The following is a 57671-nucleotide window of genomic DNA, read 5'->3' on the forward strand; positions in this document are numbered from 1 at the left end:
TGATGGAGAAAGAAGCACTTATGTTATGGAACTTATAATCGAAATGAGAAAACAAGGTTGGCTTTGGACTGAAGAATTTATTTGGCACAAAAAAAACTCATTTCCTGGAAAATGGCCAAATCGTTTTCGTGATTCCTGGGAAAGATTGTTGCAATTCAATAAAGAGAAAAAATTCTCAATGTATCAAGACCAAGTTATGGTTCCTATGGGAGATTGGGCAAAATCACGCCTTAAAAACTTAAGCGAAACCGACAAAGTAAGGGACGAATCAAAAGTAGGAAGTGGATTTGGAAAAAAAATTTCAAATTGGGTAGACAGAGAAATGGCTTATCCAACAAATGTCCTACACCTTGCAACAGAATGTAATAATAAAAATCATAGTGCCGCTTTTCCAGAAGCGTTACCGGAATGGTTTATTAAATTATTTACAAAAGAGGAAGATGTAGTTTTAGATCCATTTATGGGTTCTGGAACTACGAATTTTGTTGCACAAAGAATGAGCAGAAACTCGATTGGTATTGAAATCCTTCCAGAATATTTTAATATGGTAAAAAAACAGTTGGAACCTGTTAAACTTGTTTTATTTGATCCCCACACTAAGTATGAAAAAACTAAATATAATGGAAGTCACGCAGTTCGTTGAGCGAAATATTGGAACTTTTCACCAAAAAAGAATTGATCGATTAAAGAATCTAAAATTAAAAACGGTTCTTCAAAAGAAAAACCCTTATTTGTTCAAAGCCAAAAACTTGATGACTGCAAGTGAAATTGTGCAGGGAATTACAGATGCGTTTATTTCGTCAAATGAAGAAACAATTTTTGGAGATTGGCTTGAAGGACTTGCAATTTTTATTAATGAAAAAGTTTACAATGGAAGAAAGTCGGGAATTGCAAACATAGATTTGGAATTTGATAAAGACAATGTTCGCTATATTGTAAATATTAAATCTGGTCCAAATTGGGGTAACAGCAGTCAAGTAGCGAAAATGAAAGCAGATTTTAAAACCGCCCAGAAAACCTTAAGAACAAGCAATTCAAATTTAATTGTTGTTTCGGTTAATGGTTGCTGTTACGGAAAAGAAAATGTTCCTGATAAAGGTGATTATTTCAAATATTGCGGACAAGAATTCTGGGAATTTATTTCTGGAAACAAAAATCTTTACACAGACATAATTGAACCGTTAGGACACAAAGCAAAAGAGCGAAACGATGAATTTGCAGAATCTTATGCAAAAATGTTAAACAAGTTTACCGCAGAATTTATTACTGATTTTTGCAAAAAGAATGGAGAAATTGACTGGCTAAAACTTGTGGAATTTAATTCTAAGAAAAAGTAAGTAATAATACTGCATACAACAGTGTATTGGCAAAAGACGGGGTGAATACTGTCTTTGAGGATTCGGTTAACAAAATCCGCAAAAATGCTTTTCATATCTCTATTATCCGTAATTTAGAAATCTGAAAAGCATTTTGCTCAGGCTCGGTCTTCCTTTGAAATTGTCAGCAAAGTAGCCCGTCCTTCGCCAATACTTTTTCCGTTATCTGTAATCGCAACCAAATTCACGTTCTAAAATGAAATTAAACTTTTTGAAAATTGGTTTTGGCATTGGAATAATTCCTATCCTTGGAGTAATTTTTTTATTTACAATTTTTTATTTTAGCAGAGAAATATTTGCACTAGACATTAACATCGATGGTATTGGATTTCTATTCTTAATTTTAAGTTTGATCCTACTTCTATTAGGAATAATATTAATAATAATATCAATTTTCGCACAAAAAAATGTAAAAAAATCTATTATTGCTCTTCTTATAATTTTGACAACGGTACTTATCATTTTTGAGATTACAAAATTACATGCTAAAATTTCCAGCAGAGGATACATCGAATTTGTTAACAAATCTGGAATTGACTTTCACGATGTTCAAATTGAAGAACCGAATGAACATCACTTTTTCTCAAAATTAAAAAATAATAAAACACAAATTCTTCATTTTTATCCTGATTATGGAACTTATAACAAAAAAGAACTTGCAGGAATGAGTGAAAACTATCTACTACTTCAAACAACTTACGATAATTTTCTTAAAATCAAAATTCCAATTATTCATCCGGGGGAAATTCATAAAATTATCATTGATGAAAACCTGCAATTAACTGATTATCATCTTAATAAAATTGAATGAAATGCGACTACAGATAACATGGGTTTTGCAAGATGCGGGGTTGAAGGAAATCTCAGAGAAATTCTAGAAAATACCCGCAAAAAACTTTTCCATTTTTTAGTTTTTTTGTAATTTTAAAAAATGGAAAAAGTTTTTGCTAGCGTTCTGTTCTCCTCTCCACTTCCTGTTGCAGTAGCCCGCACCTCGCAAAGCCCTTTTCCGTTAGCCGTCATTGTAAACGACCATCCTGCATAATAAATTTTTCTTGAAGTTTTCCCCATTCAAAAAGACGTTCTAAAATGTCAACTAAAATTTTTCCATTATCAGTCAAATAATATTCAACCTTTGGAATTTTGGTATCATATTGTTTGCGTATAATAATGTTATCTTTCTCCATTTCCTTTAATACTTGTGCTAACATCTTAATAGAAATCCCAGAAATTTGTTTCCGAATTTCCCCGAACCTCAAAACTGAATGAAGATGCAGCCTCCATATAATTCTGCCCTTGTGTTTACCCCCGATTTGAGAAAAAGCATATTCAAGCGGGCATTTTTCTACATTTTCCATACTAACTTTTTGGTTACTAATTGTTTCATAGTTATCTCTTGGTTAATTTAGCAAAAAAATACAAATGCTTAAAATAATAAATCTTTGTTCAGTATTAGTAATATTATTCACCATTAATTGTAAATCTATAGAAATCATGGAAAAAGAAAAAAAGATTGACGGCAAGCTATCTTATATAGATGCAGGTCGGGGAGCAAAAACTATCGTTTTTCTTCACGGAGCGTTTATGAATAAAGAAATATGGGTTCCGCAAATAGAAACCCTTAAAAAAAGTTACAGGGTAATTGCTGTAGACTTACCTGGGCATGGAAATTCAGATGTGAAAGATAATGAAGTTTCAATTCAAGATTTTGGAAAAAAAATTTCAGAACTCTTAGAAAGCCTGAAAGCAAATAATGTAATTCTAGTTGGCCATTCCATTGGCGCCGATGTATGTTTAGAAATTTATAGCAATTACAAAGAGGATATCATTGGGTTTGTTGCAGTAGATTATTTTAAAAATATTGGCCAAAGCTTGCCTAAATCAGAAGTTGACAAAATCATCGATCAAATGAACTCAAATTATCCAGCAAGCCTGCAATATTACGTTGAAAACAATTTGGTAACTAAAGATACAAGTCTTGCTTTAAAGAGAAAGATTGAAAATAATTTTATTAATAGCAATAAAAAATTTGGTATTGAATTAAATAAGAAAGTTTTTGAATATAGTGAAATGGAAAGTGAAAATTTAAAGAAAATTAACTCTAAAGTATATTTTATTAATGTAGATTATTTTCCTACTGACGAAAAAACTCTGGAAAAAAAATTGAAAGATAATTTTGAATTTGTAAGTATACACGGAACTTCACATTATCCAATGCTTGAAAATCCTGAAGTGTTTAATAAATTGTTAGAAGAAATAATTAATAAAATTTAGCCTGATACAACGAACGGCTAACATTGTATTTGCAAAAGGCTGGGTTGAATATATAATAGAAAAACCCGATGCATTTAGTCGCAACTTGCTTTTCATATTGTATTTTTTTGTAATTTAACAATCTGAAAAAGCAATTTGCTTCGTTCGGTCGAAATTGAACTTTTCGTCCAATTTAGCCCGCCCTTCGCAAATACTTTTTCCGTTAGCTGTAAGTTTCCAAAAAAACCGTATAAATGAAGAAAATATTTACATTGTTTATTTTATTAACAACTTTAATTTCTTGCTCAATAAATGATAAATCTCTTGAAAACTATATTTCTACTGAAATAGAAAATTCAAATAAATTAAATCTTTCTAACTATCATGAGTTTGATTGGGATTCTATAATAATTCTTGGTCCATATTCTAATTTGGCAAAAATTGAGAAGGAAAAGAATATTGATTTATCTAATGTGAATAATTCTATTGAAAGTTTGGATAGTATAAACCTTATAATATTTTTGAAAGACAGTAAAGCTGTGAAATATTCTGAAATTAGTAGAAATATTACAGATTTTGACACTTACCAAGAAATTATTAAAAAGGAAAACGCAAAATTTATTTTGGACGCAAATCAAAATAATTCGAAAATTCTAAAAATAGAATAAAACCTACAGCTAACAAGGGTTTGGCGCAATGGCGGGTTAAGACTAAAATTGAAGTATCGGCTTTCTATTTCGCAAAAAGCCAATTATATTGACTTTTTTCTTTAATTTATTCAATTAATTGTCTTTTGCTTACTGTGTCGCTAAATTGAAACTTTTCGCTTCAATTTCCGCCACTGACGCCAAGCCCCGCAACGTTAGCTGCGATTATAAAACCAACCTGCATAAAAATGAAAAAACTTTTGACATTATTATTTTTTGTGACAACACTTAATCTTTTTGCACAAAATCAACGTTACGAAAATCTGAATATTTACAAAACTAAATTTGACGATGCAATTCCTGTATTAAATGTAGCAACATTTCATATGGGAGAAACTTCAGACGCAAACTCAACGGATTTTGATGAAAACGACAAAAAAAATCAGCAAGAAATTAAAAAATTAGCTAGGTTATTGGCTGAATTTAAACCCACAATAATTGTTATTGAAGATTTACCTAAAAACGATAGCATAAGACAAATTTCATATTCAGATTATTTAAAAAATCCATTGAAAAAGTTTATAAATCCTGACGAAAGAGAATTGTTAGCTTATGAAGTTGGAAGACTTAGCGGAGCAAAAAAGATTTATGGAATTGACTTTAAAGAAGGCTATAACTACAATATAAATGTTATAAACAGTGTAGATACTACTACATTAAATAAATATTCTCTATTAAGTGATGAAAATGATGCAAAAAATCCAGAGAAAGGAATTCCTTTTTATGAATTATTTAAATTAAATAATCATCCTCAATATTTGGAAAGTCTGATAAACTTTAATGCTGATTTGTTATTATACAATTCAAGTAAAAATAATTCTGAGGGAGCAGACGAGGCAGGAAAATTTTATCATAGAAATTTAGTTATGTTCTCTAATCTTAACCAAATTCCTGTTGGCAAACAGGACAAGATTTTTATCTTAATGGGCGGAACTCATACTGCTTTCTTTATGGATTTTTTAAAAAGAAGTCCAAAATTTAAACTTGAAAACACATTTGATTACCTAAAATAACCGCAGCTAACAAGGTATTGCCAAAAGCGGGGTTGAATGGCTTCGATAGGACATTTGTACAAGGTTCAACTTTCGTTCTTCGATTGAACTTTTGTGCTAAAAATCCCCGCCTTCGGCAATACCCAAACCGTTATCTGCAAGCATATCCAAACCCATTTCGTAGAAGGAATTTCACAAAAAAACTATCTAAGAATTTAAATTATAGTAATTTTATCTTAACAAAAAGAAATAACAAACAATGAAATATTTATATTTAGCATTAGCGATTGTTCTTGAAGTTTTAGGTTCAAGTTTTATGAAAGCATCTGACGGATTTTCAAAACTTTTACCCACGACAATAACAATAATAGCATATATTGCTTGCTTTTTCTTCCTTTCTCAAGCATTAAAATCAATACCTTTAGGAATTGCTTATGCGATTTGGGGAGGTTTAGGAATTGTCTTAACTGCATTGATTTCAGTAATTATCTTTAAACAATCTTTGGATTTAGCAGCAATTATTGGAATTATTTTGATTGTTGCAGGTGTTTTTGTTATGAACTTTTTCTCTAAATCTTCAACACACTAAAAAATGCCTGCAGATAACATGGGTTTTGCAAGATGCGGGGTTGAAGTAAATCTCAGAAAATTTGTAGAAAATACCCGCAAACAACTTTTCCATTTTTTAGTTTTTTCGTAATTTTAAAAAATGGAAAAAGTTTTTGCTAGCGTTCGGTTATCCTCTCCACTTCCGGTTGCAGTAGCCCGCACCTCGCAAAGCCCTTTCCCGTTAGCGGTAATTTTTGAACTAGTCCCGTCCAAAAACAGATGATGAATAAAAAAACAAAACATTTATTAAACTCTATCCTGCTTGCTTCCACCTCGATTTTATACTTTTTCTTAGCTTATATTGGTTATGGAAAACAAAATATTGACTTAACTCAAAAGACAACTTATGAAAATATAGTAACTAATAAAGGCATTGGGATTCGTTACGGAAGTAAAGGCAGACAATCCAAAGTATTCTATATTACTCTCAAAGACTTAGATGAAAAATTGGGAGTTTATAGGATGTCAAAAAATTATGATGACTTACTAAATAAATTCGAGATAGGAGAAAAGGTGAAAGTTTATTATAGACCAAGTACAAATAAAAATGAAAACATTAATATTGACCTTATTCAAGTAGAAAAAGATGGTGAAATTTTAATAAGTAAAACGGAATACGAAAAAAAAGAAAGTGCCTTAATTTATATTGGACTAATTGCTGGATTTGGTACTTTATTTTTAGCATATAGATATTATAAATATGGAAGTATTGTTGGCAAAAAGCAAAAAAACTACCGCTAACAAGGTATTGCCAAAAGCGGGGCTAAAGTGCTAAATTCAAGGTTTGTACTTCTATTCCGCCAAAAACGAATTTTATTCGTTTTTGTTTCTTAAATTTAACTCATAAAAATTCGTTTTGGCTCGCCTCGGTGCAAAATCGAAACTTTCCGCTTCGATTTCCCCGCCTTCGGCAATACCCAAAACGTTGTACGCAATCTCACTACAAAACACTAATAAAGAATGAATTACGAAGAACTTTTAGTTGTAAAAAGTAAATATGAAATTACATATGCAGATTTACTTGCATTAGATGAATGGAAACTGAAAAGAATGGAAATTTTGGAAAAAGACCAAGAAAAATGCACTGAATGTGGATCCTCAAAATCATTTGGACCTTTTTTTTCTGGTAGCCAAAAATTATGGGGAAGAAAAATTAATGATGAATCGACTTTAGAGGAAACTCGAAAACTATTAGAGATTCATCATAAATATTACATTAGAAATTTATTACCTTGGGAGTATGAAGACGCATTAACAACTTTGTGTTCAGAATGTCATATTAAAGTACACGAAACAGAAGAAATACCAATTTATTTTGATAGTTCATTAACACAAAAAATAACAACTGAAACTTGCGAGCGTTGCGGTGGAACAGGTTTTTTAAAAGAATATGAATATTATCAAGGAGGGGTTTGTTTTGGTTGTCAAGGAACAGGCATGAGAATTCCATGGAATGATTAAAGAGACTGCGTACAACATGGGTTTTGCAAGATGCGGGGTTGAAGGAAATCTCAGAAAAATTCTAGAAAGTACCCGCAAAAAACTTTTCCATTTTTTAGTTTTTTCGTAATTTTAAAAAATGGAAAAAGTTTTTGCTAGATTTTCGTCCTCCTCTCCACTTTCGGTTGCAGTAGCCCGCACCTCGCAAAGCCCTTTTCCGTTAGCTGCAAGCGTTTAAGTATAAATTATGAGGACAACAGATATTTCGATTTTTGAAGTTTTTTTTGATGAAGATGATAGACAAATTTTCCTTTGTGATGATTTACAGTTGAAAGCGGATGCATTAAGAAACTCAATTCTCCCAAAATTTGATGTTATCACAAATGAAATTATAAAAGGAATAATTGAAATTTATGAAATTGATTTTTTTGAAAATTTATCAATTGTAAAATCTCCACATTTTCGAAAATCAAAAGAGCAAAGAAAAGATGAAGTAAAAAAAGATTATCAATATTGTGGTGTTGGAATTTCGGGAAAAAGGGCTGATAATAAATGGTTTGGTTTAGATAAAGGAACTAATAAAGTACCAAAAATTAACTTAACAACCTTGTACTTGACAATTGGTTCTACTGGATTTCAAAATGTTTTAAGATTTAATCATCCTAAAAATTTTACAGAAGAAACTTATAAAAAATTTTTTGATTTTTTTATTTACGAGAATGAATCTATCGTAAATTTACTTTTAAAAGCAAATATGAGTTACGGTTTTTATTATTCTTCTTCACTTACAGTTTATCAAGATTTGATGTTGAAATTTAGTAAAAAAAACTATGATGTCGTTTTTTATAAACCAACAGTTGAATATCCTTTAGACAATGAAAAGATAGTCGATGCAATATTATCTAACATTATTATTTTTCCCATACTCAATGCTTGTATACAAATTTCTTTAGGCAATGAGCATAATTTTGAAGAAGACCTAAGAAAACTATCATCGAAAATTTATGATTTCTCTAATTCTTATCAAAATGAAAAGCCAAAAGAAATTAAAGATTTGTCCGAAGAAGAAATGTTATTAATCAAAGAAAAAGCAGAACAAAAAATCAAAATTGTGGCAGGAATTAGATGGCAAGTATTCAAAAGGGACAATTGGAAATGTGTCTCTTGTGGGAAAAGTTCTTTTGATGATGTAATTTTACATATTGACCATATCATTCCTCGATCCTTGGGAGGTAAAGATGATTATGAAAATTTTCAAACCTTATGTTCTGAATGTAATATTGGTAAAAGTAATAAGGATACTACAAATTTAAGAAAATATAATAACGCCAGCAGCTAACATTGTATTGGCAAAATGCGGGAGGAAGTACAAAGTTGAACTTTTGGAAAAATAATCCGCCGAATATTTTTCCGTTCACGATATTTTTGTAATTTAGTTCACGGAAAAAATATCGGCTTCGTTTGGTCGTTCTTGAACTTTCAGTTCTTCGAAAGCCCGCACTTCGCCAATACTTTTTCCGTTATATGCGATTTTAGAAAACCGACACCGAAAAAATAAACAGACAATAAATGACAAAATGATAACAGGTAAAGACTTATTAGACTTGGGGTACAAACCAGGAAAATGGTTTAAAGAAGCAATTGACTATGCTAACAGCAATCAATTGAATGGAGACAGTTTGAAAAATTATTTAGAAACTGTCCGACCAAAATATATTGACCCATACTCTGAGCCTGTTGACTTTTATCAAAACATAAAAGCAGAAACGGAAGAAGAAATTTCAAATGTTGAGAACGTAATTTCAACAATGAAAGACCTTATGAAAACTCCGACTTTGGTCGGTGGTGCAGTAATGCCTGATGCTTGCCCAACAGGTGACGGCCAAATTCCCGTTGGCGGAGTTGTAATAGCAAGAAATGCTATACACCCCTCAATGCACAGTGCAGACATTTGCTGTTCGGTTATGATGACCAACTTTGGACACATTGACCCAAAAATTGTATTGGACTATGCTCACTCCGTAACTCACTTTGGCGGTGGTGGACGAGACGAGTTTTCATTCTTACCAAAAGAACTTGAAGAACGGATGGCAGAAAATAGATTTTTAAACAACGAGAGAAGCTTAAATTTCGCAAGACACCACCTTGCAACTCAAGGAGACGGAAACCACTTTTTATTCATTGGACGTTCAAGAAAAACAGGTGAAACTGTTATGGTAACTCACCACGGAAGTCGTGGTTTTGGTGCAAATCTCTACACACAAGGAATGAAACTTGCCGAGTTTTTCAGACGAGAAATTTCGCCAAAGACTTTAGAAAAAAATGCTTGGATACCATACGACACTGACGAAGGAAAAGAATATTGGGAAGCGTTACAAATTGTAAGAGAGTGGACAAAACTAAACCACACGACAATTCATAACGCAACAGTTGAAAAACTAAAATTTGACCCAGTTGACAGATTTTGGAATGAACACAATTTTGTATTCAAGGAGGGTGATTTGTTTTATCACGCAAAGGGTGCAACGCCATTGGACGACAAATTTGTGCCTGACAGCAAAGATGGATTAAGACTTATTCCATTAAATATGAGTGAGCCAGTTCTAATAGTAAAGGGCAACACGACAGACAACAATCTAGGTTTTGCACCACACGGAGCAGGCAGAAACATAAGCAGGGGAAGACATAAAAAGAACAACTCACATAGGACTTTTGAAGAAATATTTCACGAAGAGACTAAAGGGCTTGATGTAAGATTCTTTTCAGGAAATATTGACATATCAGAACTTCCAAGTGCTTACAAAAACGCACAGACAGTTAAGAACCAAATGAAAGAATTTGGACTTGGAGAAGTTGTGGACGAGATTATTCCTTATGGTTGCATTATGGCAGGAGATTGGGAAATTGACGCACCTTGGAAAATTAAGGCGAGAGAAAAATATAAAGCAAGACAAGAGAACAGCGAAAAGACGGACGAATGAAAAGAAAAACCGCATATAACATGCGTTTGGCGCAATGGGGGGTGACGTGCAAATTTGAAAGTTTGTGCTTCTATTTAGCGTTAGTGCATATTGATAGTTTAGTGCTTCTAAGTCCCCCACTGCGCCAAGCGCAAAAACGTTAGGTGCAATGCTATTTCGACCACGCAGTATCATTCTTCAACATACGAAGGACAGCAGGGAAAATGTGTTGCAAGTCATTGGCTGTCATTCCGCTTTTTTCAGCGACTACTGCCATTTGATGTGCTAACATTGCTTCGGCTTCTGTATCTTCTGTGAACAGCCAATTTTGAACCATTGGGTGAGCAGGGGATACTTCTTTAACTCCCTTTCTCCATTTGAAATTTAAAACATTTTCCATTTTTATTTGAGTTTGTGAGAAGCACTGCACCTAACAAGGTATTGCCAAAAGCAGGGTATTCTCGATTAATTAATCATTTGTAATTCTATTGGGCATTTGTGCAAGGTTGAAACTTTTGTCTTTCAAATCCCTGCCTTCGGCAATACCCGAACCGTTATGTGCAATGCTACCAAAACAGCGTCATAGAAAGAAAATTTTTATTATATTGCCAAAAAAATTAAAAAAATGAATGGAAAAATAAAATTGAAACTAAATCAGAAATCTTCAATAAGAAATAATATTTACGAAGTTTTTATTGACGGAAATTTTATTGGCATTATAGATTACAAAAATCCCAAGTTAGATTTCATAACCAATCTTGGAAATCATAAAATTCTTGTGAAAGGAAAAGACTTTCAAAAAGAACAAAATTTTAATTTAAGTTCACGAAAAATAGTTTTACCAATAGAAATTAATGAAAATTTCTTTTGGACAAAGCAATCCCCAGAATTGCCAAAAATAATGAATGGATTTGTTGTGGGATTTCTATTGGTTTATGCTGTAATAATTACATATCTTTTATATAATCAACAAATTAAATTTATGTATCCATTAATTATTCCATTTTTATTATTGCTATTCACAAACTCATCTTTAACAAACAATCAAAAATTTCAACTTAACTTTAAATAAATCAATAAAATGAAAATTACTAAAAGAGAAATTGTATTTTTTATAGCAGGAATTTTAACAATGTTAATAATTGAAAGTGTTTATGATTGGAATGGAACTAAAACTGCTTTTCAAAATGGCTGGAATGATGGTGGAAAAGTTTTAAAAAAATAAAAGCACTGCACATAACATAGTATTTGCAAAAGGCGGGGTTGAATATTTAATAGAACTATTTGTTGCATTTAATCGCAACTTGCTTTTCATATTGTATTTTTTTGTAATTTAACAATCTGAAAAAGCAATTTGCTTCGTTTGGTCTAAAATTGAACTTTCAGTTAAATTTAGCCCGCCCTTCGCAAATACTTTTTCCGTTATACGACACTATAACCAAACTACCGCTGAATGAAGGATTATTACTATATTTTAGGTATAAAACCTAATGCATCTAATGAAGAAATAAAAAAAGCATATCGTAAATTATCACTAAAATTCCATCCTGACAAAAATGATGGAGACTTATTTTTTCAAGAAAGATTTAAAGATATTCAGGAAGCATATGAAATATTAATTGATATTAACAAAAGAAAAGAATTTGATACTAAACTAAACTCTTTAAATCAACAAAATCAGGGAAGCAATTTTAATCCTGAAATAATTTTGTTCAATGTTGATAAAAAAAGTTGCGAATATAATGATGAAATAACTTTTACTTGGAAAACTGCTAATTCTAATCTTGTGAAAATTTCTCCTTTTGGTGCGGTTGAACCAATAGGACAAAAGCGATTTATTGTAAAAAATTTTAAAAATCCGTACTTAAATTTCGAAATTACAGCAATAAACACCAATATTAATCGTCAGATTTCTTCAAATGTAAAAGTTAGGAATAATACCTATTTTGAATTGTATGAGCATTTTAAATTAGTGATTAAGGAAGAAGAGAAAATTAAATATGAAAATTCAAGTAAATCTTCAAATTCGCAAAAGAAGCAGCAAAAAACAAACAGACCTCCATACGAATATGACATCACAAAAAATTACGTCCAATATCCAACTTCAAAAGGTCTAATTGAAATTGAACCTTGCGTTAGTTTTAAAGGAATGTATGTTTTTCTGGATAAAAAACTTGCACCTGATGGAAAATATAATCTCGGTTTCCTGATGAATGTTAAAGTAAAAGACGGAAAAGCAATATAGCGTCGTATAACATAGTATTTGCAAAAGGCGGGGTTAAGCGGAGAGTTGAACATTTAGTCATATTTATCCGCTTCTGCTTTTCCGTATTACTTTTTTTCTTAGTTTAGCAATACGGAAAAAGCATCGCTTCGGTTGATCGAAATTGAACTTTCCAGTCCAATTTAGCCCGCCCTTCGCAAATACTTTTTCCGTTGTAGGAAATTTTATACAAACTCTCGCCAATAACACAACTCAAATGAATGAAACTTTTACAATTTTCTTAATAATTTGTATTTTCTTTTTTATTATCTCCGAAATTTTTGGAAGAGCAAAACATATTGGAAGATGGTGGACATTTTTCTTATTAGTAGGCGGATTTTTACCAGGACTTTTAGCATTAATTTTTAGTCCATCAGCAAAAAAAGAACCAACAAAAGGTGGTAAAAGTTATAAAATATGGGGAATCATTTCTTTGATTTTTGGTTTTTTAAGTATTATTCCATTTGTCGCAACAGGCGGAAAACAAGGATATACTTTTATTGCATTAATAATATTGGGATTATATTTAATTCAACTTTCTAATGGAAAAGTAATTAATTTAAATCCTAAATTTTATTTTGAAAATCTAAAAATTGACATTCCGATTTCAGATAATACATCTAAAATTGTAGAAAAACAATCTATCTTGACTAACTATTTATATTTTATAATTGAAAACGACATTCAAGAGGGTCCATTTTCATTTGAAGAATTGATAGACAAGAGAATAAGCGAAGCAACTTTAGTTTGGAGAAAAGATTTAGACGGTTGGAAAAAAGCTTCAGAAGTAAGAGAAATTAAAAACATAATCTTATATACTCCACCTCCAATTCCGACAATATTCGAATCAACTCCTCCACCAATTCCAGTAGCTGAAAAACTTCCCAATAAATATTGGATTAACGGGAAAGGATATACTATTGAAGAAATTGAAAAAGAATTAATTAAAGGCAATTATATTATCTTTAAAGATTCCGTGATTTATGACAATAATGGAATTGAAATTTTTGTAAAAGGATCTTATATGTTTGAGCACTTATTGAAATACTTTCCTCCTGATAATTGATAAATATGGACAAAAAATATTGGATAAAAATTCAAAACTCTGAAAATGGACCATTTTCATTCAATGACTTACTAAACTATGATATAAACCCCGAAACTCCTTTTTGGTTTATGGGTCTTGAGGAGTGGATTTCTTTTAAACACAGTAATATTTTTTCAGATTATAATATAGAAAAAGAACGGATAAAGCTTTTAGAACTTGAAAAAATTGAAAAAAAGAGGAAAACAAAAAGAAGAATAAAAAGGATTTTATTCATATCTATACCTTTTATACTGATTTACTTATTTTTTTATTGTGAATATAGAAAAAATGATGTCGTTTCAAATTCTCTTATAGAAAATAATTTAAATGGCAGAGTGAAGATTATAACATCGAATGATTTTTCAAATGCTTCAGTTCAAAATGTTGAATTTTTTGACATTAAAGGAAATCGAAAGTTTTATTCAAATGTTAGTTTTTCCACATCTGTCAAGTTTGGAGAAAAAGGGATTTCTAATCTTACGATTCGCAATTTCCTAGTTGTTGAAACCACATCTGATTCACTAAACACTTCTTACATTAAACAGAAATTAGCCCAAATAAGCAATTTTGATTATTTGACTAGTAAAATAAATTTAAGAGATTCTAATGAAGAATTTAAGGACATTGAAAATATTGCCGAAACTCGAAATTTGGAAGTCTGGATAAAAGATAATAATGGAAACAGAATTGAAAAGAGAATTTACAACGAAAAGGGAGAACTCCAAAACTACCCAGAATCTTATTGTTTAAATATTAACCAAAATAAAATATTTACCGTTAATTGTGATAAAGAAAATAACAGTTTTATTGGAGACACACTTAGCATTGAAATCCTTAATGAAAAAAAAGAAAAGATCGAAGAAACCCTTTATTTTTCAAGTGATAAATCCAATAGAATTAAGAAATTATTCAAAAACAATATGTTAATAAAAGAAGAAACATATGATAAAGATGGAGAAAAATGGAGTTTTATCAATTATGAAACCGATAAGTTTAAAAACAAAATTTCTGAAGACAAGTTTACTGATATAACAAAAACAAAATATAAAGATTTATTTGATGACTATTTAGGCACAAATAAGGAATCACATAAGAAATATGAATACACTTATGACAATAGAAATAATTGGATTGAATATTCTGGATTCGAAAATGACAAAGAATTATTTCGCACAAATCGTAAAATAGAATATTATAGTTTTTGGGAATTTTTAAAAAATTATTTTAAATAATGAAAAAATATTGGATTATTATTGACAACGAACGTAAAGGACCTTTTGACTTTAGCGAATTGTCGTCATATGATGTAAAAGGGAATTCAAAGATTTGGTACAGTGGATTGGAAGATTGGATAGAGTTTGATTCTTTACCAGACTATATCGAATATCAAAAAATATTTACAAAAAAAGAATATATGAAACCTAAAAAAAAATGGAACAAAATTTTGTTTTCGTTTTTGATTACATCATCTATTTTTTTAATTGGATTTTTTGTTTATAATAAGATTAGCCTAAATAAAGAAATTGCAAAGGAAGAAGCTCAAAGACTGTTTTCTTTAATGTCTATAGAAAACCCTAACCAAATGGAATTAGAAAAACTATATCCAAATTATTCAAAAATGGGTCAAAGACTAATTTTGAAAGGCAAAATAGACATCACAGACATATCCAAAAACTCTTCTGGTAATTATGATGTATTTGCTACATACAATAACAACTATAAAATTTATTTAGAAATTGGAAGGGAAAATTTTTCTAATAAAATAATCAATACCAAAGGATTGTCATATTATTACTATAATCAAATTAGAAACTATGGTATAAAAAAGGGATGTCTTACGGGAAATGAAAATGATATAGAATTGGGACAGATTGTAAAAAAGAAAGATTTAGAATCTAATTTAAATATTAATTATGCTGCTAAAATTGCCGAGTATTATGACAATATAAAAAAAGATGAAAACATTTATGAATCTGGAGGTTACTTTCCTACATTAAATGGTAATGTAACAGTAACGAATAACAATAATATTTATCTTGATTACAGCAGTATAAAATGTAATTTACTGATTTTAGACAATAATGGAAATACAATTGACTCAAAACCATTATATTTATTCAATACTATTAAACCTCATACATCAGAATCAGCAAATGTATTTGCAACTATACCAAGTGGTGCGTCAAGTTATAAAGTCGAATTCGATGTAAACATTTCAGAAAATATTAGCAATCTACTTAAAGAAGAAGTAATACAAAACATTAGTGAAAATTGTGAATAAAAAAACTTCCTACAACATTGTATTGGCAAAATGCGGGGCTAAATCCAAGTTGAACTTTTTGTAATATTTTGTCGCCGCTGCTTTTACATTCCACATTTTTTTGTAATTTAGTTCCAAGAAAAAGCATCGGCTTCGTTTGGTTGAAACTGAACTTTCAGTTCATTTTCGCCCGCACTTCGCCAATACTTTTTCCGTTATGTGATATGGCATCAAAAATCACGCTTCGAAATAAATTCCACGATTTTGAGTGATTAAACAGAAACTGAATCCAGACCTAAATGTGCGTGAAAATATGGTCTGAATTCATCTTCTGTTTGACTGACTGAATAAATTGCGGACTTGACTTAAAAAACTGATTTCTGACACCACATCACTAACGGAATCTCTGAGTGAAAATAAAATTTAACGTCTTAAATTCTCTCTGCTGATTCAAATTCCGCTTGAAAAATAACTTTTTGAAACAAAAAAACGCTGACAAAAATTCGCACGCAAAACCTTTCCGAAAAAAATTTTGAATTTTAACGTTCTGAATATTTTTCGTGCCTGACTTTTACAAATTGGACGCTGAATTTTTAAAATTTTGCTGACTAAAAATACCGTTGAAACTGAATCTAACTGACCAATTACTGCGAAATTGCCACATCACACAACATCGGTTTTGCAAAAGCGGGGGATTTTCACAAAGTTGAGCCTTTTGTAATTTTTAGTCGCAAAAAACCATTTCGTTTTATTTTTTTGTAATTTTGAAAAAACGAAAATGGTTTTTGCTCGGGAAAGAATTTATAGAAAGTTTTGAACTTCTTAGCCCCGCCTTCGCAAAGCCGTTTTCCGTTATGTGCAATGCTACCAAAACAGCGTCATAGAAAGAAAATTTTTATTATATTGCCAAAAAAATTAAAAAAATGAATGGAAAAATAAAATTGAAACTAAATCAGAAATCTTCAATAAGAAATAATATTTACGAAGTTTTTATTGACGGAAATTTTATTGGCATTATAGATTACAAAAATCCCAAGTTAGATTTCATAACCAATCTTGGAAATCATAAAATTCTTGTGAAAGGAAAAGACTTTCAAAAAGAACAAAATTTTAATTTAAGTTCACGAAAAATAGTTTTACCAATAGAAATTAATGAAAATTTCTTTTGGACAAAGCAATCCCCAGAATTGCCAAAAATAATGAATGGATTTGTTGTGGGATTTCTATTGGTTTATGCTGTAATAATTACATATCTTTTATATAATCAACAAATTAAATTTATGTATCCATTAATTATTCCATTTTTATTATTGCTATTCACAAACTCATCTTTAACAAACAATCAAAAATTTCAACTTAACTTTAAATAAATCAATAAAATGAAAATTACTAAAAGAGAAATTGTATTTTTTATAGCAGGAATTTTAACAATGTTAATAATTGAAAGTGTTTATGATTGGAATGGAACTAAAACTGCTTTTCAAAATGGCTGGAATGATGGTGGAAAAGTTTTAAAAAAATAAAAGCACTGCACATAACATAGTATTTGCAAAAGGCGGGGTTGAATATTTAATAGAACTATTTGTTGCATTTAATCGCAACTTGCTTTTCATATTGTATTTTTTTGTAATTTAACAATCTGAAAAAGCAATTTGCTTCGTTTGGTCTAAAATTGAACTTTCAGTTAAATTTAGCCCGCCCTTCGCAAATACTTTTTCCGTTATGTGCAAGTCAATAGAAAATGCTGTCATATTTAGAAATAAGTGAAAAACGAATACGCATATACTTCAGAAAACAAAATAATACATATAAGCGAAATTCAACAAGGAAATAAGTCGCAATATACTTGCATTAATTGTGGAAGTATCCTAATACCCAAAAAAGGAAAAATAAGAAGTCATCATTTTTCGCATAAACACGAAACGAATTGCAGTTATGAAAGTTATTTACATAAACTTGGCAAATTAAAATTTTATGACCAGTACAAAAAATGTCTTTCCGAAAAAAAACCTTTTCGTGTTGAATACAAAATAGATAAAACTTGTAATGCGTGTCTTGAAAGTTTTAACATTTCTTGCAAATTAAATTCTGAAATAAAATCATATGATTTGACTAAGACTTTTGATGAAGTATTTATAGAAAAAGCATACAATGGATTTGTAGCAGATATTCTACTTAAATCAAATAAAACAAATGAGATATTATTTATAGAATTTGCTGTAACGCATAAGTGTGATGAAAAAAAAATACAAAGTGGTTATAGAATAATTGAAGTTAATTTAGTTAATGATTCTGACTTAAATTTCATAAATAAAAACCATATTAGTATAAGTGATTTACACCATAAATTCTATAACTTCAAGACAAATCACTTAACCGAAAAATTTATACACAGTGTAAATTGTAAAGAATTATTTGATATCTATTTAATTCACAAAAATAATAAGACTGTCAAAATAACTGAACAAATGCGAAACATTATTAATGAAATTAATAATAAAAATGTCATTTATTACAAAATCAATGAGATTGAAAATAGAAAATATGATTTTGAAAAATTTGTCATAAATTACTCATTTATGAATAGAGAATATAAAAATTGTTTTGCTTGTAGATTTTTTGATGAAAACACTTCTTATTACTCGTCAACTAAATATTTTTGTAAACGATTAAGAAAAGGAATTGACAATTCTAACTTTGGATCAAATTGTGAAAAATTTTGGAGGCTTGAAAATCGCATAGAATCATAGTTTGACCTGCACATAACATAGTATTTGCAAAAGGCGGGGTTGAAGTTATAATAGAACTACCAGTTGCATTTAGTCGCAACTTGCTTTTCATATTACTTTTTTGTAATTTGGTAATCTGAAAAAGCAATTTGCTTCGCTCGGTCGAAATTGAACTTTTCGTCCAATTTAGCCCGCCCTTCGCAAATACTTTTTCCGTTATGCACAATCTTAAAACCGCACTCCGAAAAAAAATATAAATTTGACAGAAAACTTTACTATTGAATTAAATGAACGTACTCAACCAATACATAACATTTCTAAAAGAATATAAAAAGCTACTCGAAAGAGGAGTAAAAGACGTTCTGAATTCAACTGTTTCTAGCAACTTTATTTGGATTGATGAAATAGAACACTTCATTGAATCAGGAATATGTGAATCAACCTTAATTGATATTTTTTCTTCAAAATTCAAAAGACAATCTCTAGTTTTCTCACTACAAAAACCGTATAAACCAAATATCCAAATACCTAATAGATTCTTAGAAATTATAGAATTTGACGAAGCTAAAAACAAGTTTGAAAGTATTAACGGAGACGAAGAAGAACTTGTCGGTTTTCAAAATTCGACAGAGGGAAAAATTGAAATAGAAAAATTAAAAAAGTTTAAGAAAAATAAAGAAACATACTCAAAACTTTACAGAGCTTACAATGATATTAAAAATGATTCAAATTTAGAAATTGTTTTAAGTCTTGGATTTATACAATATTCCAAATTTAATAACAATGGGAATTTATCAAAAACCAATCAACACTTATTTCATTTCCCTTTATCATTAGATATTGATTCAAATAATGTTGTGAAAATTTCATTTTCTGATTTAGAAAATCCTTATGCAGATTTTTTCTTTCTCAATAATACTCCAATTGAGAAAGAAGTATTATCAAATATCATTGATAGATTTGAAGAGAGAATTACTGAACTTGGTTATGAGTATATTTTTGAAAGCGAATTTAAAGATTTAATTGCAAAATCTATTCAAAAAATTTCGAGTAATTCAGAGTTTGAAAGCTCAATTTACAAACCAGAAAACGACCATTTCAGAGAGGATTATTTTAAAGTGCTTTTTTCTCCTGCAATAAATATTAAACAAAGAAAGCCACGTTTTTTTGAAAAATTAACGGATTCAATTATCAAACACAATGATGAAAATGAAATAGAAGCAAAACTATTTAATTTGTTAGTTAGAAACCCTGAATCATCAGGAAACAATTCTTATACAAAACCTAACTATTTTAAAGACGAACTATTTGAAACTCATAAATCCAAAGCTAAAAACTTAAATGGAGATGACGACTTTTCTGTGTTTTTTCCTCTACCATTCAACAAAGAACAAAAACAGATTTATGAAAATTATCTAAAAAATAGATTAACAGTTGTAACTGGACCACCCGGAACAGGAAAATCTCATACAATTGTAAACATACTTTGTTCTTTGTTAGCACAAGGAAAACGAGTGCTTGTTACCGCTCAAACAGACAAGGCTTTAGAATCTTTACTTGATAAGATTCCTGAAACTTTTGATGATTTGATATTCACAAAAATTCAATTAGAAACTAATCAGAATCGATTTTCTTTAGAAAAAAGTATTGGCAATATTTCGAAAATTCTGACTGACAACTTTTATCTAAATGTTGAAACCAAAATTGAAGAGTTAGACAATTTAAAAGCTGAATATGTAAAATTAAAATCTGAAATTATTCGAGCTCTTGAAAAAGAATATACTCAAATCAGGATTAATGATACTTTTGAGAATTTGAGAGCCTATCAAATTGTTGAAAAATTTGAATCAAAAGAATCAGAAGAATGGAATTGGATTCAAGATGAGTTATCCAATGAAGTTATATCCAATTTTGAAGTTATAAAAGATGAGATTTTAAAATACAAACAATTAGTTGGAATAGAAATCCGATATAATAATGTTATCAATATTGACATTTCAACAATATTGAAGAATTTAGAAGGTTTTGATTTTAAAAACTTCCTATCTATTCAAGAACAGTACATCAAGCAATTAAATTATTTGGGATTAAATGAGTATTCCAAAGATAAGGTGTTAAAAATTCAATTAGAAAATATTACAAAAATTGCAAATGAATTTTCCAACTCGGATATTGTTCTCAAAAACATTAAAGAATTAGAGAATCTACAGAAACAAATAAACAACAGATTTACTCAAGAAAATACTACGATAAACAAATCGTTCAGCAACCTTACTGAAAATGGAACAAAATATCTTTTAGATATTGAAACTTACCTATCGTTTGCTGAAAATGGTAAAGCTGGATTTTTTACAAAACTTACCAATTCAAATTTTAAACAAGTTTCATATTTAGAGCAATTTACAATCAATGGAAAAAAGTGTAATACTAAAAGCGAAATATTACAGTTAAAATCGGCAATTGAAAACCTCATTATCATCAGCAAAAATTTCAAGTTGTTAAAACAAAATGGATTTTCGTTTTCTTATGACGACAACTCCAATCTGTATGAAAAGAGCTTGGTTTTAAATGAAGTTTTAAAGAAGGTAGAAACAAACAAAGAAGTTGTTTCCAAAATTCAATTCAATGCTGACTTTATCAATTTTTCAGAATACACTCAAATTAATTTGTTTGACATAGATAATTTATCAAAAAAAGCAATTTCATTTAAAGACGACATTGAGAAATTAGGAAGAATAAATCATCAATTAATTGAGAAAATTGAAATATTAAAAAACATTGATTCAATAATTGAGCATTCTTCATTAAAAAATGAATTCTCAAAATTTTTACCTGTTGAAAAAATTGAAGATGTACAATATTTTGAACTTTTAAAAACTAAATTTTTAGAAATTGGCAAGCAACTTGATGTAGAGCAAACCTTTCTCAACCTAAAAAAATCTTTGAGAGAATTGCTTCCAAATACTTTTGATTCTCTTGAAAACATTCCTAACCATCATATTTCAAAAGAAAATTTTGAATACGCTTCTGCTAATAGATTTATTAAAGAAAACGAATTTATTGATTTACAAAAATGCAAAGAAGAGCTATCATTTATCAACAAAAAAATATTCCAAGTTAAATGTGATATTTTGTTTGACCTAGCAAAGTCAAACTTTAAAAACAAATTTAACAGTAATGAAATCGATGCTTTTATAAATTTACTGGAAGAATATAAATACAATTTATCTCAAAGTGTTAGAAAAATTCGGAATCAAACACAATATCAAATATTAACTCGAAAAAATAGCATTGATTTAAGTAAGCGTTTATCGTGCTGGGTTATGAAATTCAATGATGTTTTGAATTCAGTAGGAAGCGAACCTGAAATTTTTGATTGTGTTATTGTTGACGAAGCAAGTCAATTAGACTTTAACAGTCTTATTTTAAGCTATTATGCAGAGAATATGATAATTGTTGGCGATGACAAACAAACATCTCCAAGTAGTCTAACTGGAGCAGACGGAAACGATTTTGAATCAATTAAAAATAAACATCTTAAATTTTTAGGTGCAAACGCCCTTCACATCAAAAGTGATAATAGTTTATTTATGCTTTCAAAGATGGTTGCTGGGACTGCAAATCTAACTTTGAGGGAACATTTCAGATGTGTTCCTGAAATTATTGAATTCTCAAAATTTCATTTTTATGACAATTCGTTAAGACCTCTGAAACAAATCAACTCAAACAGGTTAAATCCAAAAGAAACTGTTTTTGTTAACGATGCATTCACAGAAGACAAAATTGTCTATAAAGAAATCGAAGAAATTAAAAAATTTCTTCAAAGAATACTAAAAGACGAACAATATTCAAATAAATCCATTGGCGTAGTAAGTTTAGGATTGACAAAACATACTGAAAAACTTAAAGACATAAAAGAGGATTTAGCCAATGAATTTGGAAAAGAGAAAATAGATAAGCATAAACTTATCATAGAAGATTCTCCAAAATTTCAAGGAGATGAAAGAGATGTTATGATTGTTTCCCTTGGAGTTGCATTAGATTTTCAGAAGTTGAAAGAGAATCAAAATGCCAAACCACGAGCAATTATTAGTGACCAAGATGAATTTAAAAAAATTAATGTAGCATTAAGTCGGGCGAAAGAACAAATGATTTTATTTCATTCAGTTCAGCATAACGATTTACAAACAAATGACTTTAGAAATAAAATCTTAAGTTTCTTCAAAGATGAAGCAAAACCAATTTCTCAATTACAAATTGATAACAACAATATTGAAAGATACCGACACAATGTGCCTGAACCATTTGACAGCTGGTTTGAATGTGATATTGCCAAAGCACTTATTGAAAATGGGTATAGTTATATCCAACCACAATACAATGTAAAAGAAGCTGAACTATTTTATAATCATAAACTTGGAAAACAAGTTTATATTAACTTTAAAATTGATTTAGTCGTTCACAATAATGGAAAAATGATTGCTATAGAATGTGATGGCGACCCCTTTCATTCACTTCCTGAAGATGTAGCTTACGATATTGAAAGACAGGAATTTTTAGAACGTGTTGGATGGAAAGTGTATCGTGTACTTTATTCAGCATTTAAAAGAAGTCCGCAAGAAGAAACACAAAAAATCATTGATTTTATTGAAAAAAACACGAAGAAAGACCATAAAATAACTATTGAAAAACCAATTGAATTAAAAGAAGAATTTGAAGATGAAATAGAATTTGAAAATGAGGAAGAAATATCTGAATATGTTTTACCTAAACATAAATCATATATTGATATTTTAGAGGAAAATACCGAAACATCTGATTCTATAAACCAGTTAAATGGCACCACAGCAACAAATCATAAACACAAGTCATTCATTGATATGATTGAAGAAGATTTGGAAGAATCAAATCAGGTAAATCTATTTTCCTATGATAGCAAAATTCTTTGCTACTTTAATCTTTTCAGTGACAACACATATAAAGTACAAGAACATTCGGAAGAGAATTGTTTGTTTTCATTACCTATTGACGAAAAGTTTAAAGATGGCTTTCTTCTTCAATGCTACGACAATGGACATATAAACAAAGTCTATGTAAATTCTATACTGGAAAAGAGAATGAATTATCATTATTCTAATGGCAAAAATCCAAATGCTAACATTCTTTATCTAAAATTGATTGAAGAAGATGCGATTATTGCTTTAAAAATAAAACGAGGTTTAGAAACTGTTTTTAAAGCTCATAAGACTGAAAATATTTCAAATAGAGAACTTTTGCATTTACAAGGTTACAAAGTTGTATATCAAACGACTGAAAATATTGAATACAAAATTTTACCAAAAAACATTTATGAAGATATAAGACGATTAGTCTTCACAAGTTTTACTGCAGAAGGGAAATCAGTTCACAACAGTTACTATGAAAATGAATGGAAAATAATAGAGCAATTTATACCAAAATTAACCGAATAAAAAAGACTGTGCATAACAGCAGTTTGGCAAAATGGCGGGTTCAGTGCTAAATTGAACATTCGAATTTCTAATAAACATTAGTGCTTAATTGAAAGTAATTGCTTCTAAATCCGCCACTTCGCCAAGCTGCAAAACGTTATGCGTAATGCTATCAAAACTCCCGTAGAAAATTGGAAACAATAAGAAAATACTACAAACCAATTCAACCGACAGTTTCTAAAAATGACGGAGAAATAACTTATCAAGAAATTTATCCAAAAAACGAAATCCAAAATTTTGTTTACTGTTTTTGGCAACTGAAAACCAAAAGAAAATTATCAGAAGATTTCAATTATTGTGTTGTTTCTGATGGTTGTATTGATATTTTTTTTGACAATAAACAACCCGAGGAGAGTTTTGTTATGGGATTTTGTAGAAAATTTACTGAATTCAACATAGGAAAAGAGTTTAATTATATCGGCATTCGTTTTTTGCCAACTGCTTTTCCAATATTATTCGGAATAAACGCTAAAAAATTGAGTAATCACTCACAGGAATTGAAAAATATAAATCCCGAAATTTATAATTGGATATGTTCCGAAATAAAACCAAGAACTTCATTTGAAGATATTTCAAAAAAATTGAACAAAAAATTGTTAGAGGTTATTCATAATCAAAATATAGAATTAGACCAGCGTTTTTTGAACTCACTAATTCTAATTTTTCAAAAAAAAGGTTTCTTAAATACAGAAAAAGATTTGGATACAGGTTTAAGTCCTCGACAATTGCGAAGAATTTTTGATTATTATATTGGAACAACAGCAAAATCTTTTAGTAATGTTATTCGCTTTCAATACATTTTAAATGCAAAACCTTCCCAACAAAGTTTGAAAAATAATAAACTCTATTTTGACGTTGGTTTTTTTGACCAAGCACACTTTATTAAAAACTTCAAAACATTTTATGGAGTAACTCCTTCCGAAGTGTTCCGTTAGTTTGTCCGATTTTTACAATTCCAGCGGTTAATCTCAAACTAAATTTGTAAAACAAAATCGATTATAATGAAAACGATATTACTAACCGCATTTGTTTTGCTTTTTGGAATTTCAAATGCACAAACTACAAACAAAATGAAACTTAACGCAGGAATTATTACAGAAAAATTAAGTGAAACCAAAAAATTCTACAAAGAAGTGTTGGACTTTGGAGTGAGTTTTGAAAATGAATTTTATATTCTTTTGCACACACCAAACAATTCGTCAGAAATCAGTTTTTTGCAACCGAACCATCCAAGTCAAAAACCTATTTTCCAATCAGCATTTAACGGAAAAGGTGTTTATTTGACTATAGAAGTTGAAAATGTGGACGAAATTTATAAAAGGCTGAAAGACAAAGGTGTTTCAATGGAGTTTGAAATCCGAGACGAACTTTGGGGCGACAGACATTTTGCAATTAAAGACCCAAATGGAATTGGAATTGACATTGTAACTTATACAAAACCAGCAGAATAAAAGCACTACGCATAACATGGGTTTTGCAAGATGCGGGGTTGAAGGAAATCTCAGAAATATTCTAGAAAATACCCGCAAAAAACTTTTCCATTTTTTAGTTTTTTCGTAATTTTAAAAAATGGAAAAAGTTTTTGCTAGCGTTCGGTCACCTCTTGAAATCTCGGTTGCAGTAGCCCGCACCTCGCAAAGCCCCTTTCCGTTATCTGCAATTTCATAAAAAACCGTCCGAAATGAAAAATTTTTTGTTCTATTTGATATTTATATTTCTAATTTCTTGTGTTTACGACAGTTCGACTTATAAAATATCAAACTATGATTATGCTGTTAGAGGAAATCTTTTTGAAAAAGGTTGGATACCGCAAATACTGATAAATGAAGAAATGAAAAATATCTATTTAAAGACAAATGTTGATTCCAATAATTTTTTCTTTCGCTTTAACCTTCCTAAAGCTTATGTTCAACAGCTAACACAAAAACTAAAGCCGATTAAAAAGCAAAATGTAAAATTGCCAAATAACATTTTGAAGTTAGATGCAAAATTACTGAAGGAAATAAAAAATATTCCAGATTATTTTTTACTTGTTGAAAAAAATGATTCAGTAAATGTTGCATTAGACCTCAAAAAAAATATTGTGTATGGTTGGAAATAAAAGAAACTGCAGATAACATTGTATTTGCAAAAGGCGGGGTTGAATATAGAATAGAACTATCAGTTGCATTTAGTCGCAACTTGCTTTTCATATTGTATTTTTTTGTAATTTAACAATCTGAAAAAGCAATTTGCTTCGTTCGGTCGAAATTGAACCTTTCGGTTAAATTTAGCCCGCCCTTCGCAAATACTTTTTCCGTTAGGTGCAATGCTATTTCGACCACGCAGTATCATTCTTCAACATACGAAGGACAGCAGGGAAAATGTGTTGCAAGTCATTGGCTGTCATTCCGCTTTTTTCAGCGACTACTGCCATTTGATGTGCTAACATTGCTTCGACTTCTGTATCTTCTGTGAACAGCCAATTTTGAACCATTGGGTGAGCAGGGGATACTTCTTTAACTCCCTTTCTCCATTTGAAATTTAAAACATTTTCCATTTTTATTTGAGTTTGTGAGAAGCACTGCACCTAACAAGGTATTGCCAAAAGCAGGGTATTCTCGATTAATTAATCATTTGTAATTCTATTGGGCATTTGTGCAAGGTTGAAACTTTTGTCTTTCAAATCCCTGCCTTCGGCAATACCCGAACCGTTAGGTGCAATGCTATTTCGACCACGCAGTATCATTCTTCAACATACGAAGGACAGCAGGGAAAATGTGTTGCAAGTCATTGGCTGTCATTCCGCTTTTTTCAGCGACTACTGCCATTTGATGTGCTAACATTGCTTCGACTTCTGTATCTTCTGTGAACAGCCAATTTTGAACCATTGGGTGAGCAGGGGATACTTCTTTAACTCCCTTTCTCCATTTGAAATTTAAAACATTTTCCATTTTTATTTGAGTTTGTGAGAAGCACTGCACCTAACAAGGTATTGCCAAAAGCAGGGTATTCTCGATTAATTAATCATTTGTAATTCTATTGGGCATTTGTGCAAGGTTGAAACTTTTGTCTTTCAAATCCCTGCCTTCGGCAATACCCGAACCGTTAGCCGTAATTATTTCACAGAATCCTATGAAAAAGATATCAATCCACGACAATAATGAATTCTTAGATTTCTTAAACGATAAAATCGACAGAAATGATTTTAGATACAAATATCTTATTCCTGTTCTTGATATGGTTTTTGGTATAGGTCAAGTTCCTATAACAGAAAATACAACAATATTTACTCATGAAAAAAGTTGGGTTATATATATTGAAACTCACGGACAATTATTTTTATATGGAGAAAATTTCGAAATATTCATTGATGAATTGTCTGAAATAATTTCATTTCAAAATTTCAAAGGGTTTGAAATAATGGGAGACTATACTTTAGTTTATAGTCTTTTAGAAAAGAAAAATATAACAAATTATACAGTTATAAAAGACCGTATTTTTTATTCTCTTAATAATACAGATAAACTTACGCCATCATTTAATGAAACTAAAGCGGAGAATCAAGACTGCGATGAAATTACTCAGATGATGCTTGATTATTATGTTGAAGAATACAAAGGTCTGCGAAACAAAACAGTAGAACAAATTAATCCAGCTATTGTCGAACATATAAATACTAATTCAATTATAATTAATAAAGAGAATAATGTAATTAGAGCATTTTGTACAATTAATGACCCTGATATTGGAATAATCTATGTTAAACCTGAATACAGAAATCAGAACATTGGCAAACAACTTCTTTCTAGTGCTAGCGAACAATTATTTAAACAAAATGGTTGTTGTTATCTAATGACAGATTTAATAAATGAAGCTTCAAATAAAATGTGTATTGATGTTGGTTATTTTGAAATTTACAAACATACTAACATTGAGTTATAACTACGGCTAACAAGGTATTGCCAAAAGCGGGGCTGAAGTGCTAAATTCAAAGTTTGTACTTCTATTATCGCCAAAAACGAATTTTATTCGTTTTTTATTTTTAAATTTAACTCATAAAAATTCGTTTTGGCTCGCCTCGGTGCAAAATCGAAAATTTCGCCTTCGATTTCCCCGCCTTCGGCAATACCCAAAACGTTAGCGGTCAGGCTAAAAGACGACTCCGAAACATAACAAATGGAATTTATAAAACGACTTTTCAAAACAAACAAAAAACCAAGTGACAGTTGGACAATGTTTAGCACTTCAAAATCAGAAGTGAAAGAATTGCTCGTTTCTACTGGACAGTTGACAATCGGAGACGACTTTTTAAAAATTGAGAATTATCCATTTGAACCTTCTATAGCGTTCAGACAAAATATCTTCAAGACAAACCAAATTGACGACATAGATTTTAAATCATATCCACCGACATTTAGAGTTGGTAACGAAATAATATTCTTAACGTCTGAAAAGAAGGTTGAACTTGAAGAGTTTGCGACAAAGAATAACATTAAGACAGTTGAACGGTCTTGGATTTGGGATTGGATACTTGAACCGTTTTTGGACACAGAATATACAACAGAAACAGACCAAAGACTAACAAAACTTTTAGGAAGTTACGGACTGACAAACAACCAAGTGAAATCTTTAAGAGCAGAAGTTGAAACTCAAATGCTTAAATACAATTTTGACACTATGCTTTGGGAATGGGGTGGATTTAACGCCTTGGACGTTCTGAGAGCAATACGGACAAAATACAAAAAGGACGAGTATGAAGACTTTTACAGACGAGTTATGGAAATAGCGTTATTAACCAAAAAGACAGACGAATGAAAGAAGCCCGAACCGCTAACACGGGTTTTGCGTCAGGCGGGGTGACGTGCAAACTTGGAGCTTTGTGCTTCTATTCAAGTGTAGTGCAGATTGACAGTTTTGTGCTCCGAAACCCGCCCGAACGCAAAGCCCGAAAACGTTGGGCGTAATTTTAGCCAACTAAATCGACAACCTTTATCCCAAATATGTAATATCGTTTCCTTTGAATACCTTTTACTGTAAATATGGTTGTTGCAAAAGGGGTTAATAAAAATCTAAACTCAATAATTCTTTGATGTCTCATAATAAAAACTACGCCCAACATTATATTGGCAAAAGCAGGGCTGATGTGCTTAAACCAACAGAAGTACACTTATTTAACTTTTGTGATGACAGGCAGTAGTACCTCAATTCCCTGCCTTCGCCAATATTTTGCCGTTATGTGCAATGCTGTCAAAAAACTCGCTAACAACTATGGACAAAAACTTTGATGGATTTGTAATTTACACTAAAACTAATAACAAAAACAAGGCATATGCTATTGTTTCTGAAAATTATGAATGCAAAGCTGAAACTTCAAAAATTCCCGAAAAATTTAAAAAATATATTGTTCCTATAGAAGATAAAAGATTTTACAATCATAATGGCATTGACTTAAAAGGAACGACAAGAGCACTTCTCAGAAATTTTGCAAATTTGAAAGTTTTGGAAGGTGGTAGTACACTTTCTCAACAACTTGCAAGAAATCTTCTAAAAGACAATTCCAAAACTTTGATAAGAAAAATCCGTGAAACTTTAATCGCGTTTAAACTTGAATACAAATATTCAAAAGACGAAATTCTCAACCTATATTTTAATAATGTTTATTTTGGCAAAAATTTAAGAGGAGTTAGAAGTGCTAGTTTATTTTATTTTGACAAAGAACCTGAAAAGCTAAATACTAATGAAATTGTTTTTTTAATTACAATTTTGAGAGGACCAAATTACTATCTAAACAATATTGAAGCAACAATCAGAAGAAAAAATATGCTTTCTGAATTATTGTATAAAAATCATAAATATAGTTACCCCCAAAGTTTGGACAGTAAATCTTAAAAGTTAAGTTTGATTTTATTTGTTTTTAAGGGTAGCAGTTTTGCAAATTTCCACATAGGAAAAATCCCTTCAAAGATTTTTCCGTGTAGTGTGGGAATGTGTAAAACTGTGTGAAAGTTCATTTATGCCGCCTCCTTCTTTGTACGGTCGTAGACTTCCGCAGGTACTTCGTATGCAAGACTTTGATGCCTTCTCTCGTTGTTGTAATATTGAAAATACTGTTTCAGGCCGTCATAGCACGCTCGTCCATCCTGATAAGCATACAGATAAACATTCTCGTATTTCACACTTCGCCAGAGTCTTTCAATAAAAATATTATCCAACGCCCGTCCTTTGCCATCCATGCTTAGGGCTATTCCCTGTTTGGTGATAAATTCGGTGAAGAGATCTGCAGTGAACTGACTGCCCTGATCGGTATTGAAGATTTCAGGCTTGCCGTATTTTCCAATGGCCGTCTCCACGGTATCGCGGCACCATTCGGAAGTCATCGTGTTGCTCAGGCTCCAGCCTACCACAAACCTGCTGTACAGATCGATTACCGCACAAAGATAAAGATAGCCGCCCTGCACAGGAATATAGGTGATATCCATTGCCCAAACTTGATTGGAAGCCGTAATGTTTAAATTTCTCAAAAGATATGGGAAGATCTTGTGTTTCTTGCCTTTGCCTTTTTTGGAGGTGGCAGGGCCAGGTGCCGAAGCACTCAGACCCATCACCCGGTAAAGCCTTTCCACACGCTTTTTGTTGATGGTATACCCCATGTCCTTTTGGAGCCAGTTGGTCATCCTGGGAACTCCTTTCCAGGGACGGTTCAGGAACTCTTCATCGATTAGCCGCATCAGATTCAGGTTCAGACTGCTTTGCGGAACTTTCCTGTAATAATGGGAGCTGCGCGATATCTGCAACACCTCACACTGCTTTTTAACGCTGAGCGCATTGGCCTTGTCAATATGAGCTTTACGGGCTCGGCGGCACTGTTTCATGACAAGGCTTTTTTTAAAAAATCAATCTCCATTTTCTGCTGACCGATAACCTTATAAAGCTTGTCGACATCCTCTTTTTTATCTTCTGCAGCGGTCTCCTTACCAAAAACATCGGCGCCTTTTTGCAGGAACTCTTTCTTCCATGAAGAAATCTGGTTGGGGTGCAGATCGTGCTTTCGGCCGAGTTCCTGCATAGTGTATCGCTCGCTCAAAGCTTCCACCACTACTTTAAATTTAAATCCTGAATTGAATTTTCTTCGCTGTGACATATCGTAAATTTAATTGTTTTTTTTCAACTAAACTTACTGTCCGATTTTCGGGGGTAACTATAATCAATCTGCGGAATATCGATCCCCTCATTGAAAATATCGACCACAAAAAGATAATTGATCTGCTTAGTGGTGAATCGATGGATAATTTCCTCCCGTTTCGATGAGTTTTCAGAAACCAAATATTCAGCGTGTAATCCCGCATCTTCAAACCTGCTTTTCATAAACTTTGCATGCTCAATACTTATGCAAAAGCCAATGGCAGAAACAGAGTGAAGATCTTTCGTATAATCATTAAGGTTTTTGATGATATTACCTACCCTGATATTACTAGATGTGTACATTTGGGTAAGCTCGGCAGAATCATATTTTCCATTACTCCACTTAACGCGTGAATAATCTATGGAATCTGATATTCCAAAATACTGGAAAGGACAAAGAAGTTTGTTGTTGAGTGCATCGGGAAGACGAATCTCAGCAGCAATCTTATTATTGAAGTCTGGCAAAATACTTTTACCATCCATTCGCTCCGGAGTAGCCGTAAGGCCTAAAAGTATTTTTGGAGTAAAATAATTAATGACCTTCTGATAGGTACTGGCTTGCCCATGATGCGCTTCATCCAAAATGATGTAATCGAAGTACTCCTTGGGACTGTAGGTGGCGAAATCTAAATTACTTAAAGTTTGCACGGTGGCAAAAACAGCATTTTTATATTTCGGTTCATATCCATTCCCATATAGTTCCCCGAAATTTTGGTCTTTTAGAACATTTCTAAAAGTGTGGAGCGACTGCTTTAAAATTTCAATTCTGTGTGCAATAAATAAAAACTTTGCAGCGGAATTTTCTGCCAGAAACTTCTTGAAATCAAAGGCGGCAATCATGGTTTTACCAGTTCCTGTTGCAGCTACAATAAGATTTCTATAAGAATTATGTACGTTTCTTTCGACTGTTAGTTTTTCTATGATTTCTGATTGATAGTGATAAGGCTTTAAATCAAAAAATCTTACAGCTTCCAGTGTCGCTTTGCCCATTTTATTATTCTGCAGCGCATCATCCAGGAGTTTTAATTTCGATTCATCATATAATTCAAACTCTGCATTGTTCCAATAAGATTCAAAAGTCTTTTGGAATTTATCAATGATGTGTGGGATCTCTTTGGTAGTCACTTTGACATTCCACTCCAATCCATCAGTCAATGCAGAACGAGAAAAGTTCGAAGATCCAATATAGCCGGTATGGAAACCGGAATTTCTGAAGAACAAATAGGCTTTTGCGTGCAAACGCTCATTTGAATTGTTATACGAAACCTTAACCTCCGTATTAGGAAGCTTACTGAGCTCATGGACGGCTTTAGCGTCGGTTGCACCCATATAAGTCGTGGTAATGATACGGAGCTTGCCTCCGTTGCTGGTAAACTCCTGGAACGCGTCACGTAGGATGACTATCGCCTTCCATTTGATAAAGGAAACCAATAAATCGATTCTATCAGAAGATCGAATTTCTTTTTTTAGTTCAGCATCCAGCGATAATCCGACGTTTCCTCCAGTGAACAGTTCGCTTTGCGTCAACCTTGTCAATGGCATGATCTCGCTTAAATGCAACTTTACATCGGTATACTTAGAATTTAATTTGTGAAGAACTCCCTCAAGAATCAATCCTTCAGCATAGACCAGATCATCTGCGAATTCGTACTGGGAAATTTCCTGCGTAAGATACTTAAGAATATTGTTGGTAATTTCAATTTGCTTAGCAACTAATAGGTCCTTCTTTTCGGCCTTAATTAATTTAAGTGCACTTTTAATTGCCGCTCCCAAGTGCAGCGCTAGGAAATGCACTGCTTCATCCGAATCTAATTTCTTTTGGTCTGCTACATAAAATTCATTTCTATCAATATCATTGAGACGGTTCTTTAAGGCATCAGTAATGAGGCTTTCATAAATTCCTAAATTCATCATTTCATGTAAGGTTCTTCGGTTTCAATTGTAGATAAACTCTTCGTTAAAAGGTTTTAACATCCTCCAATTTTTTATAAAAATAAACTATTTAGTCGTTCCTTAACAAAACCCACTATTTAATTTATTTTTAAAAACAGGATTAGAAAACAGCATAATTTGTATCTTATAAAATAAGAAAATAATTTTCTGTTTCAGTAGTTCCATCATTTTCTTCATGTTCCAAGCGGTTGCAGCTAGTAATGCATTGATTTGTGGTCCCGTTTCTCCCAGGAAGTAATTTTTTGCCAGCCTAAAATCGGTTTTTAAATGTCCGATGATAGGTTCTATTGCCGCTCTGGTTCTAAATTTTTTGCGCTTTGTTTGCTTTTGATAAGCAGTGTCTTTTTTTCTTGGAGTGCTTGGGATGGAGATTTTCACGCCCTTTATTTCTGATTTTCCTCTGCCACCTCTATCGTAAAGGAGTTCTTTTGGGAGCTTTTGACCACCGGTTTCCATCTGTTCCAAAAGTGGTTCTATGGTGTGACCATCGTAAGGAGTTTGCAAAAATGCTTTAATCCCGAGAATGATTTTCTTGCCTTTGTTGGCGGTGGTTATCAAACCTACCTTATTCCCAAATTCATACTGGCTATGCGCTTTTCCTTTGGCAATACATCGGGTAAAAGGCTTGTGAATGCTGTAAATTTTATCGGCATCGTTTCTTTTTTGTGTGACAACCTTGGTGTACAATGTCATTAAATCTTTATAAAATTCTTGCTGTTCTGCATTAAAATTCCGTTGCAATTCACGAATCAGCCTCATGGCGATGGTTTTGAGCTGTCTTTGAGATTTCCTTGCCGCTTTTGCCCGCTTGGGATGTTTTCCGTTGTAGGTGTTGCGCACCATTTGTTTGCTGACTTTTGTGTAGCGTTGTCTTTGTTTTATGCCTTCATTTCCGGCTATTTTGTTGCAATAATCAATCACTTTTTTGCACAATTTTGCATCGGTAGGAAAAGAGGTATTATTCTCCTGAACGGTAGTATCGGACAAAACAAAATTTGAGGTGTTCGTCTTGGCATCGTGCATTCTTACGCTGTAGGCAAAGATTTTTTCGATACCTTTTTCGCCAATTCTTTTTCGGAAATGAACAAAATTACTCGGGTCACAAGGAAATTCGTGTTCAAAGAAAACCCTGCCACAAAAATACTGCATATAAGGATTCATGATCCAGGCTTTTTCCAACGTCTCATCGCCCAAATTATACAAATGTTTCAGTAGCAAACAACCCACCATAAACCGAATCGGATGGCTCGGATTGCCCACTTTGGAATACAAGGGCGAAAATTCTTTCTCAAAATAATTCCAATCTATTTTTTCTGAAAGTAGAACAAGTTCATGCTCGTGGTCAATAAAATCCACCAACATTGGGCGGAATAATTCTGGCTTCTTTTCTGGATTTTTCCCCAACATATTTGCAAGGTTTTAAAGCTCTAAGATACAAATTCTTGCAATAAAAAACAAGCTATTTTAAACCCAAAATACTAATAATCAGTAAATTATAGGTGGTTTAAGGAGAGACTATTTACCAATATTCCGGTAATGAAAAGCTGTCTTGTCTCAAAATAGCAATACAGAAGAATTGTATTTGCACGTTGAGAAGTATGAAAATTATGGACAGACGGGAATTAAGAATAAATTAGTATGACATGCGCCATACCTGCAACCGCACTCTTATCACAGAGTTCCTTCAGGAGTAGCAGTCATATTTGTATACCTATTAGGATGTAGATACCGATCGGTAATGTTATTTTAGGGCAGGGTCAAGGAGCGGTCCCGCCAGGTCATCTTCTACCTATCTCCAATATACCTCCAATGTAAGTCCAATAAAACTCCAATAAAATATTGGAGTTTTAATATAGTTACATTAAATTTTCGTTTGATTTGCTACGAGGAAGGCTGCCTGATGCGTTTATAAAAATCTTAGTCGAATTTATTTCTCCAGCCACAGCGAAACCCATTCTTCTTTCTGCAGTTGCCGCTTCAGCGTAAGCTTTTGCTGTGCACAGACTTCCAGAATATCTGCTACATCGAAAAAACAAAGCCCCGAAAGCAACAGACTACCGCCCTCGTTCAGTACAGAAACATAAGTCGGGATGTCTGAGATCAGGATATTCCGGTTAATGTTGGCTAGAATGATGTCAAAATTTTCGCCGCCCAGATTCTCAGCGGTTCCCTGCGAGATTTCGAGTTCCACGTTATTCCGCGCCGCGTTTTCTTTTGAATTTTCTACCGACCATTCGTCAATATCGATGGCCACAGTCTTTCCGGCACCTTTCTGTTTGGCGAAAATGGCGAGTACGGAGGTGCCACAACCCATATCAAGCACCGTTTTCCCATCGAAATCCATATCGAGCATTTGCTGGATCATCAGATAAGTGGTGGCGTGATGACCAGTTCCGAAAGACATTTTGGGCTGGATGATGATCTCATGCGGCAGGTTTTGATTCGGGTGAAATTCGGCGCGGATCGAAACTTGGTTCTCCACGTTGATTGGCTCGAAGTTTTTTTCCCACTCCTCATTCCAGTTGATGTTGGGCATTTCGGTGTAAGTATAGGAAATACTGACCTCGGGTGTGTTGAGTAGATGCAGCTGCTGCAGGTGGTCTTCATTAAAAAGTTCTTTCTGAACGTAGGCCAATATGCCGTCATATTCTTCAGTGAAACTATCGAAACCGATTTCTATAAGTTCGGCCATCAATATTTCGTTCCAGGGTTGTAAGGGCTGTATTTTGAAGTTGAATTCGAGGTAATTATTCATGCTAAAATTTTTGTAAAAATAACGAAATTTTCAGTCTTGCCGGTGTTGCGACCCGACTTGAACGGAGCTCTTTTCCTGGGGCGGCGTAGCCGCCGCCCCAGGAAAAAGCGGGAGTGGAAGGCGGAAAAATGTCGCCCAGATCATTCTCTATGAAAATGTGACGGAAATGCCTCCTCGGGCTGCTGCCGGAAGATGTTGAGCAGGACCCACGATTTCAGGAAGCCATAGCCGTACGAAAACATCTGTATATAAGTGGAGATGACGGCGAAAGAAGCAATGCTGATGTTGCGCGTTTTATACAACGCATGGAAGAAGACCAAAATGGTATAAAAGCCATAGAAACCTAGGATAACACCCTTCTGTAAAACAAAATATTCTACAAACCCCAATACATACCCCAGCATGAAGACAGTGGGGAACGCAAACGAAAGCTTTACATATTTCGGGTGACGCTGGTTGAGGATCGGGCGCGCGCAACCAAACTGATAGACCTGTTTCGAGAACTTGCCGAAATCTGTGCGTCGTTTATGATACACACCAATATCGCTGAAGAAAGCCGTAGTGAAACCGTTTTCCCATAAGGTCATCGAAAGATCGGGATCTTCGCCAATGCGCATCTCCGAGAAACCACCGACCTGCTCAAACACTGTTTTTTTTACGCCCATATTGAAACTTCGCGGCTGAAATCTAGACACCGATTTTTTATTTCCCCGGATGCCGCCTGTGGTAAACACCGACGTCATGGAGTAGGAGATCGCCTTCTGCATCAGATTGAAACCTTTGTGCGCCTTATCCGCGCCACCGAAGGCATCACAAGGGATCAGGGTGAGGTTTTTCTTAATGTTTTCTATATAATTAGTCTCAACGATCACGTCAGAATCTACAAAGACCAGCCATTCATTGTTGGCGCGGCGGGCACCGTAATTTCTGGATAAACCAGGCCCCGAATTATCTTTACGGAAAAACTGAATGTCTAAACTTTCCGTAAAAAGCTCAGTCGTTGGCCTGAGGTTGACCAGCGAACCATCATCAATAATAATGACTTCAAAATCCTTATCGGTTTGGTGTGATAAAGAATTAAGAAGCTCGAAAAGTTCGTCTTTCCGGTTGTAAATGGCAATGATGAGGGAAAGGGAAGTCAAGGTTTGATTTGAAAATTTGAAAATGTGTTGATTTGAAAATGTAACAGTTTATCAATCTACCAATTAAACAATGGAGGTTTCGCCGTTGAGAATTGGTACACTGTTACATTGATATACTGGTAAATTATTAATTATTGATTATTTTCCAGCTTATGCACCTTTTTCGTGCCTTCATACATTTCAAACTGCAGGAAGCGGCATTCAAGCTTTCCATTGAAGAGTTTTATCTTTCGAGAAGGTCTCAGGCCGACTTTTTTAGCCGCGTCAAGGTCTGAGGAGATGAACCAAGCCAAGGTATTTGGGTAACTTTTCTTGAAGGTATCGCCAATCTTACGGTAAAAATCATCTTCGTTAATGGAAATCCGTTCGTCATAAGGCGGATTAAATACCATCAGTAACGGGAAGTGTTCTTTTTTCGAGTCGAAGAAGTTTTGCATTTTCACTTCGATGACGTCTTCCATTTCAGCCGCTTCAATGTTGAGGTGGGCCGCGTTCAGCATTTGCGAATCTAGGTCGTAGCCGACAATCTTACCGGTGAATTCTTTAATTCTGTTGATGCGGACTTCTTTTATTTTCTTGAAGAGTTCATCATCATAATTCTTCCAGTTCTGGAAGGCGAATTTTTTGCGGAAAATCTGCGCGGGCAAATCCATCGCGATCATGGCAGCTTCAATGAGCAAAGTTCCCGATCCACACATCGGGTCCAGGAAATTGCCTTTGCCATCCCAACCGGCCAGTTGCAACATACCGCTGGCCAGCACTTCATTGATCGGTGCTTCGCCCTGGTCTTTGCGGTAGCCTCTTTTAAATAAAGGGTCGCCCGCCGCATCCAAAGAAATCGTGACCAATTCGCGGTCGATATGTAGGTGGAATTTTATCTCAGGATCGCGAGTATCAACGTTCGGTCTTTTGCGGTGATGAAATTTGAAGTAATCCACGATGGCATCTTTCATCTTCTGCGCCATGAATTGCGAATGCCTGAATCTTTCGGAATATACCGTGGTATCAATCGCGAAACTTTGGTCTACATCCATATACTGGTCCCACGGGAAAGCGAAGAGTTTGTCGTAAAAGCGGCTCTCATCCCACGCCTTGAACGTGAGTACCGGCACCATGATCTTAAGTGCCGTACGGGCAGAATAATTTATTTTATACAAAAAACCTAAGTCTCCTTCACAGTTTACCGCACGGTTTTTAATTTCTATATCGCGGCCGCCAAGTTTTTTTATTTCTTCCGCTAAAACGTTTTCAAGACCAAAAAAAGTCTTAATCTGTATTTTGATGTTTTCCTGATCCATGTAATATTTTTTACGGGCCGTTATGCGTTGATTGTTCGCTGCTTATGCTTTAGTTGAAGCTTTGCAGAAAGGTGAAATCTCGGGATTTGATGGTCCGGGAATGCAAAAATAGTTATTTTTGCAGAATGGCATGGTTTGAAACTTGGTTTAATACCCCTTATTATCATATTCTTTATAAAGACAGAAACTTTGAAGAGGCAGAGCAGTTTATTTCGCTCCTTATTGATGACCTTCAGTTGCATGCAGGCGCTACGATCATTGACCTCGCGTGTGGTAAAGGCAGACATTCGGTTTACTTGAATAAACTCGGGTTCAAAGTTCTCGGGCTGGATCTTTCTGAAGAGAGCATCCGGCAGAATAAAGTGTTTGAAAATACTACGCTTACATTTAAGGTGCATGATATGCGCCACCCGATTTATCCTGAAGTAAGTGCCAAGAAGGCTGATGCGGTTCTCAATCTGTTTACCAGTTTCGGCTATTTCGATTCGGAAGAGGAAGACCGGAAGATTTTTAGATCGGTAGAGGGAACTTTGGTGCCGGGCGGTTTGTTCGTGCTTGATTTCCTTAATGAAAAGTGGGTTAAAAATACTTTGGTACCCGAAGAAACCATTACCAAGCAGGACATAGACTTTCATATCACAAAGAAAATCGAAAATCAGTTTGTGATCAAGGATATCCGGTTTACCGATAAAGGTATAGCTCATCATTATTTCGAAAAGGTGAAACTTCACCCGCTGGAAACCATTAAAAACTACGCTGCAGCCTGTGGTTTTGAGAGTGTGAAGACGTACGGTGATTATACCCTTCAGGATTTTGATGCGGAAAAGTCGCCGCGCTGCATTAATGTATTCCGAAAAATCTTAAAATAACCTTTTAAAACGTTTTCCTTGTGTTGCTTATTATTATTTTATTGATTTTCAGTGTTTTGTCGGGTGTTTTCCTTGGGAAGTTCTTCGGTTCACAACAGAAGATGGCAAAAAATCTGTTGATTCTAAGCGCCGGTTTTTTAATCACAGTATGTCTTAATGAGGTTTTTCCTGAGGTATATGCGCAAGGTGGTGCCAATATCGGGATGTTTGTAATTGGCGGTGTGCTGTTGCAGATGCTTCTTGAAAACTTGACGAAAGGCTTTGAGCATGGGCATTTTCACCATCATCATGAGGAAAAGAACATTCTGCCGTTGGCGCTGATGCTGGGGATGTTTGTACACGCTTTCCTCGAGGGTATTCCGCTGGCTAATGAAACCGATGTGTTCAGCCCTTATCTGATGGGGATTTTGTTCCATAACCTGCCGATTTCTTTTGTGTTGGGCGCTTTCTTGATTCATAAAAAAACTGCGTTCTCAACTTCATCATGGTTGGTGATCAGTATTTTTGCAGTCGCTTCACCTTTAGGGCTTTTGTTGGGGAATTATTTCGATCCCAATCTACAGGTTTATTTTTTGGCTTTGGTGGGTGGTATTTTCCTTCATATCTCGTCGGTCATTATTTTTGAAAGTAATAAAAACCATAATATTGATTGGCAAAAAATACTCATGGTCGCGTTGGGTGTGGGCTTAGGGATGTTCGGACATCTGTTTCACAGTCATTAGAAAAATAAAAAGCTTTGGGATTTTCCAAAGCTTTCTATATATAAATAATTTATCGGTTAAAACTTCCAGCCTAAAGTCACTGAGAAGTTATTGCGTTTCTTTTGCACTTCCGATACTCCGGCGGCGTCAGAATTTACTACATAAGCATTAGAGAAATAACCGGTATTGCTGGCATCGGAGCCTTGCAGGAATGGGTTGTTGAATTCTGAACTGATATGCTGATAAGCAGCGTCTATATAAAACGCCCGGAAATCATATCCGATACCTGCGCCAAGCGTATTTCTTTTCCCTACGATAAAGTTATCAAAAGAAGAGTTCGCCGCAGTTCCGTTTGCGGCAAAACTGTTAAGTGAAACGGCATCATACGGGCTTGTTGCGAAACCATATCCGCCACGCAGCCTGAATGCGTTAATACGGTATTCAGCACCTATTTTCACCTCAGAAAGGTTTGCGGAATTGGCATCGAAGAAGTTATTCAGTTCCGTCTCTGCGTCACCATATACTTTGTACTTAGGTTTGGTAAGCCCAAGTGAATAATCTACGTTTACCGCGAAATTCTTATTCGCAACATAAGCCGCACTGATGGTGGCTTTCATTGGTGAGGCCAATTTACGGTCTTCAGTATAAGTACCGTCTGTTGGGTTGTCGTACTCGCTGTAGATTCGGTCAATCGTCCACCATGTAGGGGTTTCAAGAGCGGCGCCAAGTCTGAAGTTAGGGTTTATTTTCCCAATTACACCTACTGAAGCTGAAAAGCCAGAGCCTGCTTCTGAAAAAGGGGTGTACTGTTTGTCAAACACCGAAGAGGCATTTGAAGTATTCGTAAACGCAGCGGAATCATACTGGTCTAACTGTGAATTATGGAAGTTCAGACCTGCACCGATATAGATTCGGTTATCGTAATTACCACCGACACCTACACTGGTTTTGGACAGGTTGCCGTAACGGTTGTAGGCGTGTCCGGCAAAGGATAAATCCTCCAGGAGGTTGCCATTCTCATCATTGAACTGAAAACCAATGTTGCTGTTGCCCGGCGTTTCTGTATAATCTTCAATAGACTGGTTAGAGAAGCTAAGCCCGATGTTTACAAACTTCCACTTTGAAGAGGAGTTCAAAGGGAATACAGCAATACCACCTACGTTTCCGAGATCGGTGTCATTGATTTTATAATCCAGCGACTGACCGCCGAACGAAGAGGTGTTCTTTTGAGATTCGATATTCAACGTCCCGGCAAAATCATTGGTAATACTTACTGCAATACCTGCTGGGTTACTGTTAAGAACGGAATAATCACCGCCTAAGGCACCCATGGCGCCTGCCATCGCATTATATTTAGAAGAACCGTTCGTTGCGGAATTTGAGTATACTTCTGCTGTATTTTTCAGCGTAGAGATATCCTGAGCGTACACAAAATAACTTGCGGAAATGCTCAGGATAAATATGGTTTTTTTAATCATTTTTTAAATGTAAGACTTAAGTTAATTGTTATCTTCTGAAACCTCCGGAGGATCTTGTAGAGCCTGATGAGGAGGATCCACTGTTAAAACTGCCACCATTGCTGCCACCGGAACGGAAGCTACCGCCATCATAGGTATTGCTGCGGAATCTTGGCTCACTGTAATTAGGCGTTGACTGTCGTGGTGTCGCTTGCCTTGGAGTCGTATTGCTTGGTTGCGTGTTTCTGAATCTTGGGGATGAATTACTCTGATTTCTGAAACTTGAATTGTTCGGTGTTACACGCTGCTCATTTCTGAATCCTTGTGAAGAGTTGGCGTTGCGGGTAGTGGTGTTTGCCGTTCTGTCATAGTTACGGAAAGCGCCGTCACTGCCACTTCTTTTGTAGGTGAAACCTCCGCTATAGGTGTTATAGCCATGTCCGTAATAAGGATATCCATAGTAGCTGTAGTAAGGGTTATAGCCATAATAAGGGCTATAGTATCCATAGTACGGGCTGTAGAAACTGTACCAACGGTTATATCCAAATCCCCATGGGCTGTAATATCCGCCCCAACCCCATGGTGAACCCCAGCCGAAACTCATTCCGATACCAAAACCGCCATAATATCCGAATGGGGAGCCCCAGTTGTCGGTGTAATAAGTGTCGGTTCCTTGATAGGTTCCCCAGTCAGAATTCTGCGCGTCTCTCCAACGTTCGTTACGGTTTTCAGCATTCAGATAAACGTTTTGATTGTCATTGTTCTGATAATCATAATAATCACCTACTTGATTACCGGTACGCATCATTGTTCCCTCAGGTAAAGTATCCCTGTTGGGGTCGTAATATACCCCATCAGTCTCCGTATAACCACCTGTCTGTATCGTACAGGAAGTTAACACCAGACCTCCGGCCAGCATCAATACTGCTTTTGATTTCAGCAGCCGAAGCATATTTTTATAAGTAATTTTTTCCATGATAGGTAAAAAGTTTTAATTTGATTTATATTTGCATTTTATACCAAAACTGTACCATGCAAAATGGGGGTTTTGGCCGTAAATCCTTATAAATATTAGATAAAGCGTAAGTGCAAAAGTTAAATCAAAGATAGATAAAATATGGCAAAACTAACTTCCCGTGCTGAAGATTACAGTAAATGGTATAACGAATTGGTAGTGAAGGCCGATTTGGCAGAAAATTCCGGTGTCCGGGGTTGCATGGTAATAAAGCCCTATGGTTATGCCATCTGGGAAAAAATGCGTGATGAAATGGATAAGCGTTTTAAAGAAACCGGCCATGAGAACGCCTATTTCCCGATCTTCATTCCCAAAAGCCTATTTGAAGCCGAAGAGAAAAATGCCGAAGGTTTTGCCAAAGAATGTGCGGTAGTAACCCATTACCGCCTCAAAACAGATCCTAATGATTCCAAGAAATTAATCGTAGATCCGGAAGCTAAGCTTGAAGAGGAACTGATCGTTCGCCCAACTTCTGAAGCCATTATCTGGAATACCTATAAGAACTGGATTCAGTCTTACCGCGACCTGCCCATCCTTATTAACCAGTGGGCCAATGTCGTACGCTGGGAAATGCGTACAAGATTATTCCTTCGTACCGCCGAATTCCTTTGGCAAGAAGGCCATACCGCGCATGCCACACGAGAGGAAGCGCTAGAGGAAACAGAAAAAATGCTTGAGGTATATGCTGATTTTTCAGAAAAATTCATGGCCATCCCAGTGATTCGCGGTATAAAAACCGAAAGCGAAAGATTTGCCGGTGCCGATGAAACCTATTGTATTGAAGCCCTGATGCAAGACGGGAAAGCCTTGCAGGCCGGTACATCTCACTTTTTAGGTCAGAATTTCGGGAAAGCCTTTGATGTGAAATTCACCAACCGTGAAGGTAAGATAGAACACGCCTGGGGAACATCTTGGGGAACATCAACAAGACTGATGGGAGCCCTGATTATGACACATTCCGATGATTTCGGACTGGTACTTCCACCTACCTTAGCCCCAATTCAGGTAGTGATTGTCCCGATATTCAAAGGAGAGGAACAACTGAGACAGATTGATGAAGTCGCTTACGAAATCCAAAAGAAACTTAAAGCAAAAGGAATCTCTGTAAAATACGATAACCGCACCGAAAATAAACCGGGATGGAAGTTCGCAGAGTATGAACTGAAAGGCGTACCTGTGCGTATCGCAATGGGCGCCCGCGACCTTGAAAATAACACCGTTGAAATTGCACGCCGCGACAATCTTACCAAAGAAACCCAACCCCTGGAAGGTCTCGAAAACTACATCGAAGAACTGCTGGCGACCATACAACATGATATATATGCCAAAGCCCTGGCGTACCGCGACAGCCATATTACAAAGGTAGATTCCTACGACGAGTTCAAGAAAGTGCTTGAAGAAAAAGGCGGCTTTATTTCAGCCCATTGGGACGGTACCGCCGAAGAAGAGGAACAGATTAAGAATGAAACCAAAGCTACGATCCGCTGTATTCCTTTAAATAACCCACAGGAAAGCGGCGTTTCCATGATTACCGGTAAACCATCCACGCAGCGGGTGATTTTTGCGAAGTCTTATTGATTCCGGAGCCATAGCACCCCAGTAAACAGCCTTCGACCTCAGCCCCTAAGGTTTGGATTAAAATTTGCATCAGCGATAAATGTTAAATTTTAAACTAAACTATTATGTCTTTAAATGTTATCGATCTTATTAAGGGGCAATTGGGTCCGGCCTTGGTATCGCAAAGTGCCAATCAATTAAATGAAACCGAACCTGCAGTTTCCAAAGCCATCAGCGTGTTATTACCCGCTGTGGTAAGCGGGCTTGCAGACCATACCGACAAGCCCGGCGTGCTGAATGCGATCACTAATGCGCCCACCAGTGGATTGTTAGGCAATCTTATTGGCGCTGCCACAGGAAACTCAATGGTGGCTACAATCTTGTCCGCTATTTTTGGCGACCGAGTGCCTGGCCTCGTAAATGCGGTTTCCGAATATTCGGGTGTGAGTAACACCTCAGCAAATTCTTTGCTATACATGGTGACAGGCGCAGCAATCGGGTCCATCGGTAAATACGCCGCTGACCAGAATATGGATGACTCGGCGGTGAGCACATTGCTTAAAGATCAAAAGGCTATGGTGACCTCACTGCTTCCTGCCGGTTTTTCTCTGGCGTCAATGGGAGTAGGCAACATCGCTAATGGTAACGAATATCCTGAAAACGATAAAACTTCCAGCACTGCATCCGCTACAACGCCTACCTCAAACGATGGACATGCGGAAGTCACACGTGCCGGAAATACGCATGTACATGTTGACCGTAATGATCCTCATAAAGACACAGGATCGGTGTGGAAGTGGTTATTGCCTTTAATCTTGTTGGCTCTGGCGGCTTGGTTCTTATGGAAGCAATGCGATAAACCGGCAAATGATACGACTACGATGACAGATTCTACGGCCTATGAAAACGACAGTACGGCGATGGCTGCTTCTACCGACACAATGGCGAATACCACTTTGGACAGAGAAGCAACCGTAGTCAACTTGCCCGATGGACAGACGCTTGATGCATATCGTGGCGGGATTGAAGATCAGGTAGTTGCCTTCCTGAATTCTGATGACTACAAAAATGCTACTGAAGCTGATTTAAAGGATAAGTGGTTCAATTTCGACAACCTTAATTTTGAATTTAATTCTACAAAACTAACCCCTGAATCCCAGATACAGTTAAACAATATCAAATCTATTTTAGCAGCCTATCCTGATGCTAAAATTAAAATTGGCGCCTACACAGATAAAAAAGGTGATGATGCAAGCAATAAAACCTTATCCCAGCAACGTGCCCAAGCGGTAAAAGCAGCCTTAGGCTCTGCCCAGGTGATCTCGGCTGAAGGTTATGGTGAAGAGTTTGCCAAAGTGGATGAAAACGCTTCTGATGCTGACCGTGAAATCGACCGTAAAACAGCCATCAGATTTACAAAATAAACTTTACCCGATACCTCATGTATCGGGTGTATTTTTATCCTATTTATTTTTGACTTATTATAAATATGTTTAATTTTGTTAGTCTAATCTAACATTTTGAGTAATATTAATAAAGGTTGGCGTTATGAACGCCGCGCAGATTCGCTACCGGAAGTATTTTCTAGTATAAATATCCCTAAAGACGCAGGTTTTTGGCGAAAGCTGTTTGCTTTTGCGGGTCCGGGTCTTATGGTGGCGGTTGGTTATATGGATCCTGGTAACTGGGCTACCGATATTGCCGGTGGCGCGCAGTTCGGCTACACCTTGCTTTCGGTGATTCTTATTTCTAACCTTTTCGCTATCGTACTGCAGCATCTATCGCTGAAACTTGGCATCGTAGCAGAGCGTGATCTGGCACAGGCGTGCCGTGATCATTTTGATCCGGTGACCAATTTTATTCTATGGGTGTTATGTGAAATTGCCATCGCCGCCTGCGATCTCGCGGAGGTCATCGGTGCTGCCATCGCGCTGAATTTACTTTTTGGTATCCCTCTGACCTGGGGGATTGTTATAACAGTCGTTGATGTCTTTTTAATACTTTTCCTTCAGGCAAAAGGTTTCAGATATATTGAAAGCATCGTTGGGGGACTAATATTTGTAATTCTGGGATGTTTCATTTACGAAATCATCCTCAGTAAACCAGATGTCTTTCCGATTCTTTCGGGTTTGGTTCCGCAAAAGGAGATCGTTACCAATCCTTCCATGCTGTATATCGCGATTGGTATTTTAGGCGCTACGGTGATGCCGCACAACCTATATCTGCACAGCAGCATCATACAGACCAGGAATTATGAACGTACCACTGAAGGAAAAAAGGAAGCGATTAAGTTTGCGACCATTGACAGTACGGTTTCATTATTTCTGGCGTTTTTCATCAACGCTTCCATCCTTATCGTAGCGGCCGCCACATTCCATACCTCCGGGAATACGGATGTAGCTGACATCCATGATGCGCACGAAATGCTTGCGCCTATACTGGGAACAACGATGGCAAGTGTGTTGTTCGCGGTAGCTCTACTGGCTTCAGGGCAAAACTCTACGCTTACCGGGACATTGGCCGGACAGATCGTTATGGAAGGCTTCCTGAACATCCGTCTGAAACCGTGGCTTCGTCGGCTTATTACCCGGTTAATCGCGGTAATACCTGCATTGGTCGTTACCATTATTTATGGTGAAAAGGGCACTACGGACTTGTTGGTTCTCAGTCAGGTGATCCTATCGATGCAACTGAGTTTTGCCGTAGTGCCGCTGGTAATGTTTACAGGATCCAAATTAAAGATGGGCGAATTCGTGAACAAACGTTGGTTACAAATTCTTGTTTGGATTGTCGCGGTGATCATTATTGTATTAAATCTTTACTTACTGTACGAAACTTTCTTTGGCCATGCACCTCTCTAAGGTGTATTGTTCAATTCAGTGACTTCAGTTAAGATTCTAAGCATTTCCGCGATGCTGATAAATCCGTTTGATTCTTTAATGATTTCATGAGCGGGGTTTAGTATGAAAAGGTGAGGATAGGATGCGGGAGTCTTATCTTCGAGAAATGATTGCGCGAGCTCATGAACTCCGGTGTTACGGCCACTTGGCTGAAATCGGTAAGTTTTTCCTCTAAAAACTACATCCTTTCTTTCTTCTGCATTGAAAGGGATGAAGTGGAAATGTTCATTAAGCAACTTCACCACTTCTTTATTTCTGAATGTAGTTTTCATCATGGCTTTACAGTACTGGCACCAACTGGTGTGGATAAACAGTACGGTATTGCGGGGATTGTGTTTCTGTACGGTCTCAAGTTCATTAACCGAAAGTTCCTTTAACTGTGCAGCGTGCCATAGCGGAACTATGAAGAATGCTAATAAAAACCATCGCGGGGTTGTCCTCATTGCCGTTTAATTAAGTTTAAATCTTATACCCAAAAAGCCACGGATCCCCTGGTTCGGTGCATACATGTACGACGGATCGAAAGTAAGCCCATAAGGATTTTCCGGAGTCGGCACCGCGTTGCCGTGCTGATCGAATACTACATTCTGGTCGAAGGGATCGGAAGTTCTTGCGATCAGAAACGGATTTCCTTTAGTAGGCGTCCAGTTAAGTAGGTTTTTAACGCCTCCATACACTTCAAAATCCCGCAATCCATCATAAGTGAATTGTAGGTTCTGTATGCTCCACCATGGCGACATAGGCTTTCTGGGATCCAAATCGCTCAACAAGGGCAAGCGCATTGGGCTGTACAGATTTCCGGTATAGTCGATGGTGAGTTTCCACGGCTTTATTCTGTAAGAAACAGCCCAGGTAGCTGTGAATTTTTCAGTAAGCATCTGTTGCTCCGACAAACCATTTTCGGTGATGGTATTTTCCATCGCGGTTGCGCCCAGCATGAACTTCAGGCCGTTGCGAAGGTTGATGTCGGTGTTCATACTGATCCCTCTGCTAACGGCATGGCCTTCAAGATTATCATAAATGATTTTGGTAGCATCAGTTTCATAATCGGGTACGATACGGTTAGTGAAATAAGTATAAAACGCCGTTGCATCCATGTTGATAATGTTGCCAAGGTCACTATAAAGTTTTACTGCGTAATTTACATTGATGTTATAGGATTTTTCAGGTTTAAGGTCAGACAGAATTACTGTTTTTCTTGCGCCCGTAAGTGCGGCATGATCTTCGGTAAACAGATTCACCACACGAAATCCGGTGCCGGCATTTACACGTAGGACGCTCTCCTCGCCTAAAGTCCATTTATACGCTAATCGCGGTGTCAAGATTGACCCATGGGTATTATTATAATCGAAACGACCTCCAAGAAGCAGTTTGTGGCGTTCTGCCAGGGAAATCTCATCTTGTACGAAGATCCCGGGGAGCCAAGTTTTTTCTGGTTCGTTGGTGCCTTCGCTTAAGGTAGCGACCGTATTGTCATCGTAATAGGTGTAACGTAATGCCGCGCCCGCCAGCAAATCATGCCGCCCAACTTTCTTATCCCACGTCAGTTGACCGAATGCTATTTTCTGGTTGGCGATGTAAGAAGTGGTTCCGTAGCGACTGTCCTGGTCATGGTTGATAAATGAAAATCCCAGCAACAGCTGTTCCTTGACAGGTAACTGGTAGGTCCCGAGTAATTCTGCACGGCTCGTATAGATGCTTTCACCATAGATTTCATACCCACCCCGATACGATTTGTTCCAGCGTACATCGCCACCCCAGCGGTCTTCATAAAGGTACCGCGCTGCCAGACTGAGCAAACGATTTTCGTTACGCTTAAAATTCCACTTCTGAAAAACGGAAATCCGGTTTTGCAATGTGGCGTCGGTAAAATTATCATTGTTATGATCCTCTATATTTTGAAAATTAAAATAATTAACACCTGTTAAAACATCAGCGTTTGCGCCGGCTTTAAACTTTAGTCCGAAATCAGCATTGAATTCTGCCCACGTCGTTGACATCAGGTCCGCGGAAAACAATGGTGCCTGCTGAGGTTTTTTTGTAATGATATTAATTAAGCCACCTACAGCCTCGCTTCCGTATAGCGATGATGCCGGACCTTTCACAACCTCAATTCTTTCCACTAAAGAATTCGGGATTCCCGAGAGACCATAAACCGTCCCGAGTGAACTTACGATAGGCATCCCGTCGATCAGTACCATTGTGTAAGGACCTTCTAGGCCATTGATGTGGATGTCACCCGTATTGCAAATGTTGCAATTGAGTTGCGGACGTACCCCATTGATGTTCTGTAACGCGTCAAACACATTGGGTGTAGGGTTTTTCCTGAAAAAAGCCGATGTATAAATATCTACCGGGACCGGACTGTCAAGCCGCTTTACGCTTTTCATCGTTCCTGAAATCACCACTTCATCAATTGCTGAGGATTTATTCTCAGTCTGTATGGTATCCGGTTGAACTGTTGGCTGGATAGGTTCAATATTCTCTTGTGCAAAATAAATTGAACATACAAATAAGGGTATTAGTAGATAAACTTTCATAGGATTTATTTATAATTAAAGCAAAGATATAATTGTTAGTCTAATCTAACAAATACTATAGCAGATTCTAATTTAAAATAAATTCATTTATGCATCGCAACACATTACTATGGAAAAAGATTATTTAAAATGTAGCGTCTGCCGAATTGTCCATAATTTTTATTTGGCAATATCTTTGTGAATAATCGAATACTAAAATGATTAATTATGTCCGATAACAAAGAGATACACGAAGAAAATCTGGATCTGAAGAATGAAAATCCCCAGAATAATGATGCTGAAAATACCGAAAATGTGACATCTCAGCCTAATTATGAAGAACTTTTGGCAGAGGAGAAAGACCGTTATATCCGTCTGTTTGCAGAGTTTGAAAACTATAAAAAACGTACAGCGAAAGAGAAGATGGATTTCTTCCAGTACGCTAATCAGGATATGATGGTTTCCATGTTAGCCGTGCTTGACGATTTCGAGCGTGCATTGAAAGAAATCGCTAAAAACGGCAACGAAAGCGACTTGCAGGGCGTAGAACTCATTTATCAGAAATTCAAAGGTAAACTTACCGAAAAAGGACTTACCCCGATCAATGTGAAAGCAGGAGATGACTTTAACGTGGACTTCCATGAAGCCATTACACAGATCCCGGCACCTTCCGATGATCTGAAGGGTAAGATTGTAGATGTGATTGAAACCGGTTATCAGCTGAACGACCGCGTTATCCGTTTCAGTAAAGTAGTAACCGGTAACTAAAATTTAAAATTCTAAGCATTGTTTTAGCATTTTAATCAAACAAATAAAATGGCAAAGAGAGATTATTACGAAGTTCTGGAAGTTTCTAAAAATGCTTCAGCAGACGAAATAAAAAAAGCCTATCGTAAAATGGCTTTAAAATATCACCCAGATAAAAATCCAGGTGATAAAACTGCAGAAGAAAAATTTAAGGAAGCTGCGGAAGCCTACGAAGTCTTGAGTGATGAAAACAAAAAAGCACGCTACGACCAGTATGGCCATGCCGGCATGAACGGTGGTGGCGGCTTTGGCGGCGGCGGTTTCGGTGGTGGAATGAATATGGAGGATATCTTCTCTCAGTTCGGCGATATATTTGGCGGCCAGTTTGGTGGTGGCGGATTTGGTGGCAGCGCACAACGTCAGCAGGTACGCGGCAGCAATCTTCGGGTAAGGATTAAACTGAACCTTGAAGAAATGGTGAACGGTACCCAGAAAACCATCAAAGTGAAAAAGATGAAGATGGCACCGGGCGCAACCTCTAAAACCTGCAGTACCTGTAACGGGTCAGGCGTTCAGATGAAAGTAATGAACACCATGTTTGGCCAGATGCAGACGCAAACGACCTGCGGCACCTGTCAGGGATTAGGAAAGATTGCCGACAAGATCCCGGCTGGCGCCAATGCCCAAGGTCTCGTGAAGGAAGATGAAGAAGTTACCATCAATATCCCGGCTGGTGCCCGCGAAGGCATACAGCTCAACGTTCGTGGTAAGGGTAACGATGCACCTTTCGGTGGTAACCCTGGCGACCTGCTGGTGGTAGTTGAAGAAGAAACCGATGGTAAGATTAAACGCGAAGGCGACAATCTTCATCAGGAACTTTATATTTCCTTCGCAGAAGCAGCCCTGGGAACGCAGAAAGAAATCCCAACCGTAGGCGGTAAAGTGAAAATTAAGATAGAACCCGGCACACAATCGGGAAAAATCCTAAGACTAAGCGGAAAAGGCCTCCCCAGTATCGACAGTTATGGAAAAGGTGATATGTTTGTGCATGTAAATGTTTGGACACCACAACATCTTTCGGCTGAGCAAAGAGCATTTTTTGAAACCCAAATGAAAAGCGGAGAAATGATAGCGGAACCATCCGGTAAAGAAAAAACATTCTTTGATAAAGTCCGTGATTTATTCAATTAAACAAAAGATTCCGCCTCGATAGAGACGGAATCTTTTTTTTGGCTTGCCAGCGTCGTTAATGTTCTAAGTAACAACGCTCCCTGTTCTTTCTGTATTAAATAAAATCCGCCTCGCAAATCTTGCGAGGCGGGTTTTATTTTTAAATTTATTCACCCGCATTTGGGAGTTGGTCTTCTTTCTTACGGAAGAAAAATTTTGTAACCAAAGGTACGGTAGTAATCAGCACTATGATGAGAATGATGAGCTCAAGGTGCGACTTGAGGTCGATGCCGAACTGATCAATGAAGAATTTATCAAGATAATGCCCGGCAAATATCAGCGAGAATGACCATAGAAAGGCACCGATTATATTATCAATAAGGAACCTGGTTTTATTCATCTTTACAATCCCGGCAACGATTGGGGTGAAAGTACGGACAACAGGCAGAAAACGCGCCATGATTACCGCAAGGGCGCCATGCTGCTCGAAGAAATCATGTGCCTGAAACAGGTATTTCTTCTTGAAGAGGAAGGTGTCTTCTTTTTTATATAGTGCAGGACCGGTTTTCAGACCGAACCAATACCCGATTTCGTTACCGATTACAGCTGCAATGGCAACGCCTGTAGCCAAAATTGTGGTATCCCAGAAATCACTTCCGGTAGAGCCAATGGCTTCTTCAATTATTTCAACCGCATAAATTCCAGATACAAACAGCAGGCTGTCGCCAGGTAAAAAGAACCCGATAAATAGTCCTGTTTCTGCAAATACAATAAACAAAATGAGCCAAAAACCGCCCATTTGTATATAAAATTCGGGATTCAACAAATCCTTCCAGCTTTCAAAATGTCCCATATTGGCAAAGGTAATAAAAGCAGTTTTTTTTCAGGATTGCAGAATTGTTAAAGTTTCCTAAATTTAAAGCGTGAAATCTTCGCTTTCCGCCGCTTGGCCGTCTGCCATTAAGAAGGCTTTAAGAAAAGGGGTAAGGTTGCCGTTCATCACCCCATCAACATCCGAGGTTTCATAGCCAGAGCGTACGTCTTTCACAAGTTTATAAGGATGCATCACATAGTTACGTATTTGGCTTCCCCATTCAATCTTCATTTTATTGGCTTCGATTTCGTTTCGGGCCTTCATGCGTTCCTCAAGTTCCATTTCGTAGAGTCGCGAGCGCAGCAACTGCATCGCCTTTTCCTTATTCTGTAGTTGTGAACGGCTTTCAGAGTTTTCAATGATGATGCCGGTAGGGGCGTGGCGTAGGCGGACGGCTGTTTCCACTTTATTTACATTCTGCCCACCAGCGCCGCTGGAGCGCATGGTTTCAAAGGAAATGTCCGCAGGATTGATGTTGATTTCAATGGTGTCATCTACCAAAGGATATACGTAAACCGACACAAAACTGGTGTGTCTTTTTGCGTTCGAGTCGAACGGGGAGATCCTTACCAAACGGTGTACGCCATTCTCGCCACGCAGATAGCCGAATGCAAACTCACCATCAATTTCTAAAGTTACCGTCTTTACACCCGCCACATCACCTTCTTGAAAGTTGAGTTCGCGAAGTTTATAACCCTGTTTCTCGGCCCACATGGTGTACATTCTCATCAACATGCCGGCCCAGTCACAACTTTCAGTACCGCCAGCACCGGCCGTGATCTGTAGCACAGCCGAAAGTTCGTCTCCTTCGTTGGAGAGCATATTCCGGAATTCGAGGTCTTCAATCTTTTCCTGAAGTACAGGGAATGCTTCATGGAGTTCTTTTTCAGAATCCGGATCTTCCTTAGCGAAATCTATCAGTACCTGGATGTCCTCGAAACGGTTATAGATTTCTTCATAATCATTCACCCATTTCTTTTTTGAGCGTAGCTGTTTCATGAAGGCTTCGGCCTCTTTTGGGTTGTCCCAGAATTCTGGCGAGACTGTTTTTTCCTCATCATTTGCAATCTCGATTTTTTTACGGTCGATCTGCAGGTATTTATAAAGATCCTCTATGCGGGACTGGGTTTCTTTTAACTGATCATTGTTTATCATGCCACAAAAATAATGATTTGGATTTTATGGGCTTCACCTGGAAATTAGAAATAAAATAAAAAAATCCGGAAGTCGTAACTCCCGGATACTGTTTAGTCATAAGTTGGTATTATGCATAGATGATTTTGTAATATTCATCAGCCATACGGTCGCTGTTGAATTTACTTTTCACCTGCTCCATCGCGGTATGCTGTATCTTTCTCCACTTGTCCGGGCTGTCGTAGTAAGTCGGCAGGATTTCGTTTTCCAAGACCTGATAAAGGTTTTCGAGGTCGAAGTTATCCTGGTCGAAAACGCTCATGTTTTCATAATCAGCTTGTGGCACTACAAATCCGTTTACGCCGTTTTCTGCAAATTCGGGGATCCAGCCGTCATCAGTAGAAAGGTTTACCGAGCCATTCATCGCCGCAGTCATACCAGAGGTCCCGGAGGCTTCACGCGGTACACGTGGGTTGTTAAGCCAAAGGTCTGAGCCTTGTTTTAGCGACTTGCTCAACGCCAGTTCATAACCTGTGAGCACGGCCATGTTTTTGTAGTTTTTAGAGGATTCTACCAACGAGTTGAAAGTCGAAATGGCTGCATAATCCATCGGGTAAGGTTTTCCTGCCCAGATGATCTGTACGGGGTATTTCGGGTTGTTAAGCAATTTCTCGAATCTTTCTTTATCATGCAGAAGTAAATCGGCCCGTTTGTAACCTGCGAAACGGCGTGCCCACACGATGGTGAAAATATTAGGATCGAAGAGTTTTCCGGTTTGGTCTGCTACGATGCGGAAGGTTCTTTTCTTTAAATGTTTTTTTCGGAAGTCGAAGAGCGTAGGGTCGTTTTCGTCCTTAGCGTCATACAAAGGCTTATCTGCCCAATATTTGAATTCCTGTGCGTTGGTAATGGCTTTAATTTCGCATATACCAGGGTATTTGCTCCACATTTTTCGTGAAACTTCACCGTGAAGTTGTGAGACTCCGTTGGCGATTCTGGCCATCTTCAAAGCGCATAGTGAGTGGTTGAAGGTTTCATCATGTTCTCCTTCAAGCTGCCGAACTTCCTCCATCGGTAGGCCAGAGAAATAAGACATGTTATGGCAAAGATAAATATCATGCTTTTCATTACCTGCTTCTTCGGGTGTATGCGTGGTAAACACCAGTTTTTCGCGCACTTTCTCAAGGTCACCACCAAATTTTTTGAGTAAATAGAAGGCGGCAGGCAGGCCGTGTGCTTCGTTTAGGTGATATACATCGCGTTCAAAATTCATTACATCAAGCAGTTTGGCGCCTCCTTTCCCAAGCAAGATATATTGTGCGATCTTTGTAGATTCATTCGCGTCGTAAAGGCGGTGGCAAATGGTTTTTGATACATGGTCGTTCTCTGGTACATCAGTTGAAAGGAAGAACATTGGCGCTGTATGGAAAGTCTCGGGATCCAGATACCATACTTTCACCCAAACTGGTGCCGAGTGAATCTCGATCTGAAATTTTATACCCGTATCTTCAAGAAAAGAATACATTTTTTTCGTCCACGTAGGCTGCAATGTCTGGTCGTGGTTACGTGCCTGGTCGTAATAACCGAATTTCCACAAGATACCGATGCCTACCAGATCCTGCTTCAGGTTATAAGCGCTCCTCATGTGAGAGCCGGCCAGGAAACCAAGTCCGCCGGAGTAAATTTTAAGGGCCTGGTCAATGGCAAACTCCATTGAGAAATAGGCTACTTTTTTTGAATATTCGGGGTTAATGCTGAAAGGCATTTTAAAGTTCTCAAATTCCATAATCTTGCTTTAAAATTTAATTGGCAAAGGTAGATATTTATAGGGTGGTGGAGAATTATTCGGGCCGGTTTTCTTGCTTTTGTAACATTAATCATATTTTATAGGCCTGAAATGGTTCAGTCTCCTGAGATTTTACCAAACATTAATTATCCGAGATGGTGACAGAGATTTCGTCGAAAGATTCCATCATTTTTCCTGAAAGTAAAACTTGATGAGGCTATATAAAATAATCTTTAAATTTGCAGTCTGTAATTATGGAAAATCTATCTCGCAAAACTGCTGCATTTCATACCCTTGGCTGTAAATTGAACTTCGCCGAAACCTCTACCATTGCCCGCCAACTTACCGGTGCGGGCTACGAAAAGGTGAATTTCGATGAAGCGGCGGATGTGTACGTCATCAATACCTGCTCAGTCACCGAAAATGCCGACCGTGAATGTAAAATACACGTAAGACGCGCCATGAAAGCCAATCCTGAAGGTTTGGTTGTGGTGCTGGGCTGCTACGCGCAACTGAAACCACAGGAAATATCTGCCATTGAGGGGGTGGATTTGGTTTTGGGAGCCAAAGAAAAGTTTAATATCCTGAGTTTCCTTGACGACTTGCAGAAAAACGGCCACGGACAAATACATTCCTGCGAGATTGACGAAGCCGATTTTTTCATCGGAAGCTATTCCATCGGTGACCGTACCCGTGCTTTCCTGAAAGTGCAGGATGGTTGTGATTATAAATGTACCTATTGCACCATACCGCTTGCCCGCGGGATCTCACGTTCTGATACCATTGAGAATGTAGTGCACAACGCACGCCAAATCGCCGCCAAAGGCATTAAAGAAATCGTACTTACCGGTGTTAATATTGGGGATTACGGCAAAGGGGAATTCGGAAATAAAAAGCATGCCCATACCTTCCTCGACCTAATTACTGAACTGGATGCGGTAGAAGGTATTGAACGAATCCGTATTTCTTCCATAGAACCTAATCTGCTTAAGGATGAAAGCATCGAACTGGTCGCTAAAAGCAAACGGTTTGTACCGCACTTTCATATTCCATTACAAAGTGGCTCTGATGATCTGTTGAAAAAAATGAAGCGCCGCTATCTTACGGCGTTGTATCGCAACCGAATCACAAAGATCCTTGATGTGTTGCCTGATGCCTGCATTGGTGTAGATGTAATTGTAGGATTTCCGGGTGAGACCGAAGAAAAATTCTTGGAGACCTATCATTTCCTCAGCGAGCTCCCCATCAGTTATTTGCATGTATTTACGTATTCGGAGCGGGAAAATACTGAAGCCGCCCAAATGGAAGGTGCAGTGCCGTTAGCTGAGCGAAAAAAGCGTAACAAAATGCTGAGGATCCTCTCCGAGAAAAAGAAGATGGCATATTATGCCACACAATTAGGTAAAACACTTCCGGTGCTTTGGGAACACGAAAACAAGGATGGCCTGATGTACGGCTTCACCGAAAATTATGTACGTGTACAGCAGCCGTACAACGCCTCATCCGTAAATCAGGTAGAATTCCTTACACTTGAGCAAATTCAGCCTGACGGAAACGTGTCGGTAGTGCCGGCTTTCGAGGGATTTTTGGCTAAGGTCTAGCATCAATTGGTTTTGCATCGCCGGTTGGCATCGTCATAAACCAATTGGGGAACAGTTGTATAACGATGAGGTATGAGATGATGACCACGATAAGTGTTACGATGGCAGCTACCATGAATTTTCCCGGTTTGTTTCTGTTCGAATTTTCCATTGTTTATTTCTGAATAGTTATTTTTTGGGAAAGCTATTTTTATGCCATCTCAAAAGCCACTGTAACGGAATTCAGAATAAATTGAACTTAAATAAAGTATGCCTTGGTTTTAGCTCAATTTCACTTTGTACACATCAGTCTTATTACGTTTGATACCCTCGATTTCGAAGCCGCCTTCCTGTGGAATGATTTCTTTGAGGTCAAATGAGGTGCAGTCTTTCGGTAAACCGGCAAATATCAGCGTGAACCAATAATCTTTCATCGGTGGGACTACCGACCAATAAGGAAAAAGTGAAATGTTTTCATGGTGAATCAGTGCGCTGCGGTGGCCTGTAGTTGCATCAATTAAGAAGGTGCTTGGCCAAATGCGGATGAGGAAATCTCCGAAGGCGGTAGCCGAGAAGCAGCAGTGTACGATTACCTGTTTTTCATTGTCAATGCTTGTCTTAATATCCTCCAGGATTTCAGTAGCAATTTCTGGCTTCGTAATAGTCGTCATGCGTGTTAATAATCAAGCTCGAGGATTTCTTTGGTATATGCGCGTATTTCTTCGGTAAGTTGAGGGTTGTTGGCTAAGTTTTGACCATAGGAAGGGAAGATTTCGAGGAGTTTGCCATGCCATTCGTTATTTACTTTGTCGGGGAAGCATTTTTCCAGCACTTCCAACATCGCGTAGGCCGCGGTGGACGCAC

At 36.2% G+C, this 57671-nt stretch carries 57 protein-coding genes (2 of these 57 only partly in view); 36 read left to right on the top strand and 21 right to left on the bottom strand.

What is annotated here, in order from left to right:
- From CO230_RS04005 to CO230_RS04015, 3 genes are all read left to right on the top strand, one after another.
- A protein-coding gene (locus CO230_RS04005) for a DNA-methyltransferase (RefSeq protein WP_122027416.1) crosses the window boundary here: on the top strand, window positions 1–643 show its 3' portion. It extends 236 nt beyond the left edge of the window; the window shows 643 of its 879 coding nt (coding positions 237–879); the start codon falls outside the window, past its left edge; its stop codon occupies window positions 641–643.
- Complete coding sequence (locus CO230_RS04010; protein WP_228438184.1) at window positions 621–1337, top strand: PmeII family type II restriction endonuclease; 717 nt, start codon at window positions 621–623, stop codon at window positions 1335–1337. The genes CO230_RS04005 and CO230_RS04010 overlap by 23 nt, the downstream gene beginning before the upstream one ends.
- 235 nt (window positions 1338–1572) lie before the next feature.
- Window positions 1573–2187 carry a hypothetical protein gene (locus CO230_RS04015; protein WP_122027418.1) on the top strand — a complete coding sequence of 205 codons (615 nt, stop codon included), beginning with the start codon at window positions 1573–1575 and terminating at the stop codon, window positions 2185–2187.
- Between the two features lie 208 nt (window positions 2188–2395).
- On the opposite strand, the gene CO230_RS04020 is transcribed toward CO230_RS04015, so the two are convergent.
- Complete coding sequence (locus CO230_RS04020) at window positions 2396–2734, bottom strand: winged helix-turn-helix transcriptional regulator (RefSeq protein ID WP_122027419.1); 339 nt, start codon at window positions 2732–2734, stop codon at window positions 2396–2398.
- A gap of 136 nt (window positions 2735–2870) precedes the next feature.
- Between CO230_RS04020 and CO230_RS04025 the strand changes: the two genes are divergently transcribed.
- The 8 genes from CO230_RS04025 (at window position 2871) to CO230_RS04060 (ending at window position 10358) form a co-directional block, all read left to right on the top strand.
- Window positions 2871–3650, top strand: coding sequence for an alpha/beta fold hydrolase (locus tag CO230_RS04025; RefSeq protein ID WP_162989972.1), 780 nt, complete (start codon window positions 2871–2873; stop codon window positions 3648–3650).
- 233 nt (window positions 3651–3883) lie between these two features.
- Window positions 3884–4297, top strand: a complete 414-nt coding sequence (locus CO230_RS04030; RefSeq protein WP_122027414.1) for a hypothetical protein — start codon at window positions 3884–3886, stop codon at window positions 4295–4297.
- 227 nt (window positions 4298–4524) lie between these two features.
- Window positions 4525–5349, top strand: coding sequence for a DUF5694 domain-containing protein (locus CO230_RS04035; protein WP_185140501.1), 825 nt, complete (start codon window positions 4525–4527; stop codon window positions 5347–5349).
- Between the two features lie 238 nt (window positions 5350–5587).
- Window positions 5588–5917 carry a DMT family transporter gene (locus CO230_RS04040; RefSeq protein ID WP_035590939.1) on the top strand — a complete coding sequence of 110 codons (330 nt, stop codon included), beginning with the start codon at window positions 5588–5590 and terminating at the stop codon, window positions 5915–5917.
- 239 nt (window positions 5918–6156) lie between these two features.
- Window positions 6157–6678: a hypothetical protein gene (locus CO230_RS04045; protein ID WP_122027421.1), complete on the top strand. Its 522-nt coding sequence runs from the start codon at window positions 6157–6159 to the stop codon at window positions 6676–6678.
- Between the two features lie 219 nt (window positions 6679–6897).
- Window positions 6898–7398 (top strand): hypothetical protein, encoded by a 501-nt coding sequence (locus tag CO230_RS04050; RefSeq protein WP_122027422.1) that lies wholly within the window; start codon window positions 6898–6900, stop codon window positions 7396–7398.
- 226 nt (window positions 7399–7624) lie between these two features.
- Window positions 7625–8716, top strand: coding sequence for an HNH endonuclease (locus CO230_RS12340; protein WP_228438185.1), 1092 nt, complete (start codon window positions 7625–7627; stop codon window positions 8714–8716).
- A 238-nt stretch (window positions 8717–8954) separates the two neighbouring features.
- Window positions 8955–10358 (top strand): RtcB family protein, encoded by a 1404-nt coding sequence (locus CO230_RS04060; RefSeq protein ID WP_122027423.1) that lies wholly within the window; start codon window positions 8955–8957, stop codon window positions 10356–10358.
- Between the two features lie 151 nt (window positions 10359–10509).
- Here the strand turns inward: CO230_RS04060 and CO230_RS04065 are convergent, their stop codons facing one another.
- The gene (locus CO230_RS04065; RefSeq protein WP_122027424.1) at window positions 10510–10737 is read right to left on the bottom strand and encodes a hypothetical protein; all 228 of its coding nucleotides are present in this window, start codon (window positions 10735–10737) and stop codon (window positions 10510–10512) included.
- Between the two features lie 225 nt (window positions 10738–10962).
- Here CO230_RS04065 and CO230_RS04070 point away from each other — a divergent pair, with 225 nt between their 5' ends.
- The 13 genes from CO230_RS04070 (at window position 10963) to CO230_RS04125 (ending at window position 26287) form a co-directional block, all read left to right on the top strand.
- Entirely contained in the window at window positions 10963–11409 is a 447-nt protein-coding gene (locus CO230_RS04070) for a hypothetical protein (RefSeq protein ID WP_122027425.1), read from the top strand.
- 9 nt (window positions 11410–11418) lie between these two features.
- Complete coding sequence (locus CO230_RS12165) at window positions 11419–11562, top strand: hypothetical protein (protein WP_162989939.1); 144 nt, start codon at window positions 11419–11421, stop codon at window positions 11560–11562.
- A gap of 228 nt (window positions 11563–11790) precedes the next feature.
- Window positions 11791–12582, top strand: a complete 792-nt coding sequence (locus CO230_RS04075) for a J domain-containing protein (protein WP_122027426.1) — start codon at window positions 11791–11793, stop codon at window positions 12580–12582.
- 235 nt (window positions 12583–12817) lie between these two features.
- Window positions 12818–13666 (top strand): DUF4339 domain-containing protein, encoded by an 849-nt coding sequence (locus CO230_RS04080; RefSeq protein WP_122027427.1) that lies wholly within the window; start codon window positions 12818–12820, stop codon window positions 13664–13666.
- Window positions 13667–13671: 5 nt separating this feature from the next.
- A complete protein-coding gene (locus CO230_RS04085) occupies window positions 13672–14919 on the top strand; it encodes a GYF domain-containing protein (protein WP_162989973.1) in 1248 nt (415 codons plus the stop codon).
- Window positions 14919–15968, top strand: a complete 1050-nt coding sequence (locus tag CO230_RS04090) for a DUF4339 domain-containing protein (protein ID WP_122027429.1) — start codon at window positions 14919–14921, stop codon at window positions 15966–15968. The genes CO230_RS04085 and CO230_RS04090 overlap by 1 nt, the downstream gene beginning before the upstream one ends.
- 902 nt (window positions 15969–16870) lie before the next feature.
- The gene (locus CO230_RS04095) at window positions 16871–17317 is read left to right on the top strand and encodes a hypothetical protein (protein ID WP_122027425.1); all 447 of its coding nucleotides are present in this window, start codon (window positions 16871–16873) and stop codon (window positions 17315–17317) included.
- Between the two features lie 9 nt (window positions 17318–17326).
- Window positions 17327–17470 carry a hypothetical protein gene (locus CO230_RS12170; RefSeq protein ID WP_162989939.1) on the top strand — a complete coding sequence of 48 codons (144 nt, stop codon included), beginning with the start codon at window positions 17327–17329 and terminating at the stop codon, window positions 17468–17470.
- A gap of 240 nt (window positions 17471–17710) precedes the next feature.
- A complete protein-coding gene (locus tag CO230_RS04100) occupies window positions 17711–18697 on the top strand; it encodes a competence protein CoiA family protein (RefSeq protein ID WP_122027430.1) in 987 nt (328 codons plus the stop codon).
- Window positions 18698–18963: 266 nt separating this feature from the next.
- Window positions 18964–24147: an AAA domain-containing protein gene (locus CO230_RS04110; protein WP_122027431.1), complete on the top strand. Its 5184-nt coding sequence runs from the start codon at window positions 18964–18966 to the stop codon at window positions 24145–24147.
- Between the two features lie 170 nt (window positions 24148–24317).
- On the top strand, window positions 24318–25121 hold the full coding sequence (locus CO230_RS04115) for a helix-turn-helix domain-containing protein (protein ID WP_122027432.1): 804 nt from the start codon (window positions 24318–24320) through the stop codon (window positions 25119–25121).
- 135 nt (window positions 25122–25256) lie between these two features.
- Entirely contained in the window at window positions 25257–25637 is a 381-nt protein-coding gene (locus CO230_RS04120; protein ID WP_122028882.1) for a VOC family protein, read from the top strand.
- A gap of 230 nt (window positions 25638–25867) precedes the next feature.
- Window positions 25868–26287, top strand: coding sequence for a hypothetical protein (locus tag CO230_RS04125; RefSeq protein WP_122027433.1), 420 nt, complete (start codon window positions 25868–25870; stop codon window positions 26285–26287).
- A gap of 210 nt (window positions 26288–26497) precedes the next feature.
- Here the strand turns inward: CO230_RS04125 and CO230_RS04130 are convergent, their stop codons facing one another.
- A complete protein-coding gene (locus tag CO230_RS04130) occupies window positions 26498–26725 on the bottom strand; it encodes a hypothetical protein (protein WP_122027434.1) in 228 nt (75 codons plus the stop codon).
- A 166-nt stretch (window positions 26726–26891) separates the two neighbouring features.
- Window positions 26892–27119 (bottom strand): hypothetical protein, encoded by a 228-nt coding sequence (locus CO230_RS04135; protein ID WP_122027434.1) that lies wholly within the window; start codon window positions 27117–27119, stop codon window positions 26892–26894.
- A 181-nt stretch (window positions 27120–27300) separates the two neighbouring features.
- On the opposite strand from CO230_RS04135, the gene CO230_RS04140 reads away from it, so the two are divergent.
- The 4 genes from CO230_RS04140 (at window position 27301) to CO230_RS04150 (ending at window position 30057) form a co-directional block, all read left to right on the top strand.
- Window positions 27301–28110 carry a GNAT family N-acetyltransferase gene (locus CO230_RS04140; RefSeq protein ID WP_162989974.1) on the top strand — a complete coding sequence of 270 codons (810 nt, stop codon included), beginning with the start codon at window positions 27301–27303 and terminating at the stop codon, window positions 28108–28110.
- 234 nt (window positions 28111–28344) lie between these two features.
- Window positions 28345–28983 carry a hypothetical protein gene (locus CO230_RS04145; RefSeq protein WP_122027436.1) on the top strand — a complete coding sequence of 213 codons (639 nt, stop codon included), beginning with the start codon at window positions 28345–28347 and terminating at the stop codon, window positions 28981–28983.
- Window positions 28980–29132 carry a hypothetical protein gene (locus tag CO230_RS12175; protein WP_162989975.1) on the top strand — a complete coding sequence of 51 codons (153 nt, stop codon included), beginning with the start codon at window positions 28980–28982 and terminating at the stop codon, window positions 29130–29132. The genes CO230_RS04145 and CO230_RS12175 overlap by 4 nt, the downstream gene beginning before the upstream one ends.
- Before the next feature lie 304 nt (window positions 29133–29436).
- A complete protein-coding gene (locus CO230_RS04150; protein WP_162989976.1) occupies window positions 29437–30057 on the top strand; it encodes a biosynthetic peptidoglycan transglycosylase in 621 nt (206 codons plus the stop codon).
- A gap of 122 nt (window positions 30058–30179) precedes the next feature.
- Here the strand turns inward: CO230_RS04150 and CO230_RS04155 are convergent, their stop codons facing one another.
- The 7 genes from CO230_RS04155 to CO230_RS04185 all read right to left on the bottom strand — a co-directional run bounded on the left by CO230_RS04155 (window position 30180) and on the right by CO230_RS04185 (window position 38498).
- Entirely contained in the window at window positions 30180–31040 is an 861-nt protein-coding gene (locus CO230_RS04155; protein WP_122027438.1) for an IS3 family transposase, read from the bottom strand.
- The gene (locus CO230_RS04160) at window positions 31037–31309 is read right to left on the bottom strand and encodes a transposase (RefSeq protein WP_122027439.1); all 273 of its coding nucleotides are present in this window, start codon (window positions 31307–31309) and stop codon (window positions 31037–31039) included. The genes CO230_RS04155 and CO230_RS04160 overlap by 4 nt, the downstream gene beginning before the upstream one ends.
- A gap of 23 nt (window positions 31310–31332) precedes the next feature.
- A complete protein-coding gene (locus CO230_RS04165; protein ID WP_228438186.1) occupies window positions 31333–33264 on the bottom strand; it encodes a DEAD/DEAH box helicase family protein in 1932 nt (643 codons plus the stop codon).
- Between the two features lie 99 nt (window positions 33265–33363).
- The gene (locus tag CO230_RS04170; protein ID WP_122027440.1) at window positions 33364–34710 is read right to left on the bottom strand and encodes an IS5 family transposase; all 1347 of its coding nucleotides are present in this window, start codon (window positions 34708–34710) and stop codon (window positions 33364–33366) included.
- A gap of 520 nt (window positions 34711–35230) precedes the next feature.
- Window positions 35231–36058: a 50S ribosomal protein L11 methyltransferase gene (prmA, locus tag CO230_RS04175; RefSeq protein ID WP_122027441.1), complete on the bottom strand. Its 828-nt coding sequence runs from the start codon at window positions 36056–36058 to the stop codon at window positions 35231–35233.
- 140 nt (window positions 36059–36198) lie between these two features.
- Entirely contained in the window at window positions 36199–37200 is a 1002-nt protein-coding gene (locus CO230_RS04180) for a glycosyltransferase (protein WP_122027442.1), read from the bottom strand.
- 131 nt (window positions 37201–37331) lie between these two features.
- Window positions 37332–38498 carry a class I SAM-dependent RNA methyltransferase gene (locus CO230_RS04185; protein WP_122027443.1) on the bottom strand — a complete coding sequence of 389 codons (1167 nt, stop codon included), beginning with the start codon at window positions 38496–38498 and terminating at the stop codon, window positions 37332–37334.
- 125 nt (window positions 38499–38623) lie between these two features.
- On the opposite strand from CO230_RS04185, the gene CO230_RS04190 reads away from it, so the two are divergent.
- Both CO230_RS04190 and CO230_RS04195 read left to right on the top strand, forming a co-directional pair.
- Window positions 38624–39367 (top strand): class I SAM-dependent methyltransferase, encoded by a 744-nt coding sequence (locus CO230_RS04190; RefSeq protein ID WP_122027444.1) that lies wholly within the window; start codon window positions 38624–38626, stop codon window positions 39365–39367.
- A 20-nt stretch (window positions 39368–39387) separates the two neighbouring features.
- Window positions 39388–40089, top strand: a complete 702-nt coding sequence (locus CO230_RS04195; RefSeq protein WP_122027445.1) for a ZIP family metal transporter — start codon at window positions 39388–39390, stop codon at window positions 40087–40089.
- A 56-nt stretch (window positions 40090–40145) separates the two neighbouring features.
- On the opposite strand, the gene CO230_RS04200 is transcribed toward CO230_RS04195, so the two are convergent.
- A complete protein-coding gene (locus CO230_RS04200) occupies window positions 40146–41546 on the bottom strand; it encodes an OmpP1/FadL family transporter (RefSeq protein ID WP_122027446.1) in 1401 nt (466 codons plus the stop codon).
- 28 nt (window positions 41547–41574) lie between these two features.
- Window positions 41575–42501: a prolyl-tRNA synthetase gene (locus tag CO230_RS04205; RefSeq protein WP_122027447.1), complete on the bottom strand. Its 927-nt coding sequence runs from the start codon at window positions 42499–42501 to the stop codon at window positions 41575–41577.
- A gap of 141 nt (window positions 42502–42642) precedes the next feature.
- Here CO230_RS04205 and proS point away from each other — a divergent pair, with 141 nt between their 5' ends.
- The 3 genes from proS (at window position 42643) to CO230_RS04220 (ending at window position 46958) form a co-directional block, all read left to right on the top strand.
- Window positions 42643–44118, top strand: a complete 1476-nt coding sequence (gene proS / locus CO230_RS04210) for a proline--tRNA ligase (RefSeq protein WP_122027448.1) — start codon at window positions 42643–42645, stop codon at window positions 44116–44118.
- Window positions 44119–44222: 104 nt separating this feature from the next.
- Entirely contained in the window at window positions 44223–45521 is a 1299-nt protein-coding gene (locus CO230_RS04215; protein ID WP_122027449.1) for an OmpA family protein, read from the top strand.
- A gap of 96 nt (window positions 45522–45617) precedes the next feature.
- Window positions 45618–46958, top strand: a complete 1341-nt coding sequence (locus CO230_RS04220; protein WP_122027450.1) for an Nramp family divalent metal transporter — start codon at window positions 45618–45620, stop codon at window positions 46956–46958.
- On the opposite strand, the gene CO230_RS04225 is transcribed toward CO230_RS04220, so the two are convergent.
- A complete protein-coding gene (locus CO230_RS04225) occupies window positions 46955–47440 on the bottom strand; it encodes a thioredoxin family protein (RefSeq protein ID WP_122027451.1) in 486 nt (161 codons plus the stop codon). The genes CO230_RS04220 and CO230_RS04225 overlap by 4 nt on opposite strands.
- A 6-nt stretch (window positions 47441–47446) precedes the next feature.
- The gene (locus tag CO230_RS04230) at window positions 47447–49537 is read right to left on the bottom strand and encodes a TonB-dependent receptor plug domain-containing protein (protein WP_122027452.1); all 2091 of its coding nucleotides are present in this window, start codon (window positions 49535–49537) and stop codon (window positions 47447–47449) included.
- Between the two features lie 207 nt (window positions 49538–49744).
- Between CO230_RS04230 and CO230_RS04235 the strand changes: the two genes are divergently transcribed.
- Both CO230_RS04235 and dnaJ read left to right on the top strand, forming a co-directional pair.
- Complete coding sequence (locus tag CO230_RS04235) at window positions 49745–50284, top strand: nucleotide exchange factor GrpE (protein ID WP_122027453.1); 540 nt, start codon at window positions 49745–49747, stop codon at window positions 50282–50284.
- A 48-nt stretch (window positions 50285–50332) separates the two neighbouring features.
- Window positions 50333–51454: a molecular chaperone DnaJ gene (dnaJ, locus tag CO230_RS04240; protein WP_122027454.1), complete on the top strand. Its 1122-nt coding sequence runs from the start codon at window positions 50333–50335 to the stop codon at window positions 51452–51454.
- Window positions 51455–51599: 145 nt separating this feature from the next.
- Here dnaJ and CO230_RS04245 read toward each other — a convergent pair whose 3' ends face one another.
- The 3 genes from CO230_RS04245 to glgP all read right to left on the bottom strand — a co-directional run bounded on the left by CO230_RS04245 (window position 51600) and on the right by glgP (window position 55227).
- Window positions 51600–52286: a DedA family protein gene (locus CO230_RS04245; RefSeq protein WP_122027455.1), complete on the bottom strand. Its 687-nt coding sequence runs from the start codon at window positions 52284–52286 to the stop codon at window positions 51600–51602.
- A 63-nt stretch (window positions 52287–52349) separates the two neighbouring features.
- Window positions 52350–53462, bottom strand: coding sequence for a peptide chain release factor 2 (prfB, locus tag CO230_RS04250; RefSeq protein WP_122027456.1), 1113 nt, complete (start codon window positions 53460–53462; stop codon window positions 52350–52352).
- A gap of 109 nt (window positions 53463–53571) precedes the next feature.
- Entirely contained in the window at window positions 53572–55227 is a 1656-nt protein-coding gene (gene glgP, locus CO230_RS04255; RefSeq protein ID WP_122027457.1) for an alpha-glucan family phosphorylase, read from the bottom strand.
- Window positions 55228–55481: 254 nt separating this feature from the next.
- Between glgP and mtaB the strand changes: the two genes are divergently transcribed.
- Window positions 55482–56828, top strand: coding sequence for a tRNA (N(6)-L-threonylcarbamoyladenosine(37)-C(2))-methylthiotransferase MtaB (gene mtaB / locus CO230_RS04260; protein WP_122027458.1), 1347 nt, complete (start codon window positions 55482–55484; stop codon window positions 56826–56828).
- On the opposite strand, the gene CO230_RS12180 is transcribed toward mtaB, so the two are convergent.
- The 3 genes from CO230_RS12180 to mqo form a co-directional block, all read right to left on the bottom strand.
- Entirely contained in the window at window positions 56818–56979 is a 162-nt protein-coding gene (locus CO230_RS12180; RefSeq protein ID WP_162989977.1) for a hypothetical protein, read from the bottom strand. The two genes, mtaB and CO230_RS12180, sit on opposite strands and share 11 nt — an antisense overlap.
- Before the next feature lie 109 nt (window positions 56980–57088).
- Window positions 57089–57478 (bottom strand): hypothetical protein, encoded by a 390-nt coding sequence (locus tag CO230_RS04265; protein ID WP_122027459.1) that lies wholly within the window; start codon window positions 57476–57478, stop codon window positions 57089–57091.
- A gap of 5 nt (window positions 57479–57483) precedes the next feature.
- Window positions 57484–57671, bottom strand: the 3' end of a protein-coding gene (gene mqo, locus CO230_RS04270; protein WP_122027460.1) for a malate dehydrogenase (quinone). 1318 nt of this gene lie beyond the right edge of the window; 188 of the gene's 1506 nt are visible here — the last part of the coding sequence; the start codon falls outside the window, past its right edge; its stop codon occupies window positions 57484–57486.

The organism is Chryseobacterium sp. 6424, assembly GCF_003692615.1.
Classification (GTDB): domain Bacteria; phylum Bacteroidota; class Bacteroidia; order Flavobacteriales; family Weeksellaceae; genus Kaistella.

Excerpts from the sequence above, each read along its gene's own strand:
- CO230_RS04035 (WP_185140501.1), top strand. The coding sequence starts at position 4,525 with ATGAAAAAACTTTTGACATTATTATTTTTTGTGACAACACTTAATCTT.
- CO230_RS12170 (WP_162989939.1), top strand. The coding sequence starts at position 17,327 with ATGAAAATTACTAAAAGAGAAATTGTATTTTTTATAGCAGGAATTTTA.
- CO230_RS04215 (WP_122027449.1), top strand. The coding sequence starts at position 44,223 with ATGTCTTTAAATGTTATCGATCTTATTAAGGGGCAATTGGGTCCGGCC.
- CO230_RS12165 (WP_162989939.1), top strand. The coding sequence starts at position 11,419 with ATGAAAATTACTAAAAGAGAAATTGTATTTTTTATAGCAGGAATTTTA.
- CO230_RS04080 (WP_122027427.1), top strand. The coding sequence starts at position 12,818 with ATGAATGAAACTTTTACAATTTTCTTAATAATTTGTATTTTCTTTTTT.
- CO230_RS04140 (WP_162989974.1), top strand. The coding sequence starts at position 27,301 with ATGAAAAAGATATCAATCCACGACAATAATGAATTCTTAGATTTCTTA.
- CO230_RS04265 (WP_122027459.1), bottom strand. The coding sequence starts at position 57,478 with ATGACGACTATTACGAAGCCAGAAATTGCTACTGAAATCCTGGAGGAT.
- CO230_RS04090 (WP_122027429.1), top strand. The coding sequence starts at position 14,919 with ATGAAAAAATATTGGATTATTATTGACAACGAACGTAAAGGACCTTTT.
- CO230_RS04200 (WP_122027446.1), bottom strand. The coding sequence starts at position 41,546 with ATGATTAAAAAAACCATATTTATCCTGAGCATTTCCGCAAGTTATTTT.
- CO230_RS04025 (WP_162989972.1), top strand. The coding sequence starts at position 2,871 with ATGGAAAAAGAAAAAAAGATTGACGGCAAGCTATCTTATATAGATGCA.
- glgP (WP_122027457.1), bottom strand. The coding sequence starts at position 55,227 with ATGGAATTTGAGAACTTTAAAATGCCTTTCAGCATTAACCCCGAATAT.
- CO230_RS12175 (WP_162989975.1), top strand. The coding sequence starts at position 28,980 with ATGAAAGAAGCCCGAACCGCTAACACGGGTTTTGCGTCAGGCGGGGTG.
- CO230_RS04065 (WP_122027424.1), bottom strand. The coding sequence starts at position 10,737 with ATGGAAAATGTTTTAAATTTCAAATGGAGAAAGGGAGTTAAAGAAGTA.
- CO230_RS04060 (WP_122027423.1), top strand. The coding sequence starts at position 8,955 with ATGATAACAGGTAAAGACTTATTAGACTTGGGGTACAAACCAGGAAAA.
- CO230_RS04120 (WP_122028882.1), top strand. The coding sequence starts at position 25,257 with ATGAAACTTAACGCAGGAATTATTACAGAAAAATTAAGTGAAACCAAA.
- CO230_RS04085 (WP_162989973.1), top strand. The coding sequence starts at position 13,672 with ATGGACAAAAAATATTGGATAAAAATTCAAAACTCTGAAAATGGACCA.
- CO230_RS04165 (WP_228438186.1), bottom strand. The coding sequence starts at position 33,264 with ATGATGAATTTAGGAATTTATGAAAGCCTCATTACTGATGCCTTAAAG.
- dnaJ (WP_122027454.1), top strand. The coding sequence starts at position 50,333 with ATGGCAAAGAGAGATTATTACGAAGTTCTGGAAGTTTCTAAAAATGCT.
- prmA (WP_122027441.1), bottom strand. The coding sequence starts at position 36,058 with ATGAATAATTACCTCGAATTCAACTTCAAAATACAGCCCTTACAACCC.
- CO230_RS04130 (WP_122027434.1), bottom strand. The coding sequence starts at position 26,725 with ATGGAAAATGTTTTAAATTTCAAATGGAGAAAGGGAGTTAAAGAAGTA.
- proS (WP_122027448.1), top strand. The coding sequence starts at position 42,643 with ATGGCAAAACTAACTTCCCGTGCTGAAGATTACAGTAAATGGTATAAC.
- CO230_RS04075 (WP_122027426.1), top strand. The coding sequence starts at position 11,791 with ATGAAGGATTATTACTATATTTTAGGTATAAAACCTAATGCATCTAAT.
- CO230_RS04245 (WP_122027455.1), bottom strand. The coding sequence starts at position 52,286 with ATGGGACATTTTGAAAGCTGGAAGGATTTGTTGAATCCCGAATTTTAT.
- CO230_RS04205 (WP_122027447.1), bottom strand. The coding sequence starts at position 42,501 with ATGGAAAAAATTACTTATAAAAATATGCTTCGGCTGCTGAAATCAAAA.
- mtaB (WP_122027458.1), top strand. The coding sequence starts at position 55,482 with ATGGAAAATCTATCTCGCAAAACTGCTGCATTTCATACCCTTGGCTGT.
- CO230_RS04010 (WP_228438184.1), top strand. The coding sequence starts at position 621 with ATGGAAGTCACGCAGTTCGTTGAGCGAAATATTGGAACTTTTCACCAA.
- CO230_RS04145 (WP_122027436.1), top strand. The coding sequence starts at position 28,345 with ATGGAATTTATAAAACGACTTTTCAAAACAAACAAAAAACCAAGTGAC.
- CO230_RS04135 (WP_122027434.1), bottom strand. The coding sequence starts at position 27,119 with ATGGAAAATGTTTTAAATTTCAAATGGAGAAAGGGAGTTAAAGAAGTA.
- CO230_RS04070 (WP_122027425.1), top strand. The coding sequence starts at position 10,963 with ATGAATGGAAAAATAAAATTGAAACTAAATCAGAAATCTTCAATAAGA.
- CO230_RS04095 (WP_122027425.1), top strand. The coding sequence starts at position 16,871 with ATGAATGGAAAAATAAAATTGAAACTAAATCAGAAATCTTCAATAAGA.
- CO230_RS12180 (WP_162989977.1), bottom strand. The coding sequence starts at position 56,979 with ATGGAAAATTCGAACAGAAACAAACCGGGAAAATTCATGGTAGCTGCC.
- CO230_RS04230 (WP_122027452.1), bottom strand. The coding sequence starts at position 49,537 with ATGAAAGTTTATCTACTAATACCCTTATTTGTATGTTCAATTTATTTT.
- CO230_RS04160 (WP_122027439.1), bottom strand. The coding sequence starts at position 31,309 with ATGTCACAGCGAAGAAAATTCAATTCAGGATTTAAATTTAAAGTAGTG.
- CO230_RS04050 (WP_122027422.1), top strand. The coding sequence starts at position 6,898 with ATGAATTACGAAGAACTTTTAGTTGTAAAAAGTAAATATGAAATTACA.
- CO230_RS04020 (WP_122027419.1), bottom strand. The coding sequence starts at position 2,734 with ATGGAAAATGTAGAAAAATGCCCGCTTGAATATGCTTTTTCTCAAATC.
- CO230_RS04150 (WP_162989976.1), top strand. The coding sequence starts at position 29,437 with ATGGACAAAAACTTTGATGGATTTGTAATTTACACTAAAACTAATAAC.
- CO230_RS04045 (WP_122027421.1), top strand. The coding sequence starts at position 6,157 with ATGATGAATAAAAAAACAAAACATTTATTAAACTCTATCCTGCTTGCT.
- CO230_RS04170 (WP_122027440.1), bottom strand. The coding sequence starts at position 34,710 with ATGTTGGGGAAAAATCCAGAAAAGAAGCCAGAATTATTCCGCCCAATG.
- CO230_RS04015 (WP_122027418.1), top strand. The coding sequence starts at position 1,573 with ATGAAATTAAACTTTTTGAAAATTGGTTTTGGCATTGGAATAATTCCT.
- CO230_RS04110 (WP_122027431.1), top strand. The coding sequence starts at position 18,964 with ATGAACGTACTCAACCAATACATAACATTTCTAAAAGAATATAAAAAG.
- CO230_RS04030 (WP_122027414.1), top strand. The coding sequence starts at position 3,884 with ATGAAGAAAATATTTACATTGTTTATTTTATTAACAACTTTAATTTCT.
- CO230_RS04185 (WP_122027443.1), bottom strand. The coding sequence starts at position 38,498 with ATGGATCAGGAAAACATCAAAATACAGATTAAGACTTTTTTTGGTCTT.
- CO230_RS04155 (WP_122027438.1), bottom strand. The coding sequence starts at position 31,040 with ATGAAACAGTGCCGCCGAGCCCGTAAAGCTCATATTGACAAGGCCAAT.
- prfB (WP_122027456.1), bottom strand. The coding sequence starts at position 53,462 with ATGATAAACAATGATCAGTTAAAAGAAACCCAGTCCCGCATAGAGGAT.
- CO230_RS04125 (WP_122027433.1), top strand. The coding sequence starts at position 25,868 with ATGAAAAATTTTTTGTTCTATTTGATATTTATATTTCTAATTTCTTGT.
- CO230_RS04235 (WP_122027453.1), top strand. The coding sequence starts at position 49,745 with ATGTCCGATAACAAAGAGATACACGAAGAAAATCTGGATCTGAAGAAT.
- CO230_RS04190 (WP_122027444.1), top strand. The coding sequence starts at position 38,624 with ATGGCATGGTTTGAAACTTGGTTTAATACCCCTTATTATCATATTCTT.
- CO230_RS12340 (WP_228438185.1), top strand. The coding sequence starts at position 7,625 with ATGAGGACAACAGATATTTCGATTTTTGAAGTTTTTTTTGATGAAGAT.
- CO230_RS04040 (WP_035590939.1), top strand. The coding sequence starts at position 5,588 with ATGAAATATTTATATTTAGCATTAGCGATTGTTCTTGAAGTTTTAGGT.
- CO230_RS04225 (WP_122027451.1), bottom strand. The coding sequence starts at position 47,440 with ATGAGGACAACCCCGCGATGGTTTTTATTAGCATTCTTCATAGTTCCG.